We start from the raw sequence: 55,129 nt of genomic DNA, 5'->3' as shown, positions 1-55,129 counted from the left end.
CCCGGGGACGGTCCCGGGGGCCTCGTGCCGTGGTCCCACGTGCTCTGGTTCCTTGGTCCTGATCCAACCGATTTGTACAGATTTTCCTTGCCATTCGCCACCCCGCGCGTTTGGCTGGAAGGCGACTGCGTGACCTCTCCGCACCCCTCCGGAAAGGCTCTCCCAGTGTCTGCCCAAGCCCAAGCCCCCCATGGTCGTGCGGCGGCGGAGTCCCGCCGCTGGTGGGCCCTGGCGGTCATCGCCATCGCCCAGTTGATGATCGTCCTCGACATCACCATCGTGAACATCGCCCTCCCGTCGGCACAGAAGGACCTCGGCATCTCGGACGCCGACCGGCAGTGGGTGATCACCGCCTACACGCTGGCCTTCGGCGGACTGCTGCTGCTCGGCGGCCGGCTCGGGGACCTCTTCGGCCGCAAGCGCGTCTTCATCGTCGGCCTGCTCGGCTTCGCCCTCGCCTCGGCGATCGGCGGCGCCGCGACCGGGTCGGCGATGCTGTTCGGCGCCCGCGCCCTGCAAGGCGCCTTCGGCGCGCTGCTCGCCCCCTCCGCGCTGGGCCTGCTCTCCACGACCTTCTCCGATCCCAAGGAGCGGAGCACCGCCTTCGGCATCTTCGGCGCGATCGCCGGCGGCGGCGCCGCGATCGGCCTGATCACCGGCGGCCTGCTGACCGAGTACCTCAACTGGCGCTGGTGCCTGTTCGTCAACACCCCGATCGCGGTGGTGACCGCCTTCGCGGCGTTCTCCGTGCTGGAGCGCGACCACATCGGCAAGGGCACCCGGGTCAGGCTGGACCTGCCCGGCGCGCTGCTCGGCTGTGGCGGCCTGCTCGCCATCGTGTTCGGCATGTCCGAGGCGGTCACCCGGGGCTGGGGCGACTGGCTGGTGCTGGGCTCGCTGCTGTTCGGCGTGCTGCTGCTGGTGGCGTTCGTCCTGGTCGAGAAGCGGACCGCGCACGCCCTGCTGCCGCTGCACATCGTCGCCGAACGGAACCGGGGCGGCGGCGCCCTCTCGGTCGGCCTGGCGATGGTCGGCATGTTCGGCCTGTTCCTGTTCCTGACCTACTACCTCCAGGTGATCAAGGGCTTCTCGCCGGTCATGTCCGGCGTCTCCTTCCTGCCGATGACGGCCGCCATCGTCATCAGTTCGACGGCCATCGCGGCCCGGCTGATGACCCGCGTCCGGTCCCGCAACCTCATCGGGCCGGGGCTGCTGTTGGCCGCCGCGGGCATGGCCTGGCTGACCCAGATGCAGGTGGGCAGCTCCTGGGCCGGCGTCGTGCTGCCCGCGGAACTGCTGCTCGGCCTCGGCATGGGCCTGGTCTTCATGCCGTCGATGAGCCTGGCCACCCTCGGCGTCGCGCCGAACGAGGCGGGCGCGGCCTCGGCGACCATCAACTCGGCCCAGCAGGTCGGCGGCTCCTTCGGCACGGCGCTGCTGAACACCATCGCGGCCAGCGCCACCGCGAGCTGGCTGGCCGCCCGGATCGCCGGCGCCGGGGACCCCGCCGTCCAGGCCCAGGGCGCGGTGCACGGCTACGTGGTCGCCACCTGGGTGGCGATGGGCGTCCTGCTGCTGGCCGCGCTGATCGCGTTCGTGATGATCGACCACCGGCCGGCGCCGGGGGAGGCCGCCGAGGCCACCGGTGACGCCGCCGGCGGGGCGGAGGCCGGAGCCGGCGCGCAGGCGCCGCAGACCGGGGCCCAGACCCCGGCCCACCAGCGGCAGCAGGCTCAGTGAAGTTTGCTGAAACCCTTCGCAGTCCACTCGCGGCGCCTGCCTGACTCCTCGCCGCCGCCCGGTTCCGGGGCCGCCCGCCGCTCGACTGCGCCCGGGCCGGCTCGGTGGCCGGCGCGCCTGCACCACCGCGGGCACCCGCACCGCCTACAGCACCCCCGCCGCGCCGGCCGAGCACTGGCGGCGGGGCGGCCGGGGCGACCGGCTGAATTCTCATCGCGTTCCCAGCGGCGCATCACGACCCTCCCAGCCCGGGGCGCCATAGTCGGTTCCCGTACCGCCGCCGACCAGGGCAGGAGCCGACCAGGCATGGGCCAGCACCGCCGCCGCACCCGCCGACGCCGCCTCCTGGCCCCGACGCTGATCACCACCACCCTCTCCGCGGTCACCGTGGCGGCCGTGGTGGTCGGCACCCACAGCGTGACGCCCAGGGCCACCGCCGTGGCCTCCCCGGAGATCCCGACGGCCACGGCGTCCGCCGCCCCGGCACCTGCTCCGACCCCCACCCCGACCCCCACCCCGAGCGACCCGCCGGGCACCACCGCCACCGCCCCGGCCACCTCCGAGGCGGCCACCGTCGGCGCCCTGTTCAACGGCGACGTGCGGGCCGGCAACCACTTCTGCACCGCCAGCGTGCTGCACAGCCCCACCGGCAACCTGCTGCTCACCGCCGCCCACTGCGTCGACGCCCCCGACACCGACCGCGACACCGTCACCTTCGCCCCCGGCTACCGCGACGGCCGGGCCCCGTACGGCACCTGGCGGGTCACCGCCGTGCACACCACCGACGGCTGGTCCCAGGACGGTGACCAGGACGAGGACTTCGCCGTCCTGGAGACCGCCGCCGACGCCACCGGCCGCCGGATCGAGGACGTGGTCGGCGGCAACGCGCTGGGCACCGACGAGCCGTCCGGCACCGCCGTCCGACTCTACGGCTACCCCGCCGGCGCCGAGCGGCCCCTGCTGTGCACCAACACCACCGACAGCCGGAGCGACCTGCAACGCGTCGTCGACTGCCCCGACTACCCGGGCGGCACCAGCGGCGGGCCCTGGATCTCCACCGCCACCGGCCACGTCATCGGCGCCATCGGCGGCTACCAGGAGGGCGGCGACACCGACGACACCTCCTACAGCGCCGCCTTCGGCCACACCGTCGCGGACCTCTACGCCGAGGCCGTCGCCGCCGCGTCCTGACCGCCCCGCCCGCTCGAAATCCGGTTCGATCACCGGCCGCTCCTGTGGGACGCTCTCCGCGCAAAGATCGTCCACGATGTCTCGGGAGCCCTTCCACCGTGCGCCGCACCGCCGTTCTCGCCGTCACCGCCACCGTCCTCGCCCTGCTCGCCGGCTGCCGGGGGGACGGCGGGTCCGCCGCGGCGGGCGCCTTCGACCCGGCGCAGGCCGTGGCGGAGGGAGGCAAGGAGCCGTACGCGGTCACCGTGAGGGCGACCCATGCCTGGGACGCGTCCGCCATCACGGCGCGGTTCAACCTCAACACCGTGTTCACCGGCCGCTACGAGTTCAAGGACGAGGACGGAGGCGTCCGGGAGACCGTCACCACCGTGGACGCGGAGTACGTGCGGGGGCACGACGACGCCGGCACCTGGCTGAGGACCCCGCGGAGCGCCGAGGTCTCGGACTTCGACTACAGCGGCTACGCCAAGCTGCTGCTCGCCCAGGGCGCGTCCGCCCGCAAGGGGATGGAGAGCACGGACGGCGTGCCGGCCTACCACCTCGCCGGCCACCTCGGGGTGGACCAGCTCGCCGGGCCCCTCCCGGCGGCCCACCGCATGCTGGCCGCGTCGGGCGTCACGGGCATCGACCTCGACCAGTGGATCGACGCCCGGGGCCGCACCCGCCGGGTCGAGCAGACGATGGTCGTCGACGGCCGGAAGGACGTGCTGAAGCTGGCCTTCAGCGACTTCGGGCCCGCCGAGACCTTCGCCGCGCCCGCCCCCGTCGCCGGCTGACGCCCCGGCGCCCGGGGCAACTCCGCCGCCCCGGGCGCCGGTTGGCGCGCCACCGGCGGGGGCCGGAAAACGAATCAGGCCCAGTCCGGTGGCAACTCGCCACTGGCCTGGGCCTCTTCGGCACTTCTTGCGAAGTGCCCCCGGTAGGATTCGAACCTACGCACCCGCCTCCGGAGGGCGGTGCTCTATCCCCTGAGCTACGGGGGCTTGCTCGGTGTTGTCGTCGCGTTCGCTTCGACGTGGAGAACACTACCAGGCCCGGGGCGTGCTCCGTGCACGGGTTTCCGCGGGGCCGGGCGGGCGGGCCGGTGGAAGTGCGGAAAGGCCGGACGGGGCGGCGGGGCCGCCGATACCCTCGGTGAGGTGTCGGGAGTGTCCGGGCGGGTCCTCGTGGTGGACGACAGCGAGGTGATCCGCCAGCTGATCAGGGTCAACCTGGAGCTGGAGGGCTTCGAGGTGGTGACCGCCGCCGACGGTGCCGAGTGCCTGGAGGTGGTCCGCCGGGTGAAGCCCGACGTGGTGACGCTGGACGTGATGATGCCGCGGCTGGACGGCCTGCGGACGGCGGCCCGGCTGCGGGCGGCGCCGGGGACGCGGCTGCTGCCGATCGCGATCGTGAGCGCCTGCACGCCGGCCGACCTGGACCTGGGGGAGTCGGTCGGGGTGGACGGCTACCTGGGCAAGCCCTTCGACCCGGCGGACCTGGTGGCACTGGTGCGGCGGCTGGCGGAACTCGGCCGGGACCAGGACGACGGCCCCGTCGGCGGATTTCGCCCTCAGCGAACAGATCGGGGCGATCGAGGCTGAGCGACGGTGTCCGGCGTCTCAACCGCCAAACCGAGTGGCGGGTGCCCTCCCCCTCTCGCCTACGCTTGGCGTCGTGACCCCCGCAGAGCTTTCCCAGGCAGTCCAGGCCGCAGTGAGCGCCGCCGTCGAGGCGGGCGAGCTGGCCGTCGCCGTGCCCGAGCACGTGACGGTCGAGCGGCCCAAGAACAGGGACCACGGCGACTACGCGACCAACGTGGCCCTCCAGCTCGCCAAGGCGGCCGGCCGGCCGCCGCGAGCCGTTGCCGAGGTGCTGGCCGACCGCCTGCGAGGGATCACCGGCGTCGCCGAGGTCGACATCGCCGGACCGGGCTTCCTGAACATCACCCTGGACACCGCCACCCAGGGCGAGCTGGCCCGCACCATCGTCGAGGCGGGCGCGGGCTACGGCCGCAACGAGGCGCTCAAGGGCCTGCGGATCAACCTGGAGTTCGTCTCCGCCAACCCGACCGGCCCGATCCACATCGGCGGCGTCCGCTGGGCCGCCGTCGGCGACTCGCTGGCCCGGGTGCTGCGCGCCTCCGGCGCCGACGTCACCACCGAGTACTACCTCAACGACGCCGGCGTGCAGATCACCAAGTTCGCCGCCTCGCTCCAGGCCGCCGCGAACGGCCGCGAGGTGCCGGAGGGCGGCTACGTCGGCGAGTACATCGTCGACATCGCCAAGGCGATCACCGGGGCCGTCCCCGGCCTGCTGGAGAAGTCCGAGGACGAGCAGCTCCAGGTCTTCCGCACCGAGGGCCTCAAGCTCATGGTCGCCGAGATCAAGCGCTCCATGGACGAGTTCGGCACCCACTTCGACGTCTGGTTCTCGGAGAAGTCGCTGCACGACTCGGGCGCCGTCGGCGAGTCCATCGAGCGGCTGCGCGAGCAGGGTCACGTCTTCGAGCAGGACGGCGCCATCTGGCTGCGCACCACCGACTTCGGCGACGACAAGGACCGCGTCCTGGTCAAGGCCGACGGCGACACCACCTACTTCGCCGCCGACGCCGCCTACTACCTCTCCAAGCGCGACCGCGGCGCCGAGGTCTCCGTCTACATGCTGGGCGCGGACCACCACGGCTACGTCAACCGCCTCAAGGCCATCGCCGCCTGCGCGGGCGACGACATGGACCGCAACATCGAGGTCCGGATCGGCCAGTTCGTGAAGATGCTGCGCGACGGCGAGGAGGTCCGCATGTCCAAGCGGGCCGGCAACATCATCACGATCGACGACGTCGTCGAGTGGATCGGCGTGGACGCGGCCCGCTACACCCTGGCGCGGTCCTCCACCGACTCCACCATCACCCTCGACATCAACGTGCTGACCAGCCAGACCAACGAGAACCCGGTCTTCTACGTCCAGTACGCGCACGCCCGGATGTGCTCGGTCCAGCGCAAGGCGGGCGAGCTGGGCATCACCCGGTCCGCCGATTTCAAACCCGAACTGCTCGCCACCGAGTGGGAGTCCGACCTGCTCGGCCAGCTCGGCGAGTTCCCGCGCGTCCTGGCGACGGCCGGCGAGCTGCGCGAGCCGCACCGGGTCGCGCGCTACCTGGAGGAGCTGGCGGGCAAGTACCACCGCTTCTACGACAACTGCCAGATCCTGCCGAAGGGCGACGACGAGGCCACCGACCTCACGCACGCCCGGCTCTGGCTGGCCGACGCGACACGCACGGTCATCGCGAACGGCCTGACGCTGCTGGGCGTCTCGGCGCCCGAGCGGATGTAGGCACCACCCCCATGTGCACAGCGGGGGCGGCGGACGGTCAACGGGGACCGTCGCCGCCCCTCGCCATAGGTCGAGGAAACCAACGACATGTCTCGCTCCGCACACCCCGCAGGTCCCCGGCACGGCGACGTGCTGCCCGAAGGCCACTACCAGGCGCCGCCGAGCGACCTGAACGCGCTCGACCCCAAGGTCTGGTCGCGGACCGTCGCCCGTGACGCCGAGGGCGTGGTCACCGTCGGCGGCGTCGGCGTGAAGCGGCTGGCCGCCGAGTTCGGCACCCCGGTGTACGTCATGGACGAGGCCGACTTCCGGGCCCGGGCGCGCGCCTGGCGCGAGGCCTTCGGCACGGACGCCGACGTCTTCTACGCGGGCAAGGCCTTCCTCTCCAAGGCCGTCGTGCGCTGGCTGCACGAGGAGGGGCTCAACCTGGACGTGTGCAGCCCGGGCGAGCTGGCCGTGGCACTGGCCGCCGGGATGCCGCCGGAGCGGATCGCGCTGCACGGCAACAACAAGTCGGTGGACGAGCTCGAACACGCGGTGAAGTCCGGGGTCGGACACATCGTGGTCGACTCCTACGAGGAGATCGAGCGGCTCGCGGCGATCGCCGGCCGACAGGGCGTGCGCCAGCCGGTGCTGATCCGGATCACCGTCGGCGTCGAGGCGCACACCCACGAGTTCATCGCCACCGCGCACGAGGACCAGAAGTTCGGCCTCTCACTGACCGGGGGAGCGGCCGCCGAGGCGGTCCGCCGGGTGCTGGCGCACGGCGCGAGCCTGGAACTGCGCGGCATCCACTCGCACATCGGCTCGCAGATCTTCGACACCGCCGGCTTCGAGGTGGCCGCCCGCCGGGTGGTCGGCCTGCTGGCGTCGATCCGCGACGAGCACGGCGTCGAACTGCCCGAGATCGACCTCGGCGGCGGCCTCGGCATCGCCTACACCAGCGAGGACGACCCGCGCGAGCCGGCCGAGATCGCCGCCGCGCTGGCCGACATCGTGCGCCGCGAGTGCGCCGCCGCGAACCTGACCGCCCCCCGGCTGAGCGTGGAGCCGGGCCGGGCGATCGTCGGCCCGACCGCGTTCACCCTGTACGAGGTGGGCACCGTCAAGCCGCTGGAGGGCCTGCGCACCTACGTCAGCGTGGACGGCGGGATGTCCGACAACATCCGCACCGCGCTGTACGACGCCGAGTACTCGGTGGCCCTGGTGTCGCGCACCAGCGACGCCGCCCCGATGCTGGTGCGGGTGGTCGGCAAGCACTGCGAGTCCGGCGACATCGTCGTCCGGGACGCCTTCCTGCCGGCCGACCTCGCCCCGGGCGACCTCATCGCGGTGCCCGCCACCGGCGCCTACTGCCGCTCCATGGCGAGCAACTACAACCACGCCCTCAAGCCCCCCGTGCTCGCCGTCCGTGACGGCGCGGCCCGGGTGATCGTCCGGCGCGAGACGGAGGAGGATCTCCTGCGTCTCGATATCGGATGACGAAATCCTTGTCTCAGATCATGGAACGACCGTAGATCCGTACGGAAAGTCCCGGAGACTGGTAGGAACCGAAAGTCCGGCGGGCCCCCGAAAAACCCGCCGGAACGACCGAAGCACGATGAATGAGCGGAGTCGGATGATGCGTACGCGGCCGCTGAAGGTGGCGTTGCTGGGCTGTGGTGTGGTGGGCTCCGAGGTGGCGCGCATCATGACGACAGACGCCGCCGACCTCGCCGCGCGCATCGGCGCGCCGGTCGAGCTCGCCGGCATCGCGGTCCGCCGGGCCGGCCGCCCCCGCCCGGGGGTGCCCGAGCACCTGCTGACCACCGACGCCGAGGCCCTGGTGAACCGGGGCGACATCGACGTGGTGATCGAGGTCGTGGGCGGCATCGAGCCGTCCAAACACCTCATCCTGTCGGCGTTCGAGCAGGGCGCCTCGGTGGTCAGCGCCAACAAGGCGCTGCTCGCCAAGGACGGCACCGAGCTGCACGCGGCGGCGGCCGAGGCAGGCGTGGACCTCTACTACGAGGCCGCGGTGGCCGGCGCGATCCCGCTGCTGCGCCCGCTGCGCGAGTCGCTGGCCGGCGACCGGGTCAACCGGGTGCTCGGCATCGTCAACGGCACCACCAACTTCATCCTCGACAAGATGGACACCACCGGCGCCGGGTACTCGGAGGCGCTGGAGGAGGCCACCGCGCTCGGTTACGCCGAGGCCGACCCGACCGCCGACGTGGAGGGCTTCGACGCCGCCGCCAAGGCCGCGATCCTGGCCGGCATCGCCTTCCACACCAAGGTGACCGCGGCGGACGTCTACCGCGAGGGCCTCACCGAGGTCACCGCCGCCGACATCGCCTCCGCCAAGGCGATGGGCTGCGTGGTCAAGCTGCTGGCGATCTGCGAGCGGGCCGCCGACGGCGAGTCGGTCACCGCGCGCGTCCACCCGGCGATGATCCCGCTGTCGCACCCGCTGGCCTCGGTCCGCGAGGCGTACAACGCGGTGTTCGTGGAGGCCGAGGCGGCCGGCCGGCTGATGTTCTACGGCCCGGGGGCGGGCGGCGCGCCGACCGCCTCCGCGGTGCTCGGCGACCTCGTCGCGGTCTGCCGCAACAAGCTCGCCGGTGCCACCGGCCCCGGCGACTCGGTGTACACCAGGCTGCCGGCCAAGCCGATGGACGAGGTCGTCACCCGCTACCACGTCAGCCTGGACGTCGACGACCGCGCGGGCGTGCTCGCGCAGGTCGCCTCCGTCTTCGCCGAGCACGGCGTCTCCATCGACACCGTGCGCCAGCAGGGCCGCGACGGCGACGCCTCGCTCGTCGTGGTCACCCACCGCGCCACCGACGCCGCGCTGTCGGCGACGGTGGACAAGCTCCGCGCACTCGACAGCGTGCGCGACGTGGCCAGCATCATGCGGGTCGAAGGGGAATAGGAACAGATGATGAGCAGCGTTGCCGAGAACGCCGCCCGTGGCACCCACACCCACCAATGGCGTGGCCTGATCGAGGAGTACCGGGACCGTCTGCCGGTCAGCGCGGCGACCCCGGTGGTCACCCTGCTGGAGGGCGGCACCCCGCTGGTCCCCGCCCAGGTGCTCTCCGAGCGCACCGGCTGCGAGGTCTACCTCAAGGTCGAGGGCGCCAACCCGACCGGGTCCTTCAAGGACCGCGGCATGACGATGGCCATCTCCAAGGCGAAGGAGGACGGCGCCCAGGCCGTCATCTGCGCCTCCACCGGCAACACCTCGGCCTCCGCCGCGGCCTACGCGGTGCGGGCCGGGATGGTGTCGGCGGTGCTCGTCCCGCAGGGCAAGATCGCCCTCGGCAAGATGGGCCAGGCGCTGGTGCACGGCGCGAAGATCCTCCAGGTGGACGGGAACTTCGACGACTGCCTCACCCTTGCGCGTGAACTGTCCGAGAAGTACCCGGTGGCGCTGGTCAACTCGGTGAACCCGGTCCGCATCGAGGGCCAGAAGACCGCCGCCTTCGAGATCGTCGACATGCTCGGCGACGCACCGGACATCCACGTGCTGCCGGTCGGCAACGCGGGCAACATCACCGCGTACTGGAAGGGCTACCGCGAGTACGCGGCGGACGGCCTGGCCGCCCGCACCCCGCGGATGTGGGGCTTCCAGGCCTCCGGCTCGGCCCCGATCGTGGACGGCGCCCCGGTGCTCAAGCCGCAGACCATCGCCACCGCGATCCGGATCGGCAACCCGGCCTCCTGGGACTTCGCGCTCGCCGCGCGGGACGAGTCGGGTGGCCTGATCGACAAGGTCACCGACCGTCAGATCCTTTCCGCGTACCGCCTGTTGGCCTCCCAGGAGGGCGTCTTCGTGGAGCCCGCCTCGGCCGCCTCGGTGGCCGGCCTGCTGGCCAAGGCGGAGGCCGGCCTGGTCGACCCGGGCCAGCGGATCGTCTGCACCGTGACCGGCAACGGCCTCAAGGACCCCGACTGGGCGGTGGCCGGCGCGCCGCAGCCGCAGATCGTCCCGATCGACCCCGAGGCCGCCGCGCAGCGCCTGGGCCTGCTCGACTAGCCCCACCCGACCCGGGGGCCCGTCCCCCCACCGGGCCGACCCTTTCGGGGGTCGGCCCGGTTTACGTTCTTGACTGACACTTTTGTGTCAATTCACCGGCGCTTTCCGATCCGATTCCCGCATGCATTCCGGCCAGAAGCGGCAACACACCAGACCGAAGGCCCACGGGGTGTACCGCTGTGGAACCTCTCTTCGATACTCTGGGTCCGGCCGTGTGGCACATGCCCCGGGTCCGGCCCCGTCGGGGGCCGCACCATCGACTGTGACCGTCCGCCCCGGCCGGGGCCCGCGGCCCCCCCCCCACCCTCGCACCGACGCGCTTCGCGCCGCCCGATTTCCCCAGGAGAGTCCACCGCATGGCCGGTCCTGCGTTCCGTGCCGCCGCCGTCCGGGTCCGGGTTCCCGCGACCAGTGCCAACCTCGGCCCGGGTTTCGACGCCTTCGGACTCGCACTGGGTCTGTACGACGACGTGGTCGTCCGGGTCGCCGACTCCGGGCTCTCCGTCGACATCGCCGGCGAGGGGGCCGACACCCTTCCGCGGGACGAGCGCCACCTGCTGGTCCGCTCGATGCGCGCCGCCTTCGACCGCCTCGGCGGCCAGCCGCGCGGCCTCGAAGTGGTCTGCGCCAACCGGATACCGCACGGCCGCGGCCTGGGCTCCTCGTCCGCCGCGATCTGCGCCGGCATCGTCGCCGCCCGGGCCGTCACCATCGGCGGACCGTCCGCCCTGGACGACGACGCCCTGCTGGCCCTCGCGTCCGAGCTGGAGGGCCACCCGGACAACGTGGCGGCCTGCCTGCGGGGCAACTTCACCGTGGCGTGGACCGAGGAGGACACCGCCCGGGCGATCGCCCTGGAGCCGGCCGCCGAGGTCGTCCCGGTGGTGTTCGTCCCGGCGACCGAGGTGCTCACCGAGACCGCCCGCGGCCTGCTGCCCAGGACCGTCCCGCTGGCCGACGCCGCCGCCAACGCCGGCCGCTCCGCGCTGCTGGTCGAGGCGCTGACCCGCCGGCCGGACCTGCTGCTGACCGCCACCGAGGACCGGATCCACCAGGACTACCGGGCCTCCGCGATGCCGGACAGCGCCGCTCTGGTGGCCGGGCTGCGCGCCGAGGGCGTGCCCGCGGTGATCTCCGGCGCCGGCCCGACCGTGCTCGCGCTCACCGACGAGGCCGGGGTGCAGAAGGTCCTGGGCTTCGCCGGCGACCACGGCTCCGGCGGCCCGGTGTTCGCCGCGCACCGGCTGGAACTCGACCGGACCGGCGCCGCGGTGCTCCCGCTCGACGTCTGAGCACGCCGTCCGGGCCGGACCGTCCGGACACGATTGGCAAGCGCAAGGCTGGGGAATGTCTGAGGGGGTCGGTAGTGTTAACCTCATTGCTGCACCAGGTGCCCTCCGGGGCTCGGTGCGCCGCGTCCCGATCCCAGCACTCCGCACCAGCGGAGTCCCGGCGATGTACGGGGCGACGATTCTCCGGGAGCCCACCGCAGCGCGTACGCAGCCTGCCTGCGCGACTTGCGGCCGCATCCCGAAGCCGTGACGGCACCTGACTCCCACCCGCGACCTCCCACCTAGAGGCCAGGACGGGCGGAGCGCGGGCCACCGTCACGCGACGGGGGCCCGGGATTCGCAGGCAGCGTGGGGGCACCTCCCGGCCGGCGGCCGGGGGGAGGGTCGTGACACGACCGTCCCGCCACGCCACTCAGCACCACCGTGCTTCTAGCACCGCACCTCGTAGCTCTCTCCCGACTGGCACCCAGCGCCATTCGGGGGATCACCGCCTCGGACCGACGCAGTCGAGCGTTGGTCAGGACAGCACAACCGGTCGCCGAGCCAGACAGGCCGACGTCCGCTCCAGGGAAGGACCCTTAGTGAGCGACACCACCGATCTGATGGGCGCGCGCCCGGACGCCGACGCGTCGGACGCAGCCGCCGCCCCCGCGGCCCCGGCGCGGCGCCGTCGTACCGCCGCCGCGGGCCTGGACGGCATGGTCCTGGCCGAGCTGCAGAAGCTCGCCGCGGACCTGGGCATCACCGGTACCGGACGCATGCGCAAGAGCCAGCTGATCGAGACCATCAAGGAGAAGAGCGGCGGCGACCCGCTGCTCGCCGGCGCTACCGCCGCTCCGGCCGCCAAGCGCGCCGCGAAGGCCGAGACCGCCGAGCCGGCCGAGAAGCCGGCCCGCCGGACCAGCAAGGCCGCCGCCGCCCGGGCCGAGGCCCCGGCCGCCGCCGCCGAGGCGCAGGCCCAGATCGAGATCCCGGTCCAGGCCGCCGCCGAGACCGCCGCGCCCGCCCGCACCGAGCGCACCCGCCGCCGGGCCACCTCGGCCGCCGGCGCCCCGACCGCCGAGACCGCCGCCGAGGCACCCGCCGCCGTGGCGACCGAGGCCAAGCCGGCCGAGGCCCGCACCGAGGGTGCCCGCGCCTTCGAGGGCCGCGAGGAGAGCCGCGAGACCCGCCGCGACCGCCGTGAGCGCCGCGAGCGCCGTGACGGCGGCGAGCGTGAGGGCCGCCAGGAGGCCGCCGAGGCCCAGGCCGGCCAGGACGGCGAGGGGCGCGAGTCGCGCCGCGACCGCCGCAACCGGCGTGACCGCACCGAGCGCCAGCCCCAGCAGCAGAGCGCCCAGGGCGAGGCCCAGCCGAGCCGCCAGGGCGGCCAGCAGGCCCAGCCGCAGGCGCAGCAGGGCGGCTTCGAGGACGACGAGTACGGTGACGGCCGCCGCGGCCGCCGGGGCCGCTACCGCGACCGCCGGGGCCGTGGCCGCCGCGAGGGCTTCGAGACCGGCGGCACCGAGCCGCAGATCGGCGAGGACGACGTCCTGATCCCGGTCGCGGGCATCCTCGACATCCTCGACAACTACGCGTTCGTGCGCACCTCCGGCTACCTGCCGGGCCAGAACGACGTCTACGTCTCGCTCGCCCAGGTCCGCAAGAACGGCCTGCGCAAGGGCGACGCCATCACCGGCGCGGTGCGTCAGCCGCGCGAGGGCGAGCGCCGCGAGAAGTTCAACGCCATGGTGCGGCTGGACTCGGTCAACGGCATGGACCCGGAGAGCGGCCGCGGCCGCCCCGAGTTCAACAAGCTGACCCCGCTCTACCCGCAGGAGCGGCTGCGCCTGGAGACCGACCCGGGCGTGCTGACCACCCGGATCATCGACCTGGTGTCGCCGATCGGCAAGGGCCAGCGCGGTCTGATCGTCGCGCCGCCGAAGACCGGCAAGACGATGGTGCTCCAGGCGGTCGCCAACGCGATCACCCACAACAACCCCGAGTGCCACCTGATGGTCGTCCTGGTCGACGAGCGTCCGGAGGAGGTCACCGACATGCAGCGGTCGGTGAAGGGCGAGGTCATCTCCTCGACCTTCGACCGCCCGGCGGAGGACCACACCACGGTCGCCGAGCTGGCCATCGAGCGCGCCAAGCGCCTGGTGGAGCTGGGCCACGACGTGGTGATCCTGCTGGACTCGATCACCCGTCTGGGCCGCGCCTACAACCTGGCGGCGCCGGCCTCCGGCCGCATCCTGTCCGGTGGTGTCGACTCGACCGCGCTGTACCCGCCGAAGAAGTTCTTCGGCGCCGCGCGCAACATCGAGAACGGCGGCTCGCTGACCATCCTGGCCACCGCGCTGGTCGAGACCGGCTCGCGGATGGACGAGGTGATCTTCGAGGAGTTCAAGGGCACCGGCAACATGGAGCTCAAGCTCGACCGGAAGCTCTCGGACAAGCGCATCTTCCCGGCCGTCGACGTGGACGCCTCCAGCACCCGCAAGGAGGAGATCCTGCTCGGCAGCGAGGAGCTCGCCATCGTCTGGAAGCTGCGCCGGGTGCTGCACGCGCTCGACTCGCAGCAGGCGATCGAGCTGCTGCTGGACAAGATGAAGCAGACCAAGAGCAACGCCGAGTTCCTGATGCAGATCGCCAAGACGACCCCCGGGTCGGGCGACTGACGTCGTAGGGCGCGTCGAAGCACACCCGGGCCCCGGACCGCGCGAGCGGTCCGGGGCCCGTTGCCGTTCCCGGTACGGTTTGTTCCGGACTCGGGACGGATTGGGGCTATTTCGGTGGCTTGTCCGATTTACTCTGGACCGTATGGCCGAACACAAGAGGGTCCCGAGCCGCCGTCGCAAGCTCCTGCGCGCGGCCGCGTGCGCCGTCGCCGCCCTCGTCGTGCTGGGGGCCGGGGCGGCCGGGTACGCCTACCTGCGGCTGGACGGCAACCTCAAGAGCGTCGACATCGACGCCCGGCTCGGCACCGCCCGCCCGCCGGCCGCCACCGACGGCTCCTTCAACCTGCTGGTGCTCGGCTCCGACTCGCGCTCCGGCGGCAACGCGGACCTCGCCGGCGGCGACACCGGCGGCACCGCCCGCTCGGACACGGCGATGGTGGTGCACGTCAGCCAGGACCACTCGCGCGCCGACGTGGTGTCCATCCCGCGCGACACCCTCGTCGCGCGCCCCGAGTGCACGAGCCCCCAGGGCAAGGCGGTGCCGGCCGCCAAGCGCGCGATGTTCAACAGCGCCTACGAGGCCGGCGGCGCGGCCTGTGCGGTCAAGACCGCGGAACAGCTCAGCGGGCTGCGGATGGACCACTACGTCGAAGTGGACTTCAACGGCTTCGCCCGGCTGGTGGACGCGATAGGCGGGGTCACCGTGACCACCACGGTGGCCATCCACGACAAGGACAGCGGCCTGGACCTCCCGGCCGGCGAGCACCACCTGGACGGGCAGCAGGCGCTCGCCTTCGTCCGCACCCGGCACGGCGTCGGCGACGGCAGCGACCTCGGCCGGATCGAGCTGCAGAAGCAGATGGTCCGCTCGCTGCTGCGGCAGGCCGGCGGCGTCGGGCTGCTGGGCAACCCGGTCAAGCTCTGGTCGGTCGGCGACACCCTGACCCGCTCGATCACCACCGACTCCGCGCTCGCCTCGGTCAACTCGCTGGTCGGACTGGCCCAGGAGCTCAAGGGCATCGGGCCGGACCAGCTCGCCATGGTCACCCTGCCGGTGGCGGCGGCTCCGGGCGCCCCGGACCGGGTGGTCCAGCGCCAGCCCCAGGCGGACCAGCTCTGGGCGGCCCTCAAGGCCGACCGGCCGGTGCCTGCGGAGGTGGTCGCCGCCCAGCCGCAGAACCCCGCCCAGGCCACCCCCACGGCGCCCGCCACGGCTCCGGCGAAGGCGCCCGCCAAGCGTCCCTGAGGCGTCCGCGGGGGCCGGTGGGAGGCCGGTGGGAAGGTCGGCCGGGGGCCCGGCGGGGGGCCCGGAATATCCGGCGGCGCCCCCCGGTTTGGGAAGAGGCGGCCGGTCCTGGCAGACTGGACCGTCGGTCCCGGTTCACGAGCGGCATTCCAAGCCGCCGACCCGGTGCCCTCCCGAACACTAGGAGAACCCCTTGAAGCCCAACGTTCACCCCGAGTACGTGGTCACCCGTGTGACCTGCACCTGCGGCGCCGAGTTCACCACCCGCTCGACCGAGACCAGCGGCGAGATCCGCGCCGAGGTCTGCTCGCAGTGCCACCCGTTCTACACCGGCAAGCAGAAGATCCTCGACACCGGTGGCCGCGTGGCCCGCTTCGAGGCCCGCTTCGGCAAGCAGCACAGCGCGAAGGCCTAGCGCTCCCTCGGCGCCGGTTCCCGGTGCCCCCGAACTCGTTTCCGGGGGTGCTTGGGGACCGGCGCCGTTCGCGTCCCCCCGCACCTCCGCGAACACACCCGCGAAACCACCCCCGCACGACGATCCCCGGGAAGAAGGCCACCCCATGTTCGAGGCAGTCGAAGAGCTCCTCGTCGAGCACGCCGACCTCGAGAAGAGGCTGGCCGACCCGTCCGTCCACGCCGACCAGGCCAACGCCCGCAAGCTGGCCAAGCGCTACGCCGAGCTGACCCCGATCACCCGCGTCTACCGCGCGTGGCGGCAGGCCGGCGAGGACATCGAGGCCGCCCGCGAACTCGCCGCCGAGGACTCGGAGTTCCTCTCCGAGGTGAAGGACGGCGAGGCCCGCCGCGAGGAGCTGACCGAGGAGCTGCGGCTGCTGCTCGTCCCGCGCGACCCGAGCGACGACAAGGACGTCATCCTGGAGATCAAGGCGGGCGAGGGCGGCGAGGAGTCCGCGCTGTTCGCCGGCGACCTGCTCCGGATGTACCTGCGCTACGCCGAGCGGATCGGCTGGAAGACCGAGATCATCGACTCCAACGAGTCCGACCTCGGCGGCTACAAGGACGTCTCGGTCGCCGTGAAGACCAGGGGCAACGCCGAGCCCGGCCAGGGCGTCTGGGCCCGGCTGAAGTACGAGGGCGGCGTGCACCGCGTGCAGCGCGTCCCCGCCACCGAGTCGCAGGGCCGCATCCACACCTCCGCGGCGGGCGTGCTGGTCACCCCCGAGGCCGAGGAGGTCGAGGTCGAGATCCTCGCCAACGACCTGCGGATCGACGTCTACCGCTCCTCCGGCCCCGGCGGCCAGTCGGTGAACACCACCGACTCCGCGGTCCGGATCACCCACCTGCCGACCGGTATCGTGGCGTCCTGCCAGAACGAGAAGAGCCAGCTGCAGAACAAGGAGCAGGCGATGCGCATCCTGCGTTCGCGGCTGCTGGCCGCCGCGCAGGAGGAGGCCGAGCGGGAGGCCTCGGACGCGCGCCGCAGCCAGGTCCGCACGGTGGACCGTTCCGAGCGGATCCGGACGTACAACTACCCGGAGAACCGCATCTCGGACCACCGCACGGGCTTCAAGTCGTACAACCTGGACCAGGTGCTGGACGGCGAGCTGAACGCGGTCATCCAGTCCTGCGTCGACGCGGACGCCGCGGCCAAGCTCGCCGCGGCCCAACAGAACTGACACCGGCGGCGAGCCCGACGTCGAGGCCGGAGAGCGGAAGCAAGAGGTCGTACGGATGAACCTGCTACTCGCGGAGGTGGCCCAGGCCACCCAGCGGTTGGCCGCGGCCGGCGTGCCGTCGCCGCGCTTCGACGCGGAGGAGCTCGCCGCCCACGTCCACAACGTCAAGCGCAGCCAGCTGCACACCGTCCAGGACGGCGACTTCGACGCCCGGTACTGGGAGGCGGTCGCCCGCCGCGAGGCCCGCGAGCCGCTCCAGCACATCACCGGCCGCGCCTTCTTCCGCTACCTCGAACTGGAGGTCGGGCCGGGCGTGTTCGTGCCCCGCCCGGAGACCGAGACGGTCGTCGAGTGGGCCATAGACGCGGTCCGCGAGATGGACGTCGCCGAGCCGCTGGTCGTCGACCTGTGCTCCGGCTCCGGCGCCATCGCGCTCGCCCTCGCCCAGGAGCTGCCGCGCTCCACCGTGCACGCCTTCGAGCTCGACGAGGGCGCGCTGCCGTACACCCGGCGCAACATCGAGGCCTCGCCCGACCGCGCCAGGGTCACCCTGCACGAGGGGGACGCCACCCGGGCCTTCGAGGACGACCGCGCCTGGGACGGCCGCTTCGACCTGGTGATCTCCAACCCGCCGTACATCCCGCTCACCGAGTGGGAGTACGTCGCGCCGGAGGCCCGCGACCACGACCCGCAGATGTCGCTGTTCTCCGGCGAGGACGGCCTCGACACCATCCGCGGCATCGAGCGGGTCGCCGCCCGCCTGCTGCGCCCGGGCGGCGCAGTGGTGATCGAGCACGCCGACACCCAGGGCGGCCAGGTCCCGTGGATCTTCAACGAGGAGGGCGGCTGGACCGACGCCGCCGACCACCGGGACCTGAACAACCGCCCCCGCTTCACCACGGCGCGCAAGGCGTCGCTGTGAACCACGTCATGAGCCCGTCCGGAAGGGGACCGCACCGATGAGCCGCCGCTACGACTGTGCCGACGCCGGGGACCGCGCCACCGGCCTGCGCGAGGCCGCCTCGGCCATCCGCCGCGGCGAACTCGTCGTGCTGCCCACCGACACCCTGTACGGCGTCGGGGCGGACGCCTTCTCGCCGGAGGCCGTGGGCGCGCTGCTCGCCGCCAAGGGCCGCGGCCGCAACATGCCCTCGCCGGTGCTGGTCGGCTCGCCGACCACCCTGCACGGCCTGGTCACCGACTTCTCCGAGCAGGCCTGGGAGCTCGTCGACGCGTTCTGGCCGGGCGGGCTCACCCTGGTCGCCAAGCACCAGCCCTCGCTGCGCTGGGACCTCGGCGACACCCGGGGCACCGTCGCCGTCCGGATGCCGCTGCACCCGGTCGCCATCGAGCTGCTGAACGCCACCGGGCCGATGGCCGTCTCCAGTGCCAACCGGACCGGCGGCCCGTCCCCGGCCACCTGCGACGAGGCCCAGCAGCAGCTCGGCGACGCCATCTCGGTCTACCTGGACGGCGGCACCGCCGACCACGCCCAGGCCTCGTCGATCGTCGACGTCACCGGCAAGGTACCGGTGCTGCTGCGGGCCGGCGCGGTCTCCGCCGAGCAGCTGAGGGAGGTCGTCCCCGACCTGGAGGCCGGCAGTTGACGGCCGCCTCCCTCCATGCCGGGCCCGGCATATCGCCGTACCTGAGCGTGGGCCCCAGGCCGCTGGACCACTTCCGCATCCTGTACGTCTGCACCGGCAACATCTGCCGCTCGCCGATCGCCGAGCGGCTCACCCGGCGTGAGCTGGACACCCGGCTCAACCCCCGGGTGGCCGGGCGCATCCTGGTCGAGTCGGCCGGCACCTGGGGCCACGTGGGCGCGCCGATGGAGGAGCACGCCGCCACGGTGCTGGACGAGTACGGCGCCGACAGCGGCGGCTTCACCGGCCGCGAACTGCTGGACGAGCACGTGGTCGAGGCCGACCTGGTGCTCACCGCGACCCTGGACCACCGGGCCCAGGTCATCTCGATGGGCCACGAGGCGGGGCTGCGCACCTTCACCCTGAAGGAGTTCACCCGGCTGGTCCGCACGATCGACCCCGGCACCCTGCCGGACCCGCGGCGCGGCGCGGACGTCACCGAGCGCGCCCGCGCGCTGGTGCGCGCCGCCGCCGCGCTGCGCGGCTGGCTGCTGGCCGCCGACCCCGAGGCGGACGAACTGCACGACCCCTACGGCGCCCCGATCGGGATGTTCCGCAACTGCGGCGAGGAGATATTCCACGCCGTCGACCCCGTCGTCACGGCCCTCACCGGAGTCCGGGCCCTGCTCTGAGGCCCGGCCCCTTCGTCGCTCCCCCGCTTCATCCTCCCGGCGCCGGCGCGCCCTGGCTCGCTCCCGCAATTCTCCCCGCGCGCCCACCCGGGGGTAGCCCGGCACGCGCCGCCGTGCCGGGGCGCGGGGCCGGTCCTACGCTGGAGGGATCCGACCCGACGCGCCCGGGAGCCCCCGCCATGACCGTCACCGATGCAGCGACCGGCCCCGTCGACACCACCGGAGCCCGCTCCGCGGCCCTCCTCCGGGCCGATCCGCAGGTGGCCGACCTGCTGGCCGCCGAGGCCGAGCGGAGGGCCGAGACGATCCAGCTGCTGGCGGGGGAGAACCTCACCGGTCCGGCCGTCCTGGCGGCCCTCACCGGCCCGCTGATCGACAAGTACGCCGAGGGCTACCCCGGCCGCCGCCACCACACCGGGTGCGCGCTCGCCGACGCCGCCGAGCTGCTGGCGATCGACCGGGCCCGTGCGCTGTTCTCCGCCCCGCACGCCAATGTGCAGCCGCGCTCCGGCACCTCGGCGATGCTGGCCGCCTACGCCGCGCTGCTGCGGCCCGGCGACGTGGTGCTCGCGATGTCGCTGGAGCACGGCGGCCACCTCAGCTGCGGCTCGCGGGCCAACTTCTCCGGCCGCTGGTTCGACTTCGTCGGCTACGGCGTGCGCCGCGAGGACGGGCTGATCGACCTCGACCAGGTCCGCGAGCTGGCCCTGCGCCACCGCCCGAAGGCGATCGTGGCCGGATCCATCTCCTACCCGCGGCACCCGGACTGGGCCGCCTTCCGGGAGATCGCCGACGAGACGGACGCCTACCTGGTGGCCGCCGCCGCCCAGACCACCGGCCTGATCGCGGCCGGCGTGGCGCCGTCCCCGGTGCCGTACGCGGACGTCACCGTCGCGGCCACCCACAAGCTGCTCCGCGGCCCGCGCGGGGGCCTGCTGCTGTGCACCGCGGAGCTGGCCGAGCGGGTCGACCGGGCGGTCTTCCCGTTCAGCCAGGGCGGCGCCGCGATGAACGAGGTGGCCGGCAAGGCCGTCGCGCTGGCCGAGGCCGCGACGCCCGCCTACCGGGCCTACGCACACCGTGCGGTGGCCGGCGCGAGGGTGCTGGCGGCGGGGCTCGCGCAGGCCGGCGCGCGTCCGCTGACCGGCGGCACCGACACCCACCTGGTGACCGCCGACGTCGGCCCGCTCGGGGTCAGCGGCGCCGAGGCGGAGCGCCGGTGCGCGGCCGCCGGGCTGCTGCTCGGCAAGTGCGCGCTGCCGTACGACGAGGCGCCGCCGTCGGAGGCCTCCGGAATCCGGCTCGGCACCGGCACGGTGACCTCGCAGGGCATGGGCGAGCCGGAGCTGGCGGAGATCGCGGGGCTGATCGGACGACTGCTCGCGGACGGCACGGACGTCCGGGTCGCGGAGCGGGTCCGGGAGCTGGCGCGGGCGTTCGCCGGGCGCCGCTGACCGCAGATCCGAATCTCCTACCCGGTAGGGCGAACCGCGATGCGCGCCCCCGGCGTCGGACTCAATAAGGTGTGTGCCGTGGCGACGCACCTCGAACCCCGGACAGGCAGGGGAGTACCTTCGGTACCCACCCGTCGGACAGCGCTGCAGGAGGCCAGTGGTGCGTGAGTATCTGCTGGTGCTGTTCTGCACCGCGGCCGTCACCTACCTGCTGACCGGCCCGGTCCGGAAGTTCGCCATCGCGGCGGGGGCGATGCCCCCGGTCCGCGCGCGCGACGTGCACCGCGAGCCCACGCCACGGCTCGGCGGCATCGCCATGTTCGGCGGACTCTGCGCGGGCATCCTGGTCGCCTCCCAGCTCGACAACCTGAGCAAGGTGTTCTCCCAGGGCACCGACATCCGGGCGCTGCTCTCCGGCGCCGGCATCATGTGGCTGCTCGGCGTGCTGGACGACAAGTGGGGCGTGGACGCCCTGGTGAAGCTCGGCGGCCAGATGATCGCCGCGGGCGTGATGGTCTGGCAGGGCGTCACGGTGATCACCCTGCCGGTGCCGGGTGTCGGGCCGGTCGCGCTCAGCCCGACCCAGGGCATGGTCATCTCGGTGGTCATGGTCGTCGTCATGGTCAACGCGGTGAACTTCATCGACGGCCTGGACGGCCTGGCCGGCGGCATGGTCTGCATCGCCGCGATGGCCTTCTTCCTGTACTCCTACCGGCTCTGGTACGGGTACACGATCACCGACGCCGCCCCCGCCGTGCTGTTCAGCGTGCTGCTGATCGGCATGTGCCTGGGCTTCCTGGCGCACAACATGCACCCGGCCCGGATCTTCATGGGCGACTCCGGGTCGATGATGCTCGGCCTGATGCTGGCCGTCGCCGCGATCTCGATCACCGGCCGGGTCGACCCCGACCTCATCACCAGCGAGCTGGGTTCGCAGACCGCCACCGTGCACGCCCTGGTGCCGATCTACATCCCGCTGCTGCTGCCGCTGACGGTCATCGCGCTGCCGCTGGCGGACCTGCTGCTCGCGGTGGTCCGCCGCACCTGGGCGGGCCAGTCCCCGTTCGCCGCCGACAAGCGGCACCTGCACCACCGGCTGCTCCAGGTCGGCCACTCGCACAGCCGCGCCGTACTGATCATGTACTTCTGGGCCGCGCTGATCGCCTTCGGGACCGTCGCCTTCTCGGTCACCAACACCGGCCGCACCGTCGTCCTCACGCTGGCCGGGCTCTGCCTGGTCGGCCTGGTGGTGCTGCTCACCCCGCGGTTCCGGCCGCGGGCCCCCCGCGCGGTGCAGGCCTTCGTGCCGCCGCGCTACCGCCGCCGCCCGGTTCCGAGGGCGGTGCGGGTCGCCGACGAGCCGTCGCCCGCCGGGGGCGACGCCGACCCGGCCGCACCTGCCCCGGCCTCGCAGGACGACTTCCCGGCGGTGGACGAGGAGGCGCTCAGGCGCTTGGGGGACGGGGCCGGCGCGGTCGGCCACCGGCCGCGCGGCCGGGGCTGACCGCACCCGGGCGCCGACGCGGGCGGACACTTTCGGCGGAGCCGTCAGCTCCTCGCCTCGTCTGTTCGGGTGACTTTGCCGGGAGTCCGTGTGGCGAGCAGCACATGCATAGGGTAAAGACCACATCAAATAGCTTGTGATACCGTTCACGAGGAGCCCGGGCCTGGTCGAGAGCCTCTGCGCAAAGAGGACTCCGATCCACGAAGGTCATCCTCCCGTTCCTGGATGTGAGCACTCGTCAGGTGTTCACGCTGCTCGACGTCCGTTTGCCCGACATGCCGCCGGAGTTGCCGACATGCCGTCCCATGACGCCCGGATCATCCGAGGCGCCGCAATCCCCACCGCGGTCGCCGGGGTCGTCGCCATGACGATCTCGACCATCGTGGTGGGAATCAAGGGGCTGTACGGTGCCCTGTTCGCAGCAGTGCTGGTGATGGCGTTCTTCAGCGTCGGCCAAGCCGCTGTCGATCGCCTGAGCAGGGGAAACCCCCAGCTCCTGCTACCGGTGGCCATGTCGGTCTACATGGCTCAGATCCTGCTGGTGGGGATCGTGCTGGCGGTCTTCAAGAACACGACCGCCTTCGACACCAAGGTCTTCGGCTTCACCGTACTGGGTTGCACATTGGTCTGGACGGGGGCGGTGGTCCGGATCGGCATGAAGGCCAAGATCTTCTATGTGGAGACCGGTTCCTCCTCCAAGAAGGGGGATCCCCCGGAGCGTCAACCGTGATGCTGTCCTCGCCCCCTCCCGAAGAGGGGGCGGTGTCCGGTGCCCGGTCGACGGACTGCTATCGTCCGGGACAGCCACGGGGTGTGGCTTGCGGCGGGATCGTTCCACTGACCGGACGGATGGCGCTCCAGCACCCCACGTCTTCACATCGTCGGCCAGACGAGGGCCGCGCTTCGGCGCCGGGCCCCGTTGCGGCCGGCGCGCGAGACAAGAATCCAGTCAAAGTGCCGCACCGTGGCCGAGAGCCGCGCCGACACACCGAGGTTGCCGTAACTATGTGTCACGACGAAGGAGTCCGTGGTGAGTGCTGACAGGCTCACGCAGCTCGCCTCCGAGGCCAACTGCCACCTGTTCTCCGGCTGCGGCTTCCCGGCGCCCGGCCTGAACGAGTTCCAGTTCAAGCCGATCTTCACGATTGGCAGCATCGAGTTCAACAAGCCGATGCTCCTTTCGATGATCGTCGCGCTGCTGGTCATCGGTTTCTTCTGGGCTGCTTTCGCCAAGCCGAAGCTCGTGCCGGGCAAGCTCCAGCTGGTCGGTGAGATCGGTTACGAGTTCGTCAAGCGAAGCATCGTGCTCGACTCCATCGGCAAGCGGGGCGAGAAGTACGTCCCCATGATGGTGTCGCTGTTCTTCTTCATCTGGCTCCTGAACGTGATGTCGATCGTCCCGTTCGTCCAGTACCCGGCTGCCGCCAACATCGCCTTCCCCGCAGCGCTGGCCCTGATCGTCTGGGTCACCTACATGGGGCTGACCTTCAAGACGCACGGTTTCGTGGGCGGTCTGAAGAACCTGTGCTGGCCGTCGGGCGTGCCCGGCTGGGTCATGTTCATCCTGGTGCCGATCGAGTTCGTCTCGAACATCTTCCTGCGGCCCTTCACGCTCGCGGTCCGACTGTTCGCGAACATGTTCGCGGGACACCTGCTGATCGTGATGTTCTCGGTCGCCTCCTGGTACCTGCTCAGCCCGAGCGTCGGCGCGCTGTACGCGGGCGCCTCGTTCACCGTGACGATCGCGCTGACCGCCTTCGAGCTGCTGATCCAGTTCCTGCAGGCATACATCTTCGTGCTCCTCGCCAGCACGTACATCGGCGGAGCGCTCGAAGAAGCGCACTGACGCCGAACCGGCGCCGGAGCGACGGCGCCGATCCGCGCGGGCAATACCCGACAAAGACTCCCGGTGGCCAACCACCACCGGTTCCACCACGCATAAGGACAGTTTGAGATGCAGAACCTCGCTGAGGTCTCCGGTTCCGTCGCTTCCATCGGCTACGGTCTCGCGGCCATCGGCCCCGGCATCGGTCTGGGCCTCATCTTCGGTAACAGCGTCCAGGCCATGGCCCGCCAGCCCGAGGCCGCCGGCCTGGTCCGCACCAACATGTTCATCGGTCTGGCCGTGACCGAGGCGCTCGCGCTCATCGGCATCGTCATGCCGTTCGTGTTCGGCAAGTAGTTCGGCACATCGGTAGCCAGTTTCGACGAAAGGTTCAGATATGAACCCCGTGGTCTTCCTCGCGCAGGAGGGGGAGGAGATGAACCCCCTCCTCCCCGCGTGGCCCGAGGTCATCATCGGCCTGCTTTGCTTCTTCATCGTCTTCGGGTTCCTCGGCAAGAAGCTCCTCCCCAGCATCGAGAAGGTGCTGTCGGAGCGCCGGGACGCGATCGAGGGCGGCATGGAGCGTGCCGAGGCCGCTCAGGCCGAGGCTCAGGCCACGCTTGAGCAGTACCGTGCCGAGCTCGGCGAGGCGCGTCACGAGGCTGCTCGCATCATCGAGCAGGCTCGCGAGCAGGGCGCCGCCCAGCTCGCCGAGATGCGCGAGGAGGGCAAGCGTCAGCGCGAGGCCATCGTCGCGGCCGGCCACGCCCAGATCGAGGCCGACAAGAAGCAGGCGACCGCCGCCCTGCGCCAGGACGTGGGCTCGCTGGCCACCCAGCTGGCGTCCCGCATCGTGGGTGAGTCCCTTGAGGACCACGCGCGGCAGAGCGGTGTCGTGGACCGCTTCCTGGACGAGCTGGAGGCCAAGGCCACCGCTGCTCAGGGTGCGGCCAAGTGATCGGCGCCAGCCGCGAGGCACTCGCCGCCGGGCGGCAGAACCTGGAGAGCCTGACCGACTCCACCTCGGTGGACGCGGCCAAGCTCGCCGAGGAGCTCACCGCCGTCACGGCCCTGCTGGACCGCGAGGTGTCGCTCCGCCGCGTGCTGACCGACCCGTCGCGGTCGGGCCAGGACAAGGCGCAGCTGGCCTCCTCGCTGCTGACCGGCCAGGTCTCCGGCGAGACGGTCGACCTGCTGTCCGGCCTGGTCCGGTCCCGCTGGTCGGGCGCCCGTGACCTGGTCGACTCCACGGAGCAGCTGGCCGCGTACGCCGAGGTCATCGCAGCCGACAAGGCCGGTGCCCTGGACGACGTCGAGGACGAGCTGTTCCGGTTCGGCCGGGTGGTGAGCGGCTCGCACGAGCTGCGTTCCGCGCTCACCGAGCCCAAGGCCGGCGCCGGCGCCAAGGCGGCCCTGATCAAGAAGCTGCTCGGCGGCCGCGCCTACGCGGGCACCGTGCGGCTCGTCACCAGCCTGGTCAACAACCCGCGTGGCCGTAGCCTGGAGCAGGGGCTGGAGTCCTTCTCCAAGCTCGCCGCCGCCCGGCGTGACCGTGTGGTGGCCCAGGTCGCCACGGCGGTCCCGCTGTCGGACGGCCAGAAGGAGCGCCTGGCGGGTGCTCTCGGCCGGCTGTACGGCCGCCGGGTCCACCTGAACATCGACGTCGACCCCGAGGTCGTCGGCGGTATCCGGGTGCAGATCGGTGACGAGATCATCGACGGCACGGTGTCGAGCCGCCTCGAAGGCGCTCGTCAGTCGCTCGAAGGCTGAGCACCACCCGAGCAGCACATCCGACCCTCGGTCGGGAAACCGGCTCCACCGGAGTCGGGAAAACGTACGGCCGGTTCATACGACCCGGCCGAGAGTCGAGTACTTGCGGCCCTCAATGGCGGGCCGAGGATCGCAAACTAGGAGAGCAGGGAAGCCTGATGGCGGAGCTTACGATCCGTCCGGAGGAGATCCGGGACGCGCTGGCCGACTTTGTCCAGTCGTACCAGCCGGACGCCGCCTCTGTGGAAGAGGTCGGCACGGTCACTGACGCGGCGGACGGCATCGCCCATGTCGAGGGTCTGCCCTCGGTCATGGCGAACGAGCTGCTGAAGTTCGAGGACGGCACGCTGGGCCTCGCGCTGAACCTCGACACCCGCGAGATCGGTGTCGTCGTCCTCGGTGAGTTCGGCGGCATCGAAGAGGGACAGACGGTGCGCCGCACCGGAGAGGTCCTCTCCGTCCCGGTCGGCGACGGCTACCTCGGCCGCGTCGTGGACCCGCTGGGCAACCCGATCGACGGCCTGGGCGACATCGCCTCGACCGGCCGCCGCGCGCTGGAGCTCCAGGCTCCGGGCGTCATGGCCCGCAAGTCGGTCAAGCAGCCGCTGCAGACCGGCATCAAGGCCATCGACGCGATGACCCCGATCGGCCGCGGCCAGCGCCAGCTGATCATCGGCGACCGCCAGACCGGCAAGACCGCGGTGGCCGTCGACACGATCATCAACCAGCGCGACAACTGGCGCTCGGGCGACCCGGAGAAGCAGGTCCGCTGCATCTACGTCGCCGTGGGCCAGAAGGGCTCCACCATCGCGTCCGTCCGCGGCGCCCTGGAGGAGGCCGGCGCGCTGGAGTACACGACCATCGTGGCCGCTCCCGCCTCCGACCCGGCCGGCTTCAAGTACCTCGCCCCGTACACCGGCTCGGCCATCGGCCAGGAGTGGATGTACGACGGCAAGCACGTCCTGATCATCTTCGACGACCTGTCGAAGCAGGCCGAGGCCTACCGCTCCGTCTCCCTGCTGCTGCGCCGCCCGCCGGGCCGCGAGGCCTACCCGGGTGACGTCTTCTACCTGCACTCCCGCCTGCTGGAGCGCTGCGCCAAGCTGAACGACGCCCTGGGCGGCGGCTCGATGACCGGTCTGCCGATCATCGAGACCAAGGCCAACGACGTCTCGGCGTACATCCCGACCAACGTCATCTCCATCACCGACGGCCAGTGCTTCCTGGAGTCCGACCTGTTCAACGCCGGCATCCGCCCGGCCGTGAACGTCGGTATCTCGGTCTCCCGCGTCGGTGGCTCCGCCCAGATCAAGGCCATGCGCTCGGTCGCCGGCCGTCTGCGCCTGGACCTCGCCCAGTACCGTGAGCTGGAGGCCTTCGCCGCCTTCGGTTCCGACCTGGACGCGGCCTCCAAGGCCCAGCTGGAGCGCGGTGCGCGCATGGTCGAGCTGCTGAAGCAGGGCCAGTACCAGCCGTTCCCGGTCGAGGAGCAGGTCGTCTCCATCTGGGCCGGCACCAACGGCAAGCTGGACGACGTCCCGGTCGCCGAGATCCGTCGCTTCGAGCGCGAGTTCCTGGACTACGTGCGCCTCCAGCACAAGGACCTGCTGGCCGGCATCGTCGAGACCGGTCTGCTGGCCGACGGCACCGTCGACGCCCTGACGAAGGCCATCGAGTCCTTCAAGGCGGGCTACCAGACCGCCGACGGCAAGCTGCTCTCCGAGCAGGCCTGAGTCCGGTAGCGAGGGAAAGGACGTAACGACCCATGGGAGCACAGCTTCGGGTCTACAAGCGCCGGATCCGCTCTGTCACCGCGACGAAGAAGATCACCAAGGCGATGGAGATGATCTCCGCGTCGCGCATCGTCAAGGCGCAGCGCGCGGTGGCCGCCTCCACTCCGTACGCCGATGAGCTCACCCGGGCGGTGACGGCGGTGGCCACCCGGTCCAACGCCAAGCACCCGCTCACCACCGAGAACCCGAGCGCCTCGCGCGCCGCGGTCCTGCTGATCACGGCCGACCGTGGTCTGGCGGGCGGTTACTCGACCAACGCCATCAAGGCCGCGCTGACGCTCACCGAGCGCCTGCGTGCCGAGGGCAAGGACGTGGTGACGTACATCGTCGGTCGCAAGGGTGTCTCGTACTACGGCTTCCGCAACCTCCAGGTCGCGGGCTCGTGGACGGGCTTCTCCGACAAGCCGACCTACGGCGACGCGAAGACGGTGGCGTCCGAGCTGATCGAGGCCTTCACGGCCGAGACCGGCGGCGTGGACGAGCTGCACCTGATCTCGACCGAGTTCGTGTCCATGCTGACGCAGAACGCGGTCGGGGCCCGGCTGCTGCCGCTGAAGCTGGACGAGGTCCAGCTCGGCGCCCAGGAGCCGGCCAAGGCGGAGATCTTCGCGCTGTACGACTTCGAGCCGTCGGCGGAGGGCGTCCTGGACGCGCTGCTGCCGCGGTACGTCGAGAGCCGGATCTACAACGCGCTGCTGCAGTCGGCCGCTTCCGAGCACGCCGCCCGCCGCCGCGCCATGAAGAGCGCGACGGACAACGCCGGCGAGCTCATCAAGTCGCTCACGCGGCTTGCCAACTCGGCCCGTCAGGCCGAGATCACCCAGGAAATCAGCGAGATCGTCGGTGGCGCGAACGCCCTGGCCGACGCTAGCGCGGGGAGCGAATGAGTATGACCACCACTGTTGAGCCGACCACGGCGACGGGCCGCGTCGCGCGGGTCATCGGCCCGGTCGTCGACGTGGAGTTCCCCGTCGACGCGATCCCGGACATGTTCAACGCCCTGCACGTCGAGGTGGACAACCCCGACGGCACGGGCCGCAAGACCCTGACCCTTGAGGTCGCCCAGCACCTCGGCGACGGCCTGGTCCGCGGCATCTCGATGCAGCCGACCGACGGTCTGGTCCGTGGCTCGCAGGTCACCGACACCGGTGCCGCCATCTCGGTGCCGGTCGGCCAGATCACCAAGGGCAAGGTCTTCAACGCCCTCGGCGACGTGCTGAACGTCGACAAGGACGAGTTCGAGTCGCAGGTCCAGGTCCGCTGGCCGATCCACCGCAAGGCCCCGGAGTTCAAGGACCTCGAGTCCAAGACCGAGATGTTCGAGACGGGCATCAAGGTCATCGACCTGCTCACCCCGTACGTCACCGGTGGCAAGATCGGTCTGTTCGGTGGCGCCGGTGTCGGCAAGACCGTTCTGATCCAGGAGATGATCTACCGCGTCGCCGAGAACTTCGGTGGTGTGTCGGTGTTCGCCGGCGTCGGCGAGCGCACCCGTGAGGGCAACGACCTCATCGACGAGATGGTCGACTCGGGCGTCCTGGACAAGACCGCGCTGGTCTTCGGCCAGATGGACGAGCCGCCGGGCACCCGTCTGCGCGTCGCGCTCTCCGCGCTGACCATGGCGGAGTACTTCCGTGACGTCGAGAAGCAGGACGTGCTCCTCTTCATCGACAACATCTTCCGGTTCACCCAGGCCGGTTCCGAGGTGTCGACCCTGCTCGGCCGCATGCCCTCCGCGGTGGGCTACCAGCCGAACCTGGCCGACGAGATGGGCCTCCTCCAGGAGCGCATCACCTCGACCCGCGGTCACTCGATCACCTCGATGCAGGCGATCTACGTCCCTGCGGACGACCTGACCGACCCGGCCCCGGCCACCACCTTCGCCCACCTGGACGCGACCACCGTTCTGTCGCGTCCGATCTCGGAGAAGGGCATCTACCCGGCCGTCGACCCGCTGGACTCCACGTCCCGCATCCTCGACCCGCGGTACATCGCGCAGACCCACTACGACACGGCCATCCGTATCAAGGGGATCCTGCAGAAGTACAAGGACCTCCAGGACATCATCGCGATCCTCGGTATCGACGAGCTGTCCGAGGAGGACAAGGTCACGGTCCACCGTGCCCGCCGCATCGAGCGCTTCCTCTCGCAGAACACCTACGTGGCGAAGCAGTTCACCGGTGTCGAGGGTTCGACCGTGCCGCTGTCGGAGACCATCGAGGCCTTCAACTCGATCGCCGACGGCAAGTACGACTCCGTCCCGGAGCAGGCCTTCTTCATGTGCGGTGGCATCGAGGACCTCGAGAAGAACGCCGCCGAGCTGGCGAAGAAGTAGTCCCGGCCGGTAGCAGCCGAGCGTGATCGCGAGGGGTGGGCCCCAACCCTGGGACCCACCCCTCGCGCCGCATCGGCTGTGATTCCGGTCAAATCCGTGCCGCCGGTTTCATGCCGGGGGCGCGGGCCCGTTATTCTTACCGAAACTCCCGAGTAATCGGGCGTTGCATGAGCCTAGGAGCCCACGTTGGCTGAGCTGCACGTCGAGCTGGTCGCAGCCGACCGCAAGGTGTGGTCCGGTGCGGCCACCATCGTCGTCGCCCGTACGGCCTCCGGTGACACCGGCATCATGGCGGGTCACACCCCGGTGCTGAGCGTGCTGGAGACCGGTCCGGTCACCATCCGCACCACGGACGGCGGCACCGTGATCGCCGCGGTGCACGGCGGCTTCATCTCCTTCGCCGACAACAAGCTGTCTCTGCTCGCGGAGATCGCCGAGCTGGCGGACGAGATCGATGTCGCGCGCGCCGAGCGCGCACTGGAGAAGGCCAAGTCCGACCTGGACGAGCACGCCGAGCGGCGCGCCGAGGTCCGGCTGTTCGCGGCGCGCGGCCTCAAGGCCCACGCCTGAGTGTGCCGGACCCCGCCTGAGCGGGGTCGACCGACGGTCCCGGGGACGCGTGAGCGTGACCCCGGGACTGTCGTCTCAGTTGGTAGGTCAACGCGGTCGCCTGGTACGACCGACACGGGGAACGCGGGTAGCGAGGAGGTAGGTGAGCATGGTCCTCGCCCTTGTGGTGTGTGCGGCGGTCGTGGCGCTCGGTGTGATCGGGCTGGTCGCGTTCGCGGTACGCCGCCGTGTGATCCAGCGGGTCGGTGGCACGTTCGACTGCAGCTACCGGCTCAAAATGCCGGCCGACGCCTCGACGCAGCCCGACCTCGACGAGAACGGCCAACCCACCCCGGCCCCGGTCCCGCAGACCGATGGCAAGGGGTGGGTTTTTGGTATCGGCCGGTACAGCGGCGATTCGATCGAGTGGTTCCGGGTCTTCTCGTACGCCCCGCGCCCGCGCAAGGTGCTGCCGCGCCGGGAGATCGAGGTGCTGGGCCGGCGCTACCCGGAGGGGCAGGAGGAACTGGCCCTGCTCTCCGGCTCGGTGGTGCTGCGCTGCCTGCACAACGGCGCCCCGCTGGAGCTGGCGATGAGCGAGGACGCGCTCACCGGCTTCCTGGCCTGGCTGGAGGCGGCCCCGCCCGGGCAGCGGGTCAACGTCGCCTGACGGGCCCGGCTAGGCTGGCCGCATGGTCAATCTGACGCGCATCTACACCCGCACCGGCGACGACGGCACCACCGCGCTGGGCGACATGAGCCGCACGACCAAGACCGATCCGCGACTGGTCGCGTACGCGGACACCAATGAGGCCAACGCCGCGATCGGCGTGGCGATCGCGGCCGGCGCGCTGCCCGAGGACGTGGCCGCGGTGCTCACCCGGGTGCAGAACGACCTCTTCGACGTCGGCGCCGACCTGGCCACCCCGGTGGTCGAGGATCCGCCCTCGTCCCATTCCAGGGTGGCCCCGCCGCTGCGGGTCGAGCAGTCCTACATCGACAAGCTGGAAGCGGACTGCGACCACTACCTGGAGACGCTGGAGAAGCTGCGCAGCTTCATCCTGCCCGGCGGCACGCCCGGCGCCGCCCACCTCCACCTGGCCTGCACCGTGGTGCGCCGGGCCGAGCGGGCGACGTGGGCGGCGATCGACGCGCACGGGGACACCGTCAACCCGCTGACCGCCAAGTACCTCAACCGGCTCTCCGACCTGCTGTTCATCCTCGCCCGGTCGGCCAACAAGGAGCGCGGCGACGTGCTCTGGGTCCCGGGCGAGAACCGCTGACCACGCGCTAGCGCTGCTGCTGGGGGATCCGCCAGCCGACGATCCGGCCGTCCTCGACGATCGCGCCGGCCGGCGGCTCCTTCGGCCGGAGGGTGTAGCTGACGGCGATCGCGGTGTTCACCGCCGCGGCGATGCCGAGCTTCCAGTACCACTGGTCGAACACCTCGGTGCCGGCGGCGTCGGTGAACAGCTTCAGCGCGCTGATCAGGGCGAAGGTGATCGCCACCGAGACCAGCGTGCGCCGGCAGACCACCCACTCGTAGCGGCTGCGCGCGGTGCCGTACTTGGGCGCCGGCAGCGGCTTGGGACCGCCCGCGAAGCGGTGCAGGAAGCGGGCGTCGGCCCAGCGGACCACCGACGGGCCGTAGCCGACCGAGAAGCCCAGGTAGCTCGCGGCCAGTGCGTGCGTCCACGAGGCGGTGGCGCCGCCGCGCAGGTCGAGGAAGGTGAGCAGGAAGAGCGCCAGGTCGATCACCGGCAGCCCGACCAGCAGGACGGTGCTCACCTCGCGCCACCGCAGCAGGTAGCGGGTGGCGAGGCCCAGCGCGAGGACCACCCAGAAGGCGGCCTCGGCGGCGAGTATCAGGGTGACGATCATGGTCTCCTCCGGGACTCGGTGACGTTTCCAGGCTCCCGGAGCGCCCTCGCGCGCGCGTCGTCACCGGGGACGGGCCCGGGCTGCATCTTTCGATGTACGGCCGCTCCTCCCGGCACCCGAGCCGCCGGGCCGCCGGGAGTGATCTGATGGGGGCGTGCGCAGACCCACCTTCACCCCGCGGCAGGTCGACGGGGCGATCGCGCTCGCCGGCCTGCTCGGCGGACTGCTGCTGATCGCCTTCCAGGTGTACGACCACTCCTCGGCCGTGCCGCGCTGGCAGGTGCTCCCGGCGCTGCTGGCGATGGCGGCCCTGGAACTCGTCCGCCGCACCAGGCCGGTCCTGATCGCGACGCTCGGCGGCCTGGTCTTCGCCGGGAGCATCTTCACCGGCGCGCTGCTGGCGACCACCATGATGTACACCGACCTGCTCTACGCGGCGGTGGTGTACGGCCCCCGCCGGATGTCGCCGGTCCTCCACGTGACCGGCACCGCCTCGGTGCTGGTGCTGACCACCCTGACGTTCGTCTACAGCGACTCGGCGACGGCGGTCGCGGTGGTCGTGATCACCACCCTGGTCTTCCTGGGCCCGTTGTGGACCGCCGACATCGTGCGCAAGCACCGGCAGGAGGCGGAGGCCCAGCGGCTGCGGGCGGAGCAGACCGCGCTGCTCTCGGAGATGGACCGGCGCGAGGCGATCGTCGCCGAACGCGCCAGGATGGCCCGCGAGTTGCACGACGTGGTGGCCAACCACCTGTCGGCGATCGCGATCCACGCCACCGGCGCGCAGTCGGTGGCACGGCGTCAGCGGCGGCCGGCCGACGATCCGGTGGTCGAGGTGCTCGGGGTGATCCGGGAGAACAGCGTCCAGGGGTTGGCCGAAATGCGCCGCATCATCGGCCTGCTGCGCGACAGCGGCGGCGGCGAGGCCGACGAGTCCTACGCCGCGCCGGACCTGTCGGCGGTGGACGCGCTGCTCGCCAAGGCGCGGGCGGCCGGGCAGGACGTCGGTCTGGCCTTCGAGCTGACCGAGCGGGGCGAGCGCGGCGAACTGCCGGTGCCGGTGCAGCTGGCCGCGTACCGGATCGTGCAGGAGTCGCTGACCAACGCGCTCAAGCACGCCGGCCCGGGCGAGGTGCGGGTGCTGCTGGACTTCCGCCCCGAGGAGCTGCGGATCGCCGTGGACAGCCCGTACCGCCAGGGGGCGGGGCGGGAACTGCCGGGCGCCAGGGCCGGGCTGGTCGGGATGGCGGAGCGGGCCTCGCTGCTGGGCGGCGGGTTCGAGGCCGGGCCGCAGGACGGCCGCTGGAGCGTGCGCGCGGTGCTGCCGCGCGCGCTGTCGACGGAGGAAGGAACGGGACGGGCATGACGATCCGGGTGGTGGTCGCGGAGGACCAGGCGGCGGTCCGGGCGGCGCTGGTGATGATCCTGCGGGCCGAGCCCGGCCTGGAGGTGGTCGGGCAGGCGGCGGACGGCGAGGAGGCCGTCCGGCTGGCCCTGGAACTGCGGCCGGACGTCGTCCTGATGGACGTGCAGATGCCCCGGCTGGACGGCGTGTCGGCGACCCGCCAGGTGGTGGCCGCCGGGGCGGCGCAGGTCCTGGTGCTGACCACCTTCGACCTGGACGAGTACGTCTACGGCGCGCTGCGGGCCGGGGCGGCCGGGTTCCTGCTGAAGGACCTGGAGGCGGACACCCTGGTCGAGGGCATCCGCACGGTGGCGCGCGGGGACGGCATGCTGGCGCCCTCGGTGACCCGGCGGCTGATCGGCACCTTCGCCCGCCCGGACCGGGCGGTGGGGCCGGAGGTGCGGGCGGCGGTGGAGGGCCTGACACCGCGCGAGCGGGAGGTGCTGGCCTGCATCGGCGCCGGCCTGTCGAACGGTGAGATCGCCGGGCGGCTGGAGATGGCGGAGGCGACCACCAAGACGCACGTCAGCCGGATCCTGGCGAAGCTGCGGCTGCGCAGCCGGGTGCAGGCGGCGATCCTCGCCCAGGACCTCGGACTGATGATCTGACCGACCGATTTGCTCAGGTGACAAGGTCGGTTGCAGATCACACCCTCGGATGGCACCACGGGCCCCGTTCGGGCACTAAAGTCCGGCCCATGAGCGATGCGGCTCGGTGGGCGACCCCTGCCTTGAGCCGCCTTCGGGGCCCGCCCATCCGGGCGGCGACGGCATCGGGAGACCAGCCATGAGCAGTGCGTCCAGCAAGCAGATCGCGGTGATCGGGGCCGGCCTGATGGGTGCCGGGATCGCCCAGGTCTCCGCCCGGGCCGGGCACCCGGTGGTCCTGCGCGACGTCACCGAGGAGGCGCTGCGCCGCGGCCTCGACGGCATCCGCGCCTCGTACGACAAGTTCGTCTCCAAGGGGAAGCTCACCGCCGAGGACGCCGAGGCGGCGCTCGGGCGGATCACCACCACCACGGACCTGGGCGCGGTCGCCGAGGCCGACATCGTGGTCGAGGCCGTCTTCGAGCAGCTGGACGTCAAGGAGGGCGTCTTCAGGGAGCTCGACAAGCTCGCCAAGGACGGCGCGGTGCTCGCCTCCAACACCTCCGCCATCCCGATCACCCGGATCGCCGCCGCCACCTCGCGCCCCGAGTCGGTCGTCGGCGTGCACTTCTTCTCGCCGGTGCCGCTGATGAAGCTGGTCGAGCTGGTCCGCGGCTACAAGACCAGTGACGGGACGCTGGCCGCCGCCCGGGCCTTCGCCGAGGGCGTCGGCAAGGAGGTCGTGGTGGTCAACCGCGACGTGGCCGGCTTCGTCACCACCCGCCTGATCACCGCGCTGGTCGTCGAGGCCGCCAAGCTCTACGAGTCGGGCGTCGCCACCGCCGAGGACATCGACACCGCCTGCCGACTCGGCTTCGGCCACCCGATGGGCCCGCTGGAGACCGCCGACCTGACCGGCGTGGACATCCTGCTGCACGCCGCGCGGAACATCTACGACGAGACCCAGGACGAGAAGTTCGCCGCCCCGGAGATCATGGCCCGGATGGTCACCGCCGGTGACCTCGGCCGCAAGAGCGGCCGCGGTTTCTACCCGTACCAGGGCAAGTGACCCCGCGCCTGCGAGCCGAACGGGCGAGCAGCAGCCCCGGGTGAGTTTCCTCACGCCGGCTGTCCGGACGGGTGATTTGGGCGGTAATCGAGCGTAGGTGTGGAGAGTTCCTGCGTATATTCCCTCGGACGAGTGAAGTTGCTTCAGATCCGCTCGCAACCAGCAACCCAGTGGGCCGGCTCGCCGTCAGATGGATGACGGGGAACCCGGGATTCCGGCCGGGGCCGGTGCGTGGGGCCGCGGGCCCGCCCGGCGCCCGGACCGCACCGCCCCCACCGCCGTCCCGGCCCGAGACCGCCGGCGACACCCGTACACCCCGTTCCCAGGCCCGCCACGCGGAGGAGGAGAGCATGCGCATCACCGGCGACCACGCGGCGCTGGCCATCGAAGGCCGCCTCGACGTGCGCACCGCCGCCGACGCGCGGGCCCGGCTGCACCAGGCCGTCGACGGCGGCCTCGGCGACCTCGTCCTCGACCTCGCCCGCCTGGAGTTCTGGGACGCCACCGGCCTCGGCGTGATCATGGGCACCCACCGGCGGGCCGGACGGATCGGCCGGCGCCTGGTGCTCCGGTCCGTTCCCGCCCAGCTCCAGCGCCTGCTGGTGGCCACCCGGCTGCACCGCATCCTCGCCGTCGAGGGCGCCACCGCCGACCCCCGCGGCGCCACGCTCCCCGCCCTCTGACTGCCCGCCGGCCCCTCTCCGACCGCCCGCTGAGCCTCCTCTGACCGCCCGTCGGCCCCCGGCCCGGGAACCGTCGGGGCACGACGCTGCGCGGGCGGGGGCGGATGTGCGAGAGTCTGGCGTCAGGACACGGCCCGCGCGGCCCGGCCTCGCCGGGGCGCCGGCCGGTACGGGTTGACGGCGCGAGCGTGGGGCGGAGCAGAACGTGGCACAGCCAACCGGTGACTTCCGGCAGGAGTCCGTGCGCACCCGGAGCGGTGAACTGGTCTCGGGGGGCCTGCTGGTGACCATCGGCGGCCCGGAGGGCTCCGAGGTGCGCCCCTGCCCCGAGGAGTGGCGCCCCCGGCCCCGCCGAACCGGCCCCGCCGCGCCCGCCCGCGGCCCGGCCGGCGACACCGGCCGCCAGGTCGGCCCGCTCGCCCTCGGCGCCGGGCCCGCCGACCTGCCGCTGCTCGACCGCGAGGCGGACCTGGCCCAGCTGCTCGCCATGCTCGCCGAAGGCCGCTCGATACGCCTGGTCGGCCAGGCCGGCTCCGGCCGCAGCGCCCTGCTGTCCGCCGTCGCCGCGGCGGCCGGCGACCTCGCCCCCGACGGCGTGGTCCGGCTCTGCGGCCACCGCCGTACCGCCGCCGACCTGCTCCAGGACCTCTTCGCGGCCACCCACCACGCCCCCGGCTACCGCCCCGACCCCGGGCAGCTCGTCGAACACCTCGCCCGGGTCAGCGCGATCGTCGTCATCGACGAGGTCGCGCCCGCGGGCGCCGAACTCGAGGCGCTGCTCGGCGCCGCCCCCGACAGCGCCTTCCTGATCTCCGTCGCCCCCGACAGCCCGCTGCTCCCGGCGGACTCCCGGCTCCGGGACCACCTGGTCGCCGGCCTCTCCCGGCCCGCCTGCCTGGCCCTCGCCGCCCGGCTGGCCGGGCGGCCGCTGGACGCCGCCGAGAAGGCCTGGGCGGTCGACCTCTGGTTCGAGTCCGAGGGCCTGCCCCTGCGCTTCGTCCAGGCTGCCGCGCTGCTGCGCCAGCGGGACGTCGAGGTGGACGCGCTGGTCGCCGCCGAGGACGACCGGATGGACGTCTTCGGCGCGGTGGAGGAGCCCGTCCACGACCCCGACCCGGCGGTCCGCGAGGCCGCGCTGCGCGACACCGTGCCGCTGCCCTCGGTCGCCGAGTCCACCCGGCCCGCCGTCCGGCTCGCCGAGGGGCTGAGCGAGACCGCGCAGGCCGTGCTGCGGCTCGCCGTGGCGCTCGGCGGCGAGTGCCCGACCGCGCCGCACCTTCCCGCGCTGATCGACGTCGGCCAGGGCGAGAGCGCGCTCGCCGAACTCGCCGACGCCGGGCTCGCCGCCCCGATCGGCGGCCACCACCGGCTCACCGCCGGGGCGCTGGAACTGCTCGCCCCGCACTGGCCGGCCCGCGGCAGTGCCGACGGCGCGGCCCAGCACTTCGCCTGGTGGGTCGGCCACTCCTCGGTCTCGTCGGCGCAGATCGCCGCCGAGGCCGAGGTGGTGGTCGGCGCCCTGCTCGCCGACCAGACCGCCGGACGGCACGAGGCGGTGCTGCGGCTGGCCCGCGCCGCGGCCCCCGCGCTGGCGCTGGCGCTGCGCTGGGGGGCCTGGGAGCGTGCTCTGCGGCTCGGCCTGGAGGCCGCCCGGCGGACCGGCGCCAGGGCCGACGAGGCCTGGTTCCACCACGAGCTCGGCGTGTACGCGGTCTGCGTCCATGAACCCGGCCGGGCCACTGCGGAGTTGGAGGCCGCGCTGGCGCTGCGCAGCGCCCTCGGCGAGCCGCGCGGGGTGGCCGGGGCGCGCCGGATGCTCGACCTGCTGCGTGCCGAGGGCCGGCAGCTGCCGCCCGCCGCGCCGGCCAAGGCGGCGCCGGTCCGCCGGCCCGGGCTGCGGGCCATCACCCGGGTGCCGCTGCGGTTCGGGAACCGGCGCACGGCGATCGCCGCCTCGGCGGCGGTCCTGGCGCTGGGTGTGCTCGGCACGGCGGTCGGGATGACCGTCGGCGGCGAGGGCCAGGGCCGCGACCCGCACAGCAGCAGCGACGACGGCTCCGTCCTGCCCGGCGCGGACGCCTCGCCGCGCTCCACTGCGCCCCGGCCGTCGGCGTCCTCGCCGTCCCCGCCCGCCGCACCGCCCGTCGACGCGCCCGCGGAGGGGACCGGCGCGCCGGTGTCCGGGGAACCGGCGGAGGAGCCCGGGCCGAGCGGCCCGACCGCCTCCCGGACGCCGTCCGGCTCGCCGTCGGCGTCCGCGTCGAAGAGGCCGAGCCGTTCGCCGGGACCGGGGGAGAGCACCACCGCGGCCCCGACGCAGGCACCGGTCCCGAACCCGCCGCAGCCCCCGGCGGGCGGCTCCGACGGCGGTACGTCGGGCGGTGGCGCCTCGGGCGGCGGGACGACCGGGGGCGGCACGAGCGGTGGCGGCGGGACGACCACCGGCGGTACGACCGGGAGCACCGGGAGCACCGGCGGCGGCACCCCGCCGACCGGCGAGACCAGCCCGCCCGTCACGACGCCGACCGCGCCCACCCAGCCCCCGACCACGACCCCGACGCCCACGGAGACGCAGACGCCGCCGGGCTCGGCGAGCCCGACGGCGTCCACTACGGCTCCGTCGCCGACCGGTCCGTGACCGGCCCGGTCAGAACAGCTTCAGCTTGTCGTCGTCGATGCCGCGCAGCTCGTCGTAGTCCAGCACCACGCAGCCGATGCCGCGGTCGGTGGCCAGCACGCGCGCCTGCGGCTTGATCTCCTGCGCGGCGAAGATGCCCTTCACCGGCGCCAGCAGCGGGTCCCGGTTGAGCAGCTCCAGGTACCGGGTGAGCTGCTCGACGCCGTCGATCTCGCCGCGCCGCTTGATCTCGACGGCGACGGTCGTGCCGTCCGCGTCGCGGCACAGGATGTCCACCGGGCCGATCGCGGTCGGGTACTCGCGGCGGATCAGCGACCAGCCGGAGCCGAGCACCTCCATCCGGTCCGCGAGCAGTTCCTGGAGGTGCGCCTCGACGCCGTCCTTGATCAGACCGGGGTCCACGCCGAGTTCGTGCGAGGAGTCGTGCAGCACCTCCTCCAGCGTGATGATGAGCTTCTCGCCGGCCTTGTTCTCCACCGTCCAGACCCCGTCGGCCTCCTTGAGGGCGCACGGCGGGGACATCCAGTTGAGCGGCTTGTAGGCGCGGTCGTCGGCGTGGATGCTGACGCTGCCGTCGGCCTTGACCAGGATGAGCCTGGTGGCGGAGGGCAGATGGGCGGAGAGCCGACCGGCATAGTCGACTGAGCAGCGGGCAATTACGAGACGCACGGTCGACCACGCTAGCCCACCGGGGCCAGTTGATGCGATTCCACGACGACCGGGTGAAGAATCCGCGAACCCCGCCACCATGGATGGCCTGCGATCCCGCGAAAGCCTGTCGGCACCCTGGCGGCCACCCCCATAGGCCGCTACGGTGTGTGACGGATTGCTTGCGGGAGCGCTGTCAACGGGGATGGAGACTTCAGATGAACGATCCGACAGGATCCGGCCAATGTGGTGCACCCGGGCGCATTCCCGGAGCAATCAGCAGGAATCACCGGCCTGGCTCGTCGTTGACTGCCACGCTGTTCTGAGCGGCCGGCGCCCCCGACCGATGTCCCTCAGCGGTCGACGGCGCCCCCGCGTCGGCGCGGTGCCGGAAACCCGGCCGTCCGACGGCGTCACACCCGTCCGACGGTGCTCCGGACACCTACGCGTCCCCACCCTCACCCTCAGCTTGGACTACGCATCACCACCCGGGCGCCGCGCGGGTGGACCGCGAGAGGAGAACCCATGTCGCTCGACGTCTCACCGGCCCTGCTGGAGAAGGCCGAGCGGGACGAGGTCGACGAGCGGGAGTTCGTCGACTGCGTCCGCGTCTCCCTGCCCTACGCCTGGGACCTGATCAGCTCGCTGGTCGCCCGGACGAAGGTCGACGGCACCGACTTCGCCGACAACCAGGTACCGCCGCCCAGCGAGCAGGCCCGCGGCCAGCTCCTGCGGGCGCTCGCCAGCAATGCCATCCGGGGTGCCCTGGAGCGGCATTTCGGTGTCGAGCTGGCCTTCCAGAACTGTCACCGGGTGGCGGTGTTCCGGCCGTCCTCCGCCAACAAGAAGCGCTACGAACGCTTCACCTCGGTCCGTGAACAACTGCTCAACCAGTCCGACGAGCTCAGGGACTGCTGATCGTGGCCGTGGCCGTGGCGGCGGCCGCGACTCGGCTCACCTCAGCCCAGCTGGGGTAGGACCTCGGAGCCGAGCCGGGCGATGTTGTGCAGGGTCGCCTCCCGGTCGCCGCTGCCCTCGGCGAGCAGGGCGAAGCGGCGGATGCCGGTCCGTTCGGCGGTGGCCAGGAGCCGGTCGGCGCACTGCTGGGGCGTCCCGACCGCGTGCAGGTCGCAGAGCAGTTCGGTGTACTGGCGCGGGTCGCGCATCTTGCGCTCCCGGCCGTCCACCGTGCGGTGCGCACCGAGCCCGAACTCGAACCAGCCGGGCATCGCGCGCAGCAGGGTGGCCCGGGCCGCCGAGGTCCGGTCGTCGACCTGGGCCACCCCGGCCGCGACGTGCTGGCGGCTGACCCGGCGCAGCTGTTCCTCGCCGCGTCCGGCCGCCAGCCAGGCGGAACGATACAGCTCCAGCATGTGCAGCTTGTCCTCGTCGCCGGAGTGCATGCCGAGCAGCATCGGCAGGCCGCGTTCGGCGGCGCTGCGGACCCCGCCGGGCGAGGTGCAGGCGACGATCACCGGCGGTCCGGCCGGCGGGCGCCCGGCGGTGGTGAGCTGTTCGACGGCGGGGCCGTCGGCGTCCTGGCGCTGACGCGGGAACCGCAGGACGCCGGTCCGGTCGTCGAGGCCCAGCCAGGCGCCGAGGTCGGGGCGCCGGGGCGGCTCGGTGGCCCGGGGCACCACGGCGACCTCGGGGAAGCTGAACTGGGGTCCGGCCGCGCCCACCCGGGAGCCGCGCAGCCAGCGCAGCAGCAGGTCGAGCCGCTCGGGGAAGCCCCCCTCGAAGGCGTCCACGCCGCTGCCGAAGACGTCCAGGTCGATCCACGGGCCGCCGCGGCCCACTCCGAGCGTGAAGCGTCCGCCGGACGTGAGGTGGAGCAGCGCGGCCTGTTCGCCGAGGGTCACCGGGTGCGTGGTGGAGAGCACACTGACCGCCGTGCCGACGCCGATCCGCCGGGTGCGGCCGAGCAGCAGCGCGGCCAGCGTGGCGGCGTTCGGGCAGACCCCGTACGGGACGAAGTGGTGCTCGGCCAGCCAGACGCTGTCCAGTCCCGCCTGCTCGGCCGCGACGGCGGCGCGCACGGTGCGGTCCAGTGCCTCGCCGTGCGTCTGGCCGGGGAACTGCGCGGAGAGCAGGAACGCGCCGACCCGGACGGGTGCGGTGTCCGCGGTGGCGGTGCCGGCGCGCTGGGCGGACGGCAGCGGGGTGCCGGCGGTGGCGGTGACGGCCGCGCCGGCGGCGGTCAGCGTCTGGCCGGGGGCCGGCGGGCGGACGCCGACGGGCCGGCGGGTCTCGGCGCGGGCGCTGGTTCTGGTCATTCTGAGGCCTCCTCGGGTGCGCGCAGGGTCTGCGGGCCCCGCCTGTCCCCTCGTGAGTAGCCGATGTCATGTGCCAATGGCACGTCGGCGCACCAATTTCCCGGAGAAACGGGTGGATCTCGGGGGAAACACCCGATCATCCCCCGATGCCGTGATAGTGGCCCGGATGGGTGGTGACCGGCCGTAGGCTGGAACGGTTCCCGCAACCCGTAGAGAGGTAGCCGCCGTGTCGCCCCGACGCAACCGGATCAAGAGCGCCGCCGACCGCGACCCGGCGGAGCCGGGCGCACCGCTGGGCGGCTCGATGCGCCGGACCGAGAACTACCAGGGCGACGACTGGGTGGTGCAGACGGTCGCCGGCACGGCCGGCCGGTACTACCGCTGCCCGGGCTGCGACCAGGAGATCCCGCCCGGGACGGGCCATGTGGTGGCCTGGCCGATGCACGGCGCCGGGGTGGACGACCGCCGGCACTGGCACCGGGCCTGCTGGGGCGCGCGGGAGCGCCGGGCCTCGAACCTGCTCCGCGGCCGCGGCGCCCCCCGGTACTGACCCGGCCGACGCCGTCAGGCGTCGCGCTTCTTCAGCACCAGCGCCCCGCCGACCAGCGCGGCGAGCGTCCAGGCGAGGCAGATGACCAAGCCCGCCCAGGGCCCGTACGGCTGGTCGTGCTGCTCGTAGACCAGCAGCATCCGGGAGCCGGCGTAGTCGGGGAAGTAGTGGGCGACGGTCTTGGCGCCCGGCACCGCCGAGAGGATCGGCGAGAGCAGGAAGAAGAACGGCACCAGCACGCCCAGCGCCAGCGTCTGGTTGTGCAGCATCGCGGTGACGCCGGCCGAGAACAGGCAGAGCATCGTGAGGTAGAGCGCGGCGCCGAACACCGCGCGCAGCACGTGCGGCTCGCCCAGTGAGGTGGAGTGGTCGCCGAGCAGCGCCTGGCCGGCGAAGAAGGTGAGGAAGGCCGTCACCAGCGAGACGGCCAGCGCGAGCGTGCCGAGCACCACGGCCTTGCCGGTGAGCAGGGTGCCGCGCTGCGGGACGGCGGCCAGGGTGACCCGGATCATCCCGCTGCTGTACTCGTTGCCGATCGCCAGCACGCCGAAGACGATGATGGCCAGCTCGCCGAGCATGATGCCGGCGAAGGCGGTGCCGGTGGCGTCGAAGGGCGAGTCCTCGTCGGCGAACTCCTCGAAGTTGTTGTTGGTGAGCAGGGACAGCAGCGCGCCGACGACGAGGGTGACCACGAGGGTCAGCGCGAGCGTCCAGACCGTCGAGCGGACGCTGCGGATCTTGGTCCACTCGGAGCGCAGGACCGCGGGGAAGGACGCCATCTCAGTTCTCCTCCGTGCTGCGGGAGGCGGGCCGTCCGGTCCGGCCGCCCTGCCAGTCGGCGCCCCAGGCGCCGGGTGCGCCGGCCGCGTCGCGGCCCGGTCCGTCGCCGGCGTGGTACTCGACCGCGTCGGCCGTCATCTGCATGAACGCCTCCTCCAGCGAGGCCTGCTGCGGGCTGAGCTCGTGCAGCACCACGCCGTTCGCGGCGGCGAGTTCGCCGAGCGCGGCGAGTTCGCCGTCGATCACCTCGTAGGAGCCGTCCGGGCCGGCCTCGTGCCGCAGCCCGGCGCCGGCCAGCACGTCGAGCAGCCGCTCGGGCTGCGGGCTGCGCAGCCGGACGGCGGAGCGGGAGTTGCGGCGGATGAACTCGGCCATCGGCAGGTCGGCGAGCAGCCGGCCCTTGCCGATGACCACCAGGTGGTCGGCGGTGACGGCCATCTCGCTCATCAGGTGGGAGGAGACGAAGACGGTGCGGCCCTCGGCGGCGAGGCGCTTCATGAGGTTGCGGATCCAGAGGATGCCCTCCGGGTCCAGGCCGTTGACCGGTTCGTCGAACATGACGATCTCCGGGTCGCCGAGCAGCGCGCTGGCGATGCCCAGGCGCTGGCCCATGCCGAGCGAGAAGCCGCGGGCGCGCTTGCGGGCGACCGGGGTGAGGCCGACCAGGGCGAGCACCTCGTCCACCCGGCGCTCGGGGATCCGGTTGCTCTGGGCGAGCCAGAGCAGGTGGTCGCGGGCGGTGCGGCCGGGGTGCACGGCCTTGGCCTCCAGCAGCGCGCCGATGTACTTGAGCGGCTCGCTGAGCTGTCCGTACCTCTTGCCGTCGATGGTGACGCGGCCGCCGGTGGGGCGGTCGAGGTCGAGGATCATGCGCATGGTGGTGGACTTCCCGGCGCCGTTGGGCCCGAGGAACCCGGTGACCACCCCCTGCGGGACCTCGAAGCTCAGCCGGTCCACGGCCAGGGTCGTGCCGTAACGCTTGGTCAGGTCGTGCAACTCGATCATGGCGACTCCTCACTCTCCGTCAGGGTATGACAAAACGGACAAGTCAGCCTGCTGAGTGGGCCCGCCGGGCCCACCGGAATACGGTGGCCCCATGACCCAGCTCCCCTCCGCAGTGTCGGTCCGCGAGAGCGGTACCGGAACACCCCTCGTGCTGTTGCACGCATTCCCGCTCAACGCCGCCATGTGGTCCGCCCAACTGGACGCGCTGCCCGGCCCGGCCGGGGACCGGGCCCGGGTGATCGCCCCCGACCAGCGCGGCTTCGGCGGTGCCGGGCTGGGCCCGGAGGAGCCCTCGCTGGAGGCGGTGGCCGACGACGTCGTACGGCTGCTGGACGCCGCCGGGATCGACCGGGCGGTGCTCGGCGGGATCTCCATGGGCGGCTACGTGGCGATGGCCTTCGCCGAGCGCCACCCCGACCGGCTGGCCGGCCTGCTGCTGGCCAACACCAAGGCCACCGCCGACCCGCAGGCCGCCAAGGAGAACCGGGAGCGGATCGCCTCCGCCGTACTGGCCCGCGACAGCGTGCGGCTGCTGCTCGACGAGCGGATGGCGCAGGGCCAGCTCGCCCCGGGTTCGCAGCACCTGGCCGACCGGGTGCAGGAGCTGATCGCCGCCGCCCCGCCGGCCGCCGTCGCCTGGGCGCAGCGGGCCATGGCGGTCCGGCCGGAGCGCCTGGACGTGCTGGCCGGGCTGCGGGTGCCGGCCGCCGTGGTGGCGGGCGCGCAGGACGCGCTGATGCCGCTCGCCGAGGCGGAGCTGATGACGCGGGCGCTGGCGGACGCGGAGCTGACGGTGCTGCCCGGGGTCGGCCACCTGAGCGCGATCGAGGCGCCGGAGGCGTTCGACGCGGTGGCGCTGCGGCTGCTGGAGCGGGTGGCGGCGGGATGAGGGAGGAACGGGCGGAGACCGGCGGCTGGGACTTCTCCGCGCTGGAGGTGACCGGCCGGATGCCGGTGACCAACCGGGCCGAGGGGCTGCTCGAACTGACCCTGGAGCCGCTGGGCGAGGACTACTGGCTGCGCCCGGGGGAGACGTTCATCGTCACCTCGTACGGGGACTACGGCCCCGGGCACCCCTTCGAGGTGCAGTACTGGCCGGACTCGGTGTCGGTCTGGTGCACCTCGTGGTTCGGAACGGTCTCGGACGACGAGGGCAACCAGCTGAGCTGCGGGCACCAGCGCCCGGACGGCGCCTACCCGCGCTGAGGCGGTGCCGGGGAAACGGGACGGCCCCCGCCCGGGGAGGGCGGGGGCCGTCCTGGCTCGCGGGCCGGGTCAGCGCGACTGCTGGGCGGGCACGCCCATGGTGTCGTCGTTCGGCAGCGAGGCGGCGGCCACGGCCGCACCGGTCAGCGTCGCCAGCATCTCGCGGACGTTGGTCAGCTGGGCGTTGATGCTGTCGCGGCGGTTGGTGAGCGCCGCCAGCTCGCGCTCGGATTCGCTGCGGATGCGGTCGGCCTTGGCGTTGGCGTCGGCCACGATGTCCTCGGACTGGCGCTGGGCCGTCTCGACGGTCTGGCGGGCGCGGCGCTCGGCGTCGGTGCGCAGCTTCTCGGCCTCCAGGCGCAGCTGCTCGGCCCGGTGCTCGATCTCGGCCAGCCGCTTCTCGGCCTTGGCCTGACGGGCGGCCAGGTCGCGCTCGGACTGCTCGCGGCGCTTGGCCAGGTTGGTCTCGAACTCCAGCGCGGCCTGGGCGGCCTTGGTGCGGGTCTCCTCGAAGAGGGCGTCCGCCTCCTCGCGCTTGTTCTGGGCGTCCTTGTTGGCCTCGGCCCGCAGCTGGGCGGCGTCGCTCTTGGCCTTGTCGACGATCCGCAGGCCCTCGTCCTCCGCCTTGGCCTTGCGGTCCTTGGCGTAGTTCTCGGCCTCGGTGCGGACCTGCTGGGAGGCCGCCTCGGCGAGCTCGCGGTGCTGCTCGGCGGCGCGGTGCGCCTCCTCGCGCAGGTCCTTGGCCTCCTCCTCGGCGAGCCGCAGGATCTTCTCGACCCGGGCACCGAGACCGGCGTACGACGGCTCCGACTCCGCGACCGCCGCCTGGGCGGTCTGGGTCTCCAGGTGGAGCTCCTCGATGCGCTTCTCGAGCGCGCTGATCCGGGTCAAGGCACTGTCACGGTCGGCCACCAGCTTGGTGATCCGCTCGTCGACCTGGGCGCGCTCGTACCCACGGCGCACCAGGTCGAAGCCGTGAGGGGAGTGACTGTCGCTCATGGGGTTCTGGGCTTCCTGTCGTCAAACCGCTGAGGTGGTTGAGGGAATCCTGACACGGTACCGGAGTGTCGGCGACGAAACGCCGTTGTCCCGCGGACAATGTCCGCTCAATCGGGTGGTGCGTTCTTGGAGCGATTGCCACCCGACCGGGGAGAGCCAATTCCGGCACCGGCCTTGGCACCCCCGTCCTTCTTGGTGCTGCTCCCCCCGTTGGCCTGCGCGACCGGTGACGGCGCCTCGAAGGCCTCCAGGGCGGACAGCACGTCCTGCACCCTGGAGATCTCGGTGTTGATGTCCTTGCGGCGGCGCACCAGTTCGTCCAGCTCGCGCCGGCCCTCGTCGGTGGCCCGCTTCGCCTCGGCCCGCGCCTCGGCGAGCAGCCGCTCGGCCTCCGCCTTCGCCAGTTCGATCTGCTCCTCGGCGGCCCGGTCGGCGGCCCGCACCCGCTTCTCGGCCTCGGCCGACGCGGTCTCCAGCCGCTCCTCCGCCTCGTCCTGGGAGGACTTCAGCTTGGCCTCGGCCTTGATGATCAGGGCCTCGGCGCGGTCGGTGGAGCTGGCGAGCTTGGTCTCGGCCTCCTTCAGCAGGCCCTCGGCCTTGCGGACGGCCGACAGCCGGACCTTGCTGGCCTCGGCGGACGCCTCCGAGGTCAGCTCGTTGGCCCGGTCCTCGGCGGCCGCGACCAGCGCCGCGGCCCGGTCCTCGGCCTCGGCGACGGTGGCCACCGCCTGCTCCTCGGCCTCGGTCAGCTGCTCCTGGGCGGCCGTCACCAGCGCGTCCACCCGCTCGCCGGCCGACTTCATGGCCTGCGCGTTCTCCTTGCGGGCGCGCTCGTGCAGGGCCTCCACCTCGGCGTCGGTGCGCTCGCGCAGCTCCTCGGCGCGCTCGCGGATCGCGGTGGCGTCCCGGCGGGCCTCGGAGAGCAGCGCGTCGGCGTCGGCCCGGCCCTTCTCGACGGCGTCCTGTCCGGCGGCCTCGCCGGCCGCGACCAGCCGGTCGGCCTCCTTGCGGGCGGCGGCGACCATCGCGTCCGCCTGCTCCTCGGCGGCGGCGGTGGTGGCCAGCGCGGTGGTCCGGGCGTCCTCGCCGAGCGACTCGGCGTCGGCGAAGGCCTTCTCCAGCACGGACTTGGCCCGTTCGCGGGTGGCCCTGTCGAACTGCTCGGCGGCCTCGCGGACCTCGGTGTCGTAGGCGTCGGCGCGGCTGTGGGTGGCCGTGTCGTAGTCGTCGGCGAGGGTGCGGGTGGCGAGCGCGTACTCCTCGGCCTCGGCGCGCAGCGCGGCGGCGAACTCCTCCGCCTCGGCGACGGTCGCGGCGGCCCGCTCCTCGCCGGCGGCCACCGTCCGGGCGGCCAGCCGCTCGGACTCGGCGCGCTGCTGGTCGGCGGCCTCCTGGGCGGCGCGCAGGGTGTCCTCGGCCTCGGCGCGCAGCTGCTCGTCGTAGGCCTGCGCCTCGGCGCGCTGCCGGGCCAGCTCCAGCTCGGCGGCCTCGCGGTCGGCGGCCAGCTCCAGCTCGGTCTGCTCGCGCAGGGCGGTCGTCTCGGCGGCGGTCCTGGCCCGCAGGTCGGCGGTCTCGCGCTCGGCGGTCTCGCGCAGCCGGGCCGTCTCCTGCTCGGCGACGGCGCGCAGCTCGGCGGTCTCCCGGTCGGTGAGCGCCCGCAGCTCGGACGTCTCGCGATCGGCGAGCGCCCGCAGTTCGGTGGTCTCCCGGTCGGCGGTGTCGCGCACCGCGGCGGCGGCCCGCTCGGCCTGCTCGCGCAGCTCCTCGGCGTCCCGCTCGGCGGCGGCCCGCAGGTCGGCGATCTGCTGGGAGGCGGTCTCGTGCAGCCCGGCCACCGACTGGCGGACCTCGGCGGCCTCCTCCTCGGCGGTCTCGACCAGCGCGGCGGCCTCGGTCCGGCCGGCCTCGACGAGCTCCTCGCCGTCGTGCCGGGCCTGCTCCAGCTCCTCGCCGGCCTCGGCGCGGATCGCCGCGGCGGTGGCGCGGGCCTCGGACAGCTCGCGGCCGGCCTCGGCGCGCACCGTCCCGGCCTGCTCCTCGGCGAGCGCCAGCTCGGCCGCACCCCGCTCGCGCAGCTCCTTGGCGGCGGCTTCGGCCTGCTCGCGGCGCTGCTCGGCGTGGGCGTCGGCGGCTTCGCGGACGGCGGCGGCCTCGGTGGCGGTGCGCTCGGTGAGTTCCTCGGCGGCGGCTTCGGCTTCGGCGCGGCGCTGTTCGGCGGCGGTTTCGGCGGCTTCGAGGGCGCGTTCGGCCTCGGCCTGGAGGCGGGCGGTTTCGGTGGCGGTGCGTTCGGTGAGGTCGGCGGCGGTGGTCTCGGCCTCGGTGCGGACGTGTTCGGCGTGGGCGTCGGCGGCCTCACGGACGGCGGCGGCCTCGGCGGCGGTGCGCTCCGTCAGCTCCTCGGCGGCGGCCTCGGCCTGCTCACGCGCGGCCGTGGCGGCGGACAGCTGCTCGGCGGTCTCCTCGCGCTCCCGGCGCAGCCCGGCGGAGGCCTCCTCGCGCTCGCGCCGGCTCTCCTCGCGCAGCGCCTCGGCGGCGGCCTCGGCCTCGGCCCGGGCCCTGGCGGCCTCGGTGTCGGCCTCGGTGCGCACCCGCTCGGCGTCGGCCACCGCGGCGTCGCGCACGGCGCTCGCCTCGGCCTGGGCGTCGGTCCGCAGCGCCTCCGCGGCGGCGCTCGCCCCGGCGCGCACGCGCTGGTCGAACTCCGTTGCCTCGCGGCGCAGTTCGACGGTCTCACGCTCGGCGGCGGCCCGGTTCTCGGCGGCCGCGGCCTTGGCGGCGGTGAGCGCGTCCCGGCCCTGCTGCTCGGCGGCGGCGGTGGTCTTCGCGGCCTCGGCGCGGGCCCGCTCCAGGGTCTGCTCGGCGCGGCCCTGGGTCTCGGCGGCCTGCTCCTTGGCCTGCTCGCGCAGCCGCTCGATCTCGGCGGCGGCGCCGGCGCGCAGCTCGTCCGCGTCGGCCTTGGCCTTGGTGAGCAGCTCCTCGGCGCTCTTCGCCGACTCCTCGATCTGCAGCACCGCCTGCCGGCGGGCCTCGCCCCGCACCCGGTCGGCCTCGGCGGCGGCCTGGGAGCGCAGCTCCTCCGCCTCGGCGCGCAGCCGGGCGGCCTCGTCCTGCATCTCCTGGATCCGCTCGCGGACCGCGGCGGCGTCGTCCAGGGCGGCGTTCTGGGCGGCCTCGACGGCGGCCTGCGCCTGCTCGCGCAGCCGCTCAGCCTCGGCGGCGGCCTCGGCGCGGATCCGCTCGGCCTCGGAGGTGGCCCCGGTGCGGGCGGCCTCGGCGTCCTGGCCGGCCCGGTCGAGCATCTCCTCGGCGGTCTTGGCGGCCTTGGCCAGATGGGCGGCGGCCTCCTTGGCGCCGGCCGCCCGGCCGGTCTCCTCGGCCTCGCCGCGCAGCTGCTCGGCGGCGGCCTCGGCCTGCGCCCGCAGCTCGGCGACGTCCCGGTCGGCCTGGGCACGCAGCTCGGCGATCGCGGCCTCGGCCTCGGTGCGCAGCTGACCGGCCACCGACTCGGCGGTGGCGCGCAGCCGCTCGCTCTCCTCGGCGGCGGCGGCCTTGGCGGCCTCCGCCTCGGCCTGCTTGGTGGCGGCCTCGGCGCGGATCGCGTCGGCCTCCTTGGTGGCCTGGGCGACCATCCGGGCCACCTCGGCGCGGGCGGTCTGCGAGCGCTGCTCGTTGGCGGCCTCGCCGTCGGCGGCCTTCCGCTCGGCGGCGGCCTCGGCGTCGGCCTGCAACTGCTCGGCGGCGGCCTCCGCCCGGGCGCGCAGCTCGGTGGCCTCCTGGCGGGCGCGCTCGGCCTCGGCAACGGCCTCGGCGCGCAGCCGTGCTATCTCCGCCTGGGCGTGGTCCAGCTCCTGCCGGGCGCGGGTCTGCTCGGCGGCGGCGGTCTCCTTGAGCCGGCCGATCTCGGCCCGGGCGGCCGCCAGCTGCTGCTCGGCGGCGGCGTGCGCGGCGGCCAGCTGCTGCTGGGCCTCGCCCCGGGCGGCGTCCACATCGGCGGCGGCCTGGGCGCCGGCCTGCTGGGCCTGCTCGGAGGCGGCGCGCAGCAGCCGTTCGGCGTCGCTCTGGGCGCGCTGGAGGGCGGCCTCGGCGGCGGCCTGGGCCTCGCCGCGGGCGGCGTCCACGTCGGCGGCGGTCTGCGCGCGGGCCTGGTCGGACAGCGCCGCGGCCTCGGCGCGGGCAGCGGCCATCATCCGCTCGGACTCGGCCCTGGCCTCCTGGAGCAGGCGCTGGGCCTCCTGCTCGGTGCCGGCCCGGGTCTGCTCGGCCCAGCTGACGTTCTCGTTGACGTGCTGCTCGGCGCTGCGCCGCAGCTCGGCGAGCTCCTCCTCCAGCTGGCGGCGGCGGGCGGCGAGCTCGGCCTCCAGCCGGGCGGTGCGCTCGGCGGCCTCGGCCATGATCCGCTGGGTGGCGGCCTGGGAGTCGCGCAGCTGGCGCTCGGCGTCGGCGCGCAGCTGCTGGGCCTGCATCTCGGCGGTGCGGAGCATCTGCTCGGCCTGGCCGGACACGGCGTCGAAGGCGCGCGGCTGGGCGAGCATGCGGCGGGACTCGTGCAGCTTGGCCCGCAGCACCTCCACCTGGTAGGCGAGGTCCTCGGCATGCTCGACTGCCTTGTCCCGCTCCTTCCGAGTCCGATCCATCTCGGCCTCGAACTGGGAGAGGTGATCGTCAACCTCGTAGCGGTCGTAGCCCCGCACTCCGCGGTCCCATCCATCTCCTGGTCGCGTCCTCGACCCGGCCGGTCCGCGCTCCCGTTGTCCGGGCACGGTCCGACTGGTCCTTGCATCCGCGGCCGTCCGGACATCCCCCGCCTAGCCGGGGACGCCCGCCGCGTGTCGGAGTCCTGGGGCGTGGGAGCGCGGTCGATCCGCGTTCCCCCGTCCGGGTGGACTCCTGGGCGAACTCTTGCCTTGTGGAGAATGGTGACAGATCCGTCTTGCGACTGTTCAGCCGTGCCCGCGTAATGGACTCCCCTGCGACGGGCCTCCCACCGGGGCGGACGGGCCTGTCTTCGGCCGTGCCCGTCGTCCCCGTCCCCCGGAGTCTTCGCGCACCTGGGCATTGTAGTGGGAGCGTCCTGCGGGGGAATGGCCGCGTGGGGGTTTTCCGGGTTGCCCGGTGAGATTACTGACGGGTCATGAGGGCGGCGGGGCGGCGGACGGGCGGTCGCCGCCCCGCGCGGCGGCGGACCTCAGTGGGCGTCGGGCCCGGCGGCGGTGACCAGCTCGGTCAGTACCCCGCCGCAGTCCTTGGGGTGCAGGAAGGTGATCCGCGAGCCCATCGAGCCGGTGCGCGGCTGCTCGTAGAGGACCCGCACGCCCTTGGCCCGGATCTCCTCGGAATCGGTGTCGACGTCGGCGGTGCCGAAGGCGATGTGGTGGACGCCCTCGCCGTTCTTCGCCAGCCACTTGCCGACCGGGGAGTCCTCGCGGATCGGCTCCAGCAGTTGGAGGTAGGAGGCGCCGCCGTCGCCGGTTTCGTTGATCTTGAGCATGGCCTCGCGGACGCCCTGCTCCTCGTTGACCTCGCTGTGGAAGACCTCGAAGCCGTAGGTGGCGCGGTAGAACTCGACCGTCTTGTCGAGGTCGCGGCAGGCGATGCCGATGTGGTCGATGCGGGTGAGCACGGGGGCCTCCGGTCTGGGGCTGGTGCGACAGGACGGCAACAGTGCAGCGCATGCCGGACGGCGGCGCCAGTGATCGGGGTGCGAATCTGCTCACACGGGCGGGGCGGCGGGGTTCACCCGGATCGGCGCGGCGCGGTGTTGACTGGGTGGTGCCGGACGCGGCCTAGTGCGCTCGATCACATCTTGGGTCCGCTGACGGGCGGGTAACAGGTCAGTACATTGAGCGGAATCCTCCACCTGGCCAAGACGCGCGAAGGGGCTCGTCCCATGACCAACACCACCTCAGTGATCGTTGCCGGGGCGCGGACCCCGATGGGCCGGCTGCTCGGCTCCCTCAAGGGCTTCTCCGGTGCCGATCTCGGCGGCTTCGCGATCAAGGCAGCGCTGGAGCGGGCCGGCATCACCGGCGAGCAGGTCCAGTACGTGATCATGGGCCAGGTCCTCCAGGCAGGCGCCGGCCAGATCCCGGCCCGCCAGGCCGCCGTCCGGGCCGGCATCCCGATGAACGTCCCGGCGCTCACCATCAACAAGGTGTGTCTCTCCGGCCTGGACGCCATCGCGCTCGCCGACCAGCTGATCCGGGCCGGCGAGTTCGACGTCGTGGTGGCCGGCGGCCAGGAGTCCATGACCAACGCCCCGCACCTGCTGCCGAAGTCCCGCGAGGGCTACAAGTACGGCGCGATCGAACTGCTCGACGCGATGGCGCACGACGGCCTGACCGACGCCTACGAGAACATCCCGATGGGCGAGTCCACCGAGAAGCACAACACCCGCCTGGGCATCCCGCGCGACGTCCAGGACGAGATCGCCGCCGCCTCGCACCAGCGGGCCGCCAAGGCGCAGGCCGACGGCGTCTTCGACGCCGAGATCGTCCCGGTGGAGATCCCGCAGCGCCGCGGCGAGCCGGTCGTGTTCAGCCAGGACGAGGGCATCCGCGCCGACACCACCGTCGAGGGCCTGGCCAAGCTGCGCCCGGCGTTCACCAAGGACGGCACCATCACCGCCGGCACCTCCTCGCAGATCTCGGACGGCGCCGCCGCCGTGGTCGTGATGAGCAAGGCCAAGGCCGAGGAGCTGGGCCTGAGCTGGATCGCCGAGATCGGCGCGCACGGCAACGTCGCCGGCCCGGACAACTCGCTGCAGTCGCAGCCGTCCAACGCGATCAGGCACGCGGTCGCCAAGGAGGGCATCGCCGTCGAGGACCTCGACCTGATCGAGATCAACGAGGCCTTCGCCGCCGTCGCCCACCAGTCGACGAAGGACCTCGGCGTCTCCTCCGAGATCGTCAACGTCAACGGCGGCGCCATCGCGCTCGGCCACCCGATCGGCATGTCCGGCGCGCGCGTGGTGCTGCACCTGGCGCTGGAGCTGCAGCGCCGCGGCGGCGGCGTCGGCGCGGCCGCGCTCTGCGGCGGCGGCGGCCAGGGCGACGCGCTGATCGTCCGGGTGCCCAAGGCCTGACGACCGCGGCGGAACGACCGATTCACACCGGGGCTGCGGACCGCCACAAGCGGTCCGTGGCCCCTCGGCGCAAGGAGCAGCCACCCATGATCGATGTGCCGACCCTGGTCGAGCAGGCCCGGCAGGGCCGTCCGCGGGCGGTCGCCCGCCTGATCTCGCTGGTCGAGAACGCCGCGCCGGAGCTGCGCGAGGTGATGGCCGCGCTGGCGCCGTACGCCGGCCGGGCCTACACGGTGGGCCTGACCGGCTCGCCGGGCGTGGGCAAGTCCACCTCCACCTCGGCGCTGGTCTCCGCCTACCGGCGGCTGGGCAAGCGGGTCGGCGTGCTGGCGGTCGACCCGTCCTCGCCGTTCTCCGGCGGCGCCCTGCTCGGCGACCGGGTCCGGATGCAGGACCACGCCACCGACCCCGAGGTGTTCATCCGCTCGATGGCCACCCGCGGCCACCTCGGCGGCCTCTCCTGGGCCGCCCCGCAGGCGCTGCGGGTGCTGGACGCGGCCGGCTGCGACGTGATCCTGGTGGAGACGGTCGGCGTCGGCCAGTCCGAGGTGGAGATCGCCGCGCAGGCCGACACCACGGTGGTGCTGCTCGCCCCCGGGATGGGCGACGGCATCCAGGCCGCCAAGGCCGGGATCCTGGAGATCGGCGACGTGTTCGTGGTCAACAAGGCGGACCGGGACGGCGCCGACGCCACCGCCAGGGAGCTGAACCACATGCTGGGCCTGGGCGAGGCCCGGGAGGCGGGGGACTGGCGCCCGCCGATCGTGAAGACCGTCGCGGCCCGGGGCGAGGGCGTGGACGAGGTGGTCGAGGCGCTGGAGAAGCACCGCGCCTGGCTGGACGAGCACGGCGAGCTGGCCGTGCGTCGCCGGCGGCGGGCCGCCGACGAGATCGAGGCGATCGCGCTGGCCGCGCTGCGCGCCCGGATCGGCGACCTGCACGGCGACCGCCACCTGGCCACCCTGGCCGAGCAGGTGGTGGCCGGCGGGCTGGACCCGTACGGCGCGGCCGACCGGCTGGTGGCCGGGCTGACCGCACACTGACCGGAGGCCGGCACCCCGCAGGTGGGGTGCCGGCCTCCGGCCCGTCCGCTCAGCCGCGGCCGCGCAGGCCCCGCAGGTGCTCGGCGACGGGCGCCAGCGCCTCGTACATCGCGTCGAGCTGCTCGGGGGAGAAGCGGTCGATGAAGTGCGCCCGGACGCTGCGCACATGGCAGGGGGCGACCCGCTGCATGGTCTCCCAGCCCTGCTCGGTGAGGTGGGCGTAGAGGCCGCGGCGGTCGCCGGGACACTCCTGGCGCAGCACGAGGCCGGCGTTCTCCATCCGGGTGATCTGGTGCGAGAGCCGGCTCTTCGACTGGAGGGTGGCGGTGGCCAGGTCGGTCATCCGCATCCGCCGCTCGGGGGCCTCGGAGAGCACGACCAGGATCTCGTAGTCGTTGATCGCCAGGTTGTGCGGCTGGAGTTCACGGCTGAGCTGGTAGTCCAGCAGCTTGGCGACCTCCAGGTGGGCGCGCCACAACCGCTGCTCCCGGGCGGTCAGCCAGGGGGTCTCCTCCTCGGACCGCTCGGACGGCGGGACAGAGATGTCGGCGGGGTCGATCGTGTGCGTCTCCATGGACCCAGGATACCGCATTTAGTTCAATGTTGTACGACTTTACCGGCGTTCACGTTCGACGGCCGCCGTGATCCGGCCACGGCGCGGCGGGGTCCTCCGC

At 72.9% G+C, this 55,129-nt stretch carries 49 protein-coding genes and 1 tRNA gene; 40 read left to right on the top strand and 10 right to left on the bottom strand.

The genetic code is table 11. The features are described from left to right. Positions 1–165: 165 nt before the first annotated feature. The 3 genes from ACFU74_RS07680 to ACFU74_RS07670 all read left to right on the top strand — a co-directional run bounded on the left by ACFU74_RS07680 (position 166) and on the right by ACFU74_RS07670 (position 3,707). Complete coding sequence (locus ACFU74_RS07680) at positions 166–1,740, top strand: MFS transporter (protein WP_380753327.1); 1,575 nt, start codon at positions 166–168, stop codon at positions 1,738–1,740. 306 nt (positions 1,741–2,046) lie between these two features. Then, entirely contained in the window at positions 2,047–2,931 is an 885-nt protein-coding gene (locus tag ACFU74_RS07675; RefSeq protein WP_380753324.1) for a trypsin-like serine peptidase, read from the top strand. A gap of 98 nt (positions 2,932–3,029) precedes the next feature. Next, the gene (locus ACFU74_RS07670; RefSeq protein ID WP_380753321.1) at positions 3,030–3,707 is read left to right on the top strand and encodes a hypothetical protein; all 678 of its coding nucleotides are present in this window, start codon (positions 3,030–3,032) and stop codon (positions 3,705–3,707) included. Between the two features lie 135 nt (positions 3,708–3,842). On the opposite strand, the gene ACFU74_RS07665 is transcribed toward ACFU74_RS07670, so the two are convergent. After that, positions 3,843–3,914 (bottom strand) — tRNA-Arg (locus ACFU74_RS07665). 165 nt (positions 3,915–4,079) lie between these two features. Between ACFU74_RS07665 and ACFU74_RS07660 the strand changes: the two genes are divergently transcribed. The 26 genes from ACFU74_RS07660 to ACFU74_RS07535 all read left to right on the top strand — a co-directional run bounded on the left by ACFU74_RS07660 (position 4,080) and on the right by ACFU74_RS07535 (position 31,887). Continuing rightward, positions 4,080–4,514: a PleD family two-component system response regulator gene (locus tag ACFU74_RS07660; RefSeq protein ID WP_380753338.1), complete on the top strand. Its 435-nt coding sequence runs from the start codon at positions 4,080–4,082 to the stop codon at positions 4,512–4,514. A 73-nt stretch (positions 4,515–4,587) separates the two neighbouring features. Next, positions 4,588–6,243: an arginine--tRNA ligase gene (gene argS / locus ACFU74_RS07655; protein ID WP_380753318.1), complete on the top strand. Its 1,656-nt coding sequence runs from the start codon at positions 4,588–4,590 to the stop codon at positions 6,241–6,243. Positions 6,244–6,330: 87 nt separating this feature from the next. Further along, positions 6,331–7,725 (top strand): diaminopimelate decarboxylase, encoded by a 1,395-nt coding sequence (lysA, locus tag ACFU74_RS07650; RefSeq protein ID WP_380753315.1) that lies wholly within the window; start codon positions 6,331–6,333, stop codon positions 7,723–7,725. A gap of 136 nt (positions 7,726–7,861) precedes the next feature. Continuing rightward, positions 7,862–9,154, top strand: a complete 1,293-nt coding sequence (locus ACFU74_RS07645; protein WP_380753312.1) for a homoserine dehydrogenase — start codon at positions 7,862–7,864, stop codon at positions 9,152–9,154. Positions 9,155–9,163: 9 nt separating this feature from the next. Further along, a complete protein-coding gene (gene thrC / locus ACFU74_RS07640) occupies positions 9,164–10,261 on the top strand; it encodes a threonine synthase (RefSeq protein WP_380753309.1) in 1,098 nt (365 codons plus the stop codon). A gap of 356 nt (positions 10,262–10,617) precedes the next feature. Further along, entirely contained in the window at positions 10,618–11,553 is a 936-nt protein-coding gene (thrB, locus tag ACFU74_RS07635; protein ID WP_380753306.1) for a homoserine kinase, read from the top strand. A gap of 581 nt (positions 11,554–12,134) precedes the next feature. Beyond that, on the top strand, positions 12,135–14,213 hold the full coding sequence (gene rho, locus ACFU74_RS07630) for a transcription termination factor Rho (protein WP_380753303.1): 2,079 nt from the start codon (positions 12,135–12,137) through the stop codon (positions 14,211–14,213). A 142-nt stretch (positions 14,214–14,355) separates the two neighbouring features. Next, on the top strand, positions 14,356–15,459 hold the full coding sequence (locus tag ACFU74_RS07625) for an LCP family protein (protein WP_380753300.1): 1,104 nt from the start codon (positions 14,356–14,358) through the stop codon (positions 15,457–15,459). Between the two features lie 193 nt (positions 15,460–15,652). Beyond that, positions 15,653–15,874, top strand: coding sequence for a 50S ribosomal protein L31 (gene rpmE / locus ACFU74_RS07620; RefSeq protein WP_030057539.1), 222 nt, complete (start codon positions 15,653–15,655; stop codon positions 15,872–15,874). Positions 15,875–16,019: 145 nt separating this feature from the next. Beyond that, positions 16,020–17,096, top strand: coding sequence for a peptide chain release factor 1 (gene prfA / locus ACFU74_RS07615; RefSeq protein ID WP_380753297.1), 1,077 nt, complete (start codon positions 16,020–16,022; stop codon positions 17,094–17,096). Between the two features lie 55 nt (positions 17,097–17,151). Then, on the top strand, positions 17,152–18,018 hold the full coding sequence (gene prmC / locus ACFU74_RS07610) for a peptide chain release factor N(5)-glutamine methyltransferase (protein ID WP_380753294.1): 867 nt from the start codon (positions 17,152–17,154) through the stop codon (positions 18,016–18,018). A gap of 37 nt (positions 18,019–18,055) precedes the next feature. Next, positions 18,056–18,703 carry an L-threonylcarbamoyladenylate synthase gene (locus tag ACFU74_RS07605; RefSeq protein ID WP_380753291.1) on the top strand — a complete coding sequence of 216 codons (648 nt, stop codon included), beginning with the start codon at positions 18,056–18,058 and terminating at the stop codon, positions 18,701–18,703. A gap of 29 nt (positions 18,704–18,732) precedes the next feature. Next, entirely contained in the window at positions 18,733–19,374 is a 642-nt protein-coding gene (locus tag ACFU74_RS07600) for a protein-tyrosine-phosphatase (protein ID WP_380753335.1), read from the top strand. Between the two features lie 179 nt (positions 19,375–19,553). Beyond that, positions 19,554–20,828, top strand: coding sequence for a serine hydroxymethyltransferase (glyA, locus tag ACFU74_RS07595; RefSeq protein ID WP_380753288.1), 1,275 nt, complete (start codon positions 19,554–19,556; stop codon positions 20,826–20,828). A 160-nt stretch (positions 20,829–20,988) separates the two neighbouring features. Further along, complete coding sequence (locus ACFU74_RS07590) at positions 20,989–22,332, top strand: MraY family glycosyltransferase (protein ID WP_380753285.1); 1,344 nt, start codon at positions 20,989–20,991, stop codon at positions 22,330–22,332. A gap of 295 nt (positions 22,333–22,627) precedes the next feature. Next, positions 22,628–23,062: a hypothetical protein gene (locus tag ACFU74_RS07585; protein WP_380753282.1), complete on the top strand. Its 435-nt coding sequence runs from the start codon at positions 22,628–22,630 to the stop codon at positions 23,060–23,062. A gap of 300 nt (positions 23,063–23,362) precedes the next feature. Further along, complete coding sequence (gene atpB / locus ACFU74_RS07580; RefSeq protein WP_380753279.1) at positions 23,363–24,178, top strand: F0F1 ATP synthase subunit A; 816 nt, start codon at positions 23,363–23,365, stop codon at positions 24,176–24,178. A gap of 108 nt (positions 24,179–24,286) precedes the next feature. Continuing rightward, positions 24,287–24,514 carry an ATP synthase F0 subunit C gene (gene atpE / locus ACFU74_RS07575; RefSeq protein WP_327680722.1) on the top strand — a complete coding sequence of 76 codons (228 nt, stop codon included), beginning with the start codon at positions 24,287–24,289 and terminating at the stop codon, positions 24,512–24,514. Between the two features lie 40 nt (positions 24,515–24,554). Next, positions 24,555–25,115 (top strand): F0F1 ATP synthase subunit B, encoded by a 561-nt coding sequence (locus ACFU74_RS07570; protein ID WP_380753275.1) that lies wholly within the window; start codon positions 24,555–24,557, stop codon positions 25,113–25,115. Continuing rightward, complete coding sequence (locus tag ACFU74_RS07565) at positions 25,112–25,927, top strand: F0F1 ATP synthase subunit delta (protein ID WP_380753272.1); 816 nt, start codon at positions 25,112–25,114, stop codon at positions 25,925–25,927. Before ACFU74_RS07570 ends, ACFU74_RS07565 begins: the two co-directional genes overlap by 4 nt. Positions 25,928–26,085: 158 nt before the next feature. Beyond that, entirely contained in the window at positions 26,086–27,660 is a 1,575-nt protein-coding gene (atpA, locus tag ACFU74_RS07560) for a F0F1 ATP synthase subunit alpha (RefSeq protein WP_350553049.1), read from the top strand. A gap of 32 nt (positions 27,661–27,692) precedes the next feature. Further along, positions 27,693–28,607, top strand: coding sequence for a F0F1 ATP synthase subunit gamma (locus ACFU74_RS07555; protein ID WP_380753269.1), 915 nt, complete (start codon positions 27,693–27,695; stop codon positions 28,605–28,607). Positions 28,608–28,609: 2 nt separating this feature from the next. Beyond that, positions 28,610–30,055 (top strand): F0F1 ATP synthase subunit beta, encoded by a 1,446-nt coding sequence (atpD, locus tag ACFU74_RS07550; protein ID WP_380753266.1) that lies wholly within the window; start codon positions 28,610–28,612, stop codon positions 30,053–30,055. 186 nt (positions 30,056–30,241) lie between these two features. Next, positions 30,242–30,625, top strand: coding sequence for a F0F1 ATP synthase subunit epsilon (locus ACFU74_RS07545; RefSeq protein ID WP_380753264.1), 384 nt, complete (start codon positions 30,242–30,244; stop codon positions 30,623–30,625). Positions 30,626–30,773: 148 nt separating this feature from the next. After that, positions 30,774–31,274: a DUF2550 domain-containing protein gene (locus ACFU74_RS07540; RefSeq protein ID WP_344324216.1), complete on the top strand. Its 501-nt coding sequence runs from the start codon at positions 30,774–30,776 to the stop codon at positions 31,272–31,274. Between the two features lie 22 nt (positions 31,275–31,296). Next, entirely contained in the window at positions 31,297–31,887 is a 591-nt protein-coding gene (locus tag ACFU74_RS07535) for a cob(I)yrinic acid a,c-diamide adenosyltransferase (protein ID WP_380753261.1), read from the top strand. A gap of 7 nt (positions 31,888–31,894) precedes the next feature. Here the strand turns inward: ACFU74_RS07535 and ACFU74_RS07530 are convergent, their stop codons facing one another. Further along, positions 31,895–32,485 carry a hypothetical protein gene (locus ACFU74_RS07530; protein WP_380753258.1) on the bottom strand — a complete coding sequence of 197 codons (591 nt, stop codon included), beginning with the start codon at positions 32,483–32,485 and terminating at the stop codon, positions 31,895–31,897. A gap of 154 nt (positions 32,486–32,639) precedes the next feature. Between ACFU74_RS07530 and ACFU74_RS07525 the strand changes: the two genes are divergently transcribed. From ACFU74_RS07525 to ACFU74_RS07505, 5 genes are all read left to right on the top strand, one after another. Continuing rightward, a complete protein-coding gene (locus ACFU74_RS07525; protein WP_380753255.1) occupies positions 32,640–33,851 on the top strand; it encodes a sensor histidine kinase in 1,212 nt (403 codons plus the stop codon). After that, positions 33,848–34,498 (top strand): response regulator, encoded by a 651-nt coding sequence (locus ACFU74_RS07520; RefSeq protein WP_380753252.1) that lies wholly within the window; start codon positions 33,848–33,850, stop codon positions 34,496–34,498. Before ACFU74_RS07525 ends, ACFU74_RS07520 begins: the two co-directional genes overlap by 4 nt. Positions 34,499–34,676: 178 nt before the next feature. Continuing rightward, positions 34,677–35,546, top strand: coding sequence for a 3-hydroxyacyl-CoA dehydrogenase family protein (locus tag ACFU74_RS07515; protein WP_380753249.1), 870 nt, complete (start codon positions 34,677–34,679; stop codon positions 35,544–35,546). Positions 35,547–35,896: 350 nt separating this feature from the next. Then, positions 35,897–36,229 (top strand): STAS domain-containing protein, encoded by a 333-nt coding sequence (locus tag ACFU74_RS07510; protein ID WP_380753246.1) that lies wholly within the window; start codon positions 35,897–35,899, stop codon positions 36,227–36,229. A 205-nt stretch (positions 36,230–36,434) separates the two neighbouring features. Then, positions 36,435–38,867, top strand: coding sequence for an ATP-binding protein (locus ACFU74_RS07505; RefSeq protein WP_380753243.1), 2,433 nt, complete (start codon positions 36,435–36,437; stop codon positions 38,865–38,867). Between the two features lie 9 nt (positions 38,868–38,876). Here the strand turns inward: ACFU74_RS07505 and nucS are convergent, their stop codons facing one another. Continuing rightward, complete coding sequence (nucS, locus tag ACFU74_RS07500) at positions 38,877–39,536, bottom strand: endonuclease NucS (RefSeq protein ID WP_380753240.1); 660 nt, start codon at positions 39,534–39,536, stop codon at positions 38,877–38,879. Between the two features lie 504 nt (positions 39,537–40,040). Here nucS and ACFU74_RS07495 point away from each other — a divergent pair. Next, positions 40,041–40,433 (top strand): SCO5389 family protein, encoded by a 393-nt coding sequence (locus ACFU74_RS07495; RefSeq protein WP_350553075.1) that lies wholly within the window; start codon positions 40,041–40,043, stop codon positions 40,431–40,433. A gap of 41 nt (positions 40,434–40,474) precedes the next feature. On the opposite strand, the gene ACFU74_RS07490 is transcribed toward ACFU74_RS07495, so the two are convergent. Next, a complete protein-coding gene (locus ACFU74_RS07490) occupies positions 40,475–41,791 on the bottom strand; it encodes an LLM class flavin-dependent oxidoreductase (protein WP_380753237.1) in 1,317 nt (438 codons plus the stop codon). A gap of 226 nt (positions 41,792–42,017) precedes the next feature. Here ACFU74_RS07490 and ACFU74_RS07485 point away from each other — a divergent pair, with 226 nt between their 5' ends. Next, entirely contained in the window at positions 42,018–42,341 is a 324-nt protein-coding gene (locus tag ACFU74_RS07485) for an ATP/GTP-binding protein (protein WP_380753234.1), read from the top strand. A 14-nt stretch (positions 42,342–42,355) separates the two neighbouring features. Here the strand turns inward: ACFU74_RS07485 and ACFU74_RS07480 are convergent, their stop codons facing one another. Both ACFU74_RS07480 and ACFU74_RS07475 read right to left on the bottom strand, forming a co-directional pair. Further along, a complete protein-coding gene (locus ACFU74_RS07480) occupies positions 42,356–43,120 on the bottom strand; it encodes an ABC transporter permease subunit (RefSeq protein WP_380753231.1) in 765 nt (254 codons plus the stop codon). Between the two features lies 1 nt (position 43,121). Next, positions 43,122–44,126 (bottom strand): ABC transporter ATP-binding protein, encoded by a 1,005-nt coding sequence (locus ACFU74_RS07475; RefSeq protein ID WP_380753228.1) that lies wholly within the window; start codon positions 44,124–44,126, stop codon positions 43,122–43,124. Positions 44,127–44,217: 91 nt separating this feature from the next. Here ACFU74_RS07475 and ACFU74_RS07470 point away from each other — a divergent pair, with 91 nt between their 5' ends. Together ACFU74_RS07470 and ACFU74_RS07465 are read left to right on the top strand one after the other, a co-directional pair. Continuing rightward, positions 44,218–45,015 carry an alpha/beta fold hydrolase gene (locus ACFU74_RS07470; RefSeq protein WP_380753225.1) on the top strand — a complete coding sequence of 266 codons (798 nt, stop codon included), beginning with the start codon at positions 44,218–44,220 and terminating at the stop codon, positions 45,013–45,015. Next, a complete protein-coding gene (locus ACFU74_RS07465; RefSeq protein WP_350553087.1) occupies positions 45,012–45,332 on the top strand; it encodes a hypothetical protein in 321 nt (106 codons plus the stop codon). Before ACFU74_RS07470 ends, ACFU74_RS07465 begins: the two co-directional genes overlap by 4 nt. Positions 45,333–45,401: 69 nt before the next feature. On the opposite strand, the gene ACFU74_RS07460 is transcribed toward ACFU74_RS07465, so the two are convergent. From ACFU74_RS07460 to mce, 3 genes are all read right to left on the bottom strand, one after another. Beyond that, on the bottom strand, positions 45,402–46,331 hold the full coding sequence (locus tag ACFU74_RS07460; RefSeq protein WP_380753222.1) for a cellulose-binding protein: 930 nt from the start codon (positions 46,329–46,331) through the stop codon (positions 45,402–45,404). 107 nt (positions 46,332–46,438) lie between these two features. Continuing rightward, entirely contained in the window at positions 46,439–51,022 is a 4,584-nt protein-coding gene (locus ACFU74_RS07455; RefSeq protein WP_380753219.1) for a hypothetical protein, read from the bottom strand. 494 nt (positions 51,023–51,516) lie between these two features. Next, positions 51,517–51,951 (bottom strand): methylmalonyl-CoA epimerase, encoded by a 435-nt coding sequence (gene mce / locus ACFU74_RS07450; RefSeq protein WP_380753216.1) that lies wholly within the window; start codon positions 51,949–51,951, stop codon positions 51,517–51,519. Between the two features lie 267 nt (positions 51,952–52,218). Here mce and ACFU74_RS07445 point away from each other — a divergent pair, with 267 nt between their 5' ends. Continuing rightward, a complete protein-coding gene (locus ACFU74_RS07445) occupies positions 52,219–53,412 on the top strand; it encodes an acetyl-CoA C-acetyltransferase (RefSeq protein ID WP_380753213.1) in 1,194 nt (397 codons plus the stop codon). An 86-nt stretch (positions 53,413–53,498) separates the two neighbouring features. Then, a complete protein-coding gene (gene meaB / locus ACFU74_RS07440; protein WP_380753210.1) occupies positions 53,499–54,455 on the top strand; it encodes a methylmalonyl Co-A mutase-associated GTPase MeaB in 957 nt (318 codons plus the stop codon). 49 nt (positions 54,456–54,504) lie between these two features. On the opposite strand, the gene ACFU74_RS07435 is transcribed toward meaB, so the two are convergent. Then, positions 54,505–55,029 (bottom strand): MarR family winged helix-turn-helix transcriptional regulator, encoded by a 525-nt coding sequence (locus tag ACFU74_RS07435; protein ID WP_380753207.1) that lies wholly within the window; start codon positions 55,027–55,029, stop codon positions 54,505–54,507. Positions 55,030–55,129 lie beyond the last annotated feature (100 nt).

Origin of the sequence: Kitasatospora sp. NPDC057500 (assembly GCF_042802195.1) — a bacterium.
Lineage (GTDB): Bacteria > Actinomycetota > Actinomycetes > Streptomycetales > Streptomycetaceae > Kitasatospora.
Note: the sequence above shows the minus strand (reverse complement) of the source record. Positions and strands in the feature narration are given on the sequence as shown.

Bases quoted from the DNA above. Each gene is read 5' to 3' on its own strand.
- ACFU74_RS07445 (WP_380753213.1), top strand. From the start codon at position 52,219: ATGACCAACACCACCTCAGTGATCGTTGCCGGGGCGCGGACCCCGATG.
- prmC (WP_380753294.1), top strand. From the start codon at position 17,152: ATGAACCTGCTACTCGCGGAGGTGGCCCAGGCCACCCAGCGGTTGGCC.
- atpD (WP_380753266.1), top strand. From the start codon at position 28,610: ATGACCACCACTGTTGAGCCGACCACGGCGACGGGCCGCGTCGCGCGG.
- ACFU74_RS07540 (WP_344324216.1), top strand. From the start codon at position 30,774: ATGGTCCTCGCCCTTGTGGTGTGTGCGGCGGTCGTGGCGCTCGGTGTG.
- ACFU74_RS07475 (WP_380753228.1), bottom strand. From the start codon at position 44,126: ATGATCGAGTTGCACGACCTGACCAAGCGTTACGGCACGACCCTGGCC.
- ACFU74_RS07645 (WP_380753312.1), top strand. From the start codon at position 7,862: ATGATGCGTACGCGGCCGCTGAAGGTGGCGTTGCTGGGCTGTGGTGTG.
- lysA (WP_380753315.1), top strand. From the start codon at position 6,331: ATGTCTCGCTCCGCACACCCCGCAGGTCCCCGGCACGGCGACGTGCTG.
- meaB (WP_380753210.1), top strand. From the start codon at position 53,499: ATGATCGATGTGCCGACCCTGGTCGAGCAGGCCCGGCAGGGCCGTCCG.
- thrC (WP_380753309.1), top strand. From the start codon at position 9,164: ATGAGCAGCGTTGCCGAGAACGCCGCCCGTGGCACCCACACCCACCAA.
- ACFU74_RS07515 (WP_380753249.1), top strand. From the start codon at position 34,677: ATGAGCAGTGCGTCCAGCAAGCAGATCGCGGTGATCGGGGCCGGCCTG.
- ACFU74_RS07570 (WP_380753275.1), top strand. From the start codon at position 24,555: ATGAACCCCGTGGTCTTCCTCGCGCAGGAGGGGGAGGAGATGAACCCC.
- ACFU74_RS07465 (WP_350553087.1), top strand. From the start codon at position 45,012: ATGAGGGAGGAACGGGCGGAGACCGGCGGCTGGGACTTCTCCGCGCTG.
- ACFU74_RS07480 (WP_380753231.1), bottom strand. From the start codon at position 43,120: ATGGCGTCCTTCCCCGCGGTCCTGCGCTCCGAGTGGACCAAGATCCGC.
- ACFU74_RS07605 (WP_380753291.1), top strand. From the start codon at position 18,056: ATGAGCCGCCGCTACGACTGTGCCGACGCCGGGGACCGCGCCACCGGC.
- ACFU74_RS07520 (WP_380753252.1), top strand. From the start codon at position 33,848: ATGACGATCCGGGTGGTGGTCGCGGAGGACCAGGCGGCGGTCCGGGCG.
- glyA (WP_380753288.1), top strand. From the start codon at position 19,554: ATGACCGTCACCGATGCAGCGACCGGCCCCGTCGACACCACCGGAGCC.
- ACFU74_RS07470 (WP_380753225.1), top strand. From the start codon at position 44,218: ATGACCCAGCTCCCCTCCGCAGTGTCGGTCCGCGAGAGCGGTACCGGA.
- ACFU74_RS07555 (WP_380753269.1), top strand. From the start codon at position 27,693: ATGGGAGCACAGCTTCGGGTCTACAAGCGCCGGATCCGCTCTGTCACC.
- ACFU74_RS07435 (WP_380753207.1), bottom strand. From the start codon at position 55,029: ATGGAGACGCACACGATCGACCCCGCCGACATCTCTGTCCCGCCGTCC.
- ACFU74_RS07490 (WP_380753237.1), bottom strand. From the start codon at position 41,791: ATGACCAGAACCAGCGCCCGCGCCGAGACCCGCCGGCCCGTCGGCGTC.
- ACFU74_RS07510 (WP_380753246.1), top strand. From the start codon at position 35,897: ATGCGCATCACCGGCGACCACGCGGCGCTGGCCATCGAAGGCCGCCTC.
- ACFU74_RS07460 (WP_380753222.1), bottom strand. From the start codon at position 46,331: ATGAGCGACAGTCACTCCCCTCACGGCTTCGACCTGGTGCGCCGTGGG.
- ACFU74_RS07675 (WP_380753324.1), top strand. From the start codon at position 2,047: ATGGGCCAGCACCGCCGCCGCACCCGCCGACGCCGCCTCCTGGCCCCG.
- ACFU74_RS07530 (WP_380753258.1), bottom strand. From the start codon at position 32,485: ATGATCGTCACCCTGATACTCGCCGCCGAGGCCGCCTTCTGGGTGGTC.
- ACFU74_RS07585 (WP_380753282.1), top strand. From the start codon at position 22,628: ATGCCGTCCCATGACGCCCGGATCATCCGAGGCGCCGCAATCCCCACC.
- atpE (WP_327680722.1), top strand. From the start codon at position 24,287: ATGCAGAACCTCGCTGAGGTCTCCGGTTCCGTCGCTTCCATCGGCTAC.
- atpA (WP_350553049.1), top strand. From the start codon at position 26,086: ATGGCGGAGCTTACGATCCGTCCGGAGGAGATCCGGGACGCGCTGGCC.
- ACFU74_RS07495 (WP_350553075.1), top strand. From the start codon at position 40,041: ATGTCGCTCGACGTCTCACCGGCCCTGCTGGAGAAGGCCGAGCGGGAC.
- thrB (WP_380753306.1), top strand. From the start codon at position 10,618: ATGGCCGGTCCTGCGTTCCGTGCCGCCGCCGTCCGGGTCCGGGTTCCC.
- prfA (WP_380753297.1), top strand. From the start codon at position 16,020: ATGTTCGAGGCAGTCGAAGAGCTCCTCGTCGAGCACGCCGACCTCGAG.
- ACFU74_RS07535 (WP_380753261.1), top strand. From the start codon at position 31,297: ATGGTCAATCTGACGCGCATCTACACCCGCACCGGCGACGACGGCACC.
- ACFU74_RS07625 (WP_380753300.1), top strand. From the start codon at position 14,356: ATGGCCGAACACAAGAGGGTCCCGAGCCGCCGTCGCAAGCTCCTGCGC.